The sequence below is a fragment of the Caballeronia calidae genome, assembly GCF_900044055.2.
GTDB lineage: Bacteria > Pseudomonadota > Gammaproteobacteria > Burkholderiales > Burkholderiaceae > Caballeronia > Caballeronia calidae.
Map to the genome: position 1 here is coordinate 115,343 of NZ_FCOX02000010.1, position 57,671 is coordinate 173,013.

Here is a 57,671-nt window from a genome sequence, read left to right on the forward strand (position 1 = left end):
TGTTCAACACGAAGGATACGTACCCGAATCAGTCGCTCGATAACGATCTTTGCCAGGCCGTGCGCGCGGGCAATACGGTCTATGTGCGAGGACAGATCGGCACGGATTTCGACGGCAATCTCGTCGGCCTCGGCGATCCGCGCGCACAGGCCGAGCAGGCGATGAAGAACGTCAAGCAGTTGCTCGAAGAAGCGGGCAGCGATTTATCGCATGTCGTCAAGACGACGACCTATCTCACCGACGTACGCTTTCGCGAACCGGTGTATCGCGAAGTCGGCAAGTGGCTGAAGGGCGTGTTTCCGATTTCGACGGGACTGACCGTCGTCGCGCTCGGTCAGCCGGAATGGCTGATGGAGATCGACGTGATCGCCGTCATCCCCGATGGATGGACGAAGCCTCAGGCCTGAACGATATCAAGGAGCGCACATGACTTTTTCCATCGTCGGACGATGTGAGCAGACCGGGCAGCTCGGTATCGCGATCAGTTCATCGAGCATCGCGGTGGGCGCGCGTTGTCCATGGGTGCGAGCGGGCGTCGGCGTGGTCGCGACGCAGAACGTGACGCTGCCCGCGCTCGGCACGCAGATTCTCGACCATATGGAGCGCGCGAAGCTCGATCCCGCCGCGGCGCTCGATCGCGCGCTGCGCGAGAGCGAATGGAGCGAGTACCGGCAGGTCACCGTGGTCGATGCAGAGGGGCGCACCGCGTTCTTCAGCGGCAAGCAGGCGCTCGGGACGTATCACGCGGTCGCGGGCAAGCAATGCGTCGCGGCGGGTAACATGCTCGCGGGCACGCACGTGATCGAGGCGATGATTCCCGCGTTCGAGAACGCGTCGGGTCATCTCGCGGATCGTTTGCTCGCCGCCATGCATGCGGCCATCGCGGCCGGCGGTGAAGCGGGGCCCGTGCATTCGGCGGCGCTGAAGATCGCGGGGGAGCAGAGCTGGCCGCTCGTCGATCTGCGCGTCGACTGGGCGGATGACGATCCCATCGGCAAGCTCGATGGCCTGTGGCTGGCCTATAAGCCGCAGATGCAGGACTACGTGACCCGCGCGTTGAATCCGACCGCAGCGCCGAGCTACGGAGTGCCGGGCGATGAATGACATGACGAGCCGCGATCTGCTCGAACGGCTGATCGGTTTCGCGACAGTCAGCCGCGATCCGAACCTCGCGCTGATCGAGTTCATTCGTGATTACCTCGCGCAATTCGACGTCGAAAGCGAGCTGTTCTACAACGCGGACCGCACGAAGGCGAATCTGTTTGCGACCATCGGACCGCGCGATCGTGGCGGCATCGTGCTGTCGGGTCACACCGACGTCGTGCCGGTAGACGGGCAAGCGTGGACCGTCGATCCGTTCAAGCTGAGCGAGAAGGAAGGGCGGCTCTACGGACGCGGCACGGCCGATATGAAAGGCTATCTCGCATCGGTTCTGGCCGCGGTGCCGCTGTTCGTCGAGCGTGCACTGAAGATACCGGTGCATCTCGCGTTCTCCTACGACGAAGAAGTCGGATGTCTCGGCGTTCGGCCCATGCTCGCGGAACTGGAGAAGCGGACGCACAAGCCGCTGTTGTGTCTCATCGGCGAGCCGACCGGATTGAAACCGGTGCTCGGCCATAAGGGCAAACTCGCCATGCGCTGTCAGGTGAAAGGCGCGCCTTGTCACTCCGCCTATGCGCCGTATGGCGTGAACGCCATTCAGTACGCGGCGCGCCTGATCAATCGCCTGGAAGAATTCGGCGAACGGCTGGCGCAACCCGAGCATCACGACGAGCGATTCGACCCGCCGTATTCGACCGTGCAAACGGGCGTCGTCAAAGGCGGCCGCGCGCTCAACATCGTGCCGGCGGAATGCGAGTTCGATTTCGAAGTGCGCGCGCTGCCGGGCTTCGATGCCAACACGGTCGCCGACGACTTGCATACCTATGCGCAAGCCGAATTGCTGCCGAAGATGCGCGCCGTGAAAGCCAATGTGGACATCCTGCTTGAACCGCTATCCGAATATCCGGGCCTCGCGACCCCGCCCGATAGCGAGGCGGCTCGAATTCTGGCGGTGCTTTGCGGCTCGGACGAGTTCGGTACGGTCGCGTTCGGAACCGAAGGGGGACTGTTCAATCACGCTGGCATTCCGACCGTCGTGTGCGGGCCGGGCAGCATGGATCAAGGGCACAAACCCGACGAATATGTGACGGTCGCACAACTTCGAGACTGCGATTCGATGATGGCGCGCGTCGCGCGGTATGCCGCGGCTGGCGCGGTTTGAAGCCTCCTGTTTTGAACATCCGCTCCGTGTCGAAGGACGCAAGACGGCGGCGCTCAAGCAACGCTACGGGTGCCGATTGCGGATCGAGTGCCTGCCAGGGCGCCATGCCCGGTCGCCAAGACATTCACTTCCGAAACGCTGCGGCTTTTACTTCCTCGGACGCGGGTTGACCCTAGATTTACCCGTGGCATCGTTCGCTATAATCGCGCGGTCAGGCGCTGTGATCCAGCGTCGCGACAGGCAGGAAGGGTTATCCCCCATTCCCTGATCAACGCAATTGCCGTTCCCCACAGGAGACTGGCATGTCAGACCGACTCATCATTTTCGACACCACCTTGCGCGATGGAGAACAGTCGCCGGGTGCGTCGATGACCAAAGAAGAAAAAATTCGCATCGCCCGACAACTCGAGCGCATGCGCGTCGACGTGATCGAAGCCGGCTTCGCAGCGAGTTCGGAAGGCGACTTCCAGGCTATTCGAGCGATCGCGAGCGAAGTAAAGGACAGCATCGTCTGTTCTCTGGCACGGGCGAACGAGCGTGATATTTCGCGAGCCGCCGAGGCGCTGAAGCCGGCCAGCCGTTGCCGCATTCATACCTTCATCGCCACATCCGCGTTGCACATGGAAAAGAAGCTGCGCATGTCGCCTGATCAGGTCTATGAACAGGCGCGGCGCGCAGTGCGTCTCGCGCGCGGTTATACCGATGACGTGGAGTTCTCGCCGGAAGACGGGAGCCGCTCCGACCTCGACTTTCTCTGTCGCGTGATAGAAGGCGTGATCGACGAAGAAGCGACTACCATCAATGTCCCCGATACGGTCGGCTATGCCGTTCCGGATGGCTACGCTGCCTTGATCCGCGAACTTCGCGAACGCATTCCGAATTCTGACCGGGCGGTCTTTTCGGTCCACTGTCACGACGATCTCGGCCTGGCCGTGGCCAACTCACTGGCGGCCGTCAAGTCGGGCGGCGCCAGACAGATCGAATGTGCGATCAACGGCCTCGGCGAGCGAGCGGGCAATACGGCGCTCGAGGAAGTCGTGATGGCAATCAAGACGCGACGGGATGTATTCGGCCTCGATGTGCGCGTGGATACGACTCAGATCGTCGAAGCCTCGCGGCTGGTTTCGGAGATCACCGGGTTCACGGTGCAACCGAACAAGGCGGTAGTGGGCGCCAATGCATTCGCCCATGCATCGGGCATCCATCAGGACGGCGTGTTGAAAGCGCGCGACACCTACGAGATCATGCGCGCTGAAGACGTTGGCTGGAGCGCGAACAGGATCGTGCTCGGCAAGCTGTCTGGCCGAAATGCATTCAAGCAGCGCTTGCAGGAATTGGGAATCGAAATCGGCAACGAAGCTGACCTGAATGCAGCGTTCGTTCGCTTCAAGGCGCTCGCCGATCAGGAAGCCACCGTGTCCGACGACGCGCTCGTCGCTTTGTCGCAACAAGGCAACGTGGTGGATACTACCGGTTCGCAACTCTGACGACGGGCGTCGGCGTGTCATCGCGTACGCCGCTATTGCCGGGCCACGCAGTCGCAATGATGCGGTCCGAAGAAGACATGCCGTCGAAAACGCCCGTCGCAGCGAGACGAACGCCTCCGCATTCGTCTCCTCCCGTTTCAATCTTTCGCGGGTCGCCGCGCGAGTCTGGTGAGACCCGTCCCATCATTGGTCGAATGAAAGTATGAATACTGATATGCCCACACAGTTTGTCGTTTCCCGCAGCGCGACGCCGACTCCGCACGATCAGGTCGTCGCGAGCATTTCAAATCCCGTGTTCGGTCGGGTGTTCACCGATCACATGGCAACGATGCGCTGGACCAACACGCTCGGATGGCACGATGCGAAGGTCGAGCCTCGCCGGCCGTTTCAGATCGATCCCGCTTGCGCCGTGTTGCATTACGCGCAGGAAATCTTTGAAGGCATGAAAGCGTATCGCGGCGAAGACGGCACTATCTCGCTGTTCCGCCCCTTCGAAAATGCCAAGCGGTTTCGCGCCTCGGCAGCGCGTCTTTCCATGGCCGATCTCCCGGAAGCGCTCTTCGTCGAGGCGGTGGAATCGCTCGTCAAGGTAGACCGCGACTGGGTGCCTGGTGGCGATGGCAGTCTCTATCTACGTCCGTTCATGTTTGCCTCCGAGCGCTTCCTCGGTGTGCGCGCGTCACACGAGTACGTGTTCTGCGTCATCGCCTGCCCCGTGGGCCCGTACTTCAAGGCAGGCAAGACGTCGGTTACCGTGTGGGTGTCCGACCGATACACCCGCGCGGCGCCGGGCGGAACGGGTGCAGCCAAATGCGGCGGAAACTATGCTGCCAGCCTGATCGCGCAGACCGAGGCTGCGGCCAAAGGTTGCGACCAGGTCGTTTTTCTCGATGCCGCCGAGCACAAATGGATCGAAGAGATGGGAGGGATGAATCTCTTCTTCGTCATGGACGATGGCTCTCTGGTGACGCCGCCATTGTCCGGCACTATCCTGCCGGGCATCACCCGGGCTTCGATCATCGAGCTTGCCAGGCGTGAAGGCATCGTCGTCAACGAAACGCCCTATGCTTTCGACACATGGCGTGCAGACGCCGCGAGCGGCCGTCTCCGGGAGGCGTTCGCTTGCGGAACCGCTGCTGTCGTCACTGCGGTCGGTGAGGTTCGCCATGCCGCTGGGGAGTTTCAGATCGGCAACGGGGGAGAGGGGCCGGTGACACAACGCATCCGCACGCAGCTGACCGGAATCCAGCGCGGCAAGCTCGCCGATCCTTTCGAATGGGTTTATCGCATCGAATAAAGGCCGATTGCGGCCGGATCGCGCTCGCCCTTTTCGAAGCAGGTGCTTGAGCGTCATGCGTCGCGCACCTTGCTCGCGAGGGCGAGGCGCGTGGCGAGCGTCACATCAGGGATGCGTATCTGTGCCGATAAGGCACCATTGGTGTCGACCTCGCCACGGCGACGTTGTCTCCCACGTCCTGATCGCGCCTTCCACACGATCGCATGTGCCGATCGTTAGCTGGATGTCGTTCGTCACTAAAGGCGTCGCGTGGCGGAAATTCAAGCGAAGGATCTCTCTTTTCAACGGTGACGAGTTGCTATCGAGCAGCGCCGCGATGAATTTCCGGTCCGAAAAGCTATCGATCATGTCCGCATCGGCATAGTACTGAAGCACACCCAGCTCGCCCTGCAGAAAGATACGTCTGTTTTGTATGTGGCCGTTGAGCCATTGGGCGATCGCCTTGTATTCCGCAACCGTACCCCAGTTCGTCTGGATGGGCACACGGTCCATCAAAACGGTCGAGATGAAAGTAGTCCCGACATTGATGGCGACGATGCAAAGGAAGAAGGCCGAATGGAGCTTGACGTTGCTCCGAAGGCGGTTCGACAGCGCGAGACTTCCGATCAGGGTGACAAACGCGGCTTCCGGCGCGTAGTACCAATGATACGGCGGCACGCCGAGTGCGGAATACGCTACGAAATGGGCAACGGTGAAGATTGCCAGAAGGGGAACGACAGGATTTCGGCGGTAATCGAGGTCGGTGATAGCGAGCGGAAGCGCCGCGATCCAAAAAAAGGAAAGCAACGTAGCGATTGGGAAAGAGGAGAGGTAAAGATAAAGCCCCTTGAAATAGCTGTATCCCTCCCAGGACGCCTGGTTTCTTTTCAAGAAGAAGGTGTCCGGGACGACCGATCCAAGGTATGTCCACGAGAAGATCGACCACGCGAGAAAAACGGTCGCGGCCGGCAGAATAAAGACAAGTCCGCGCCAGTCTCGACGGTACAGCAGCATGGCTAAAACGACAAAGCCCGCCAACGCGCCTTCCGGACGGGTCATATAAAGCATGCCAACAAGGAATCCGGTCGAGACGAACCGCCTTTCGGCGAAGGTTATGCAAAGCCCAAGAAGGACGATCAGAAAAAGATAGCTTTCCAGTCCGAGTGTTGAAACGAGCAGCGGATTGCTGAACAACAACGCGGTCGCGATGACGGGCCAATCGCTCTTTGCGTCGACGAGTTGGCCGATTCTCCGCAGGGAAAAATATGTCACGAATATCAAGGTGACATTGAAAAAATAGAGTGCCGCGGTCGGAGAGCGAAAGATGATCGCGAAAATGCTCAGAAGAATGATATCCAGAGCAGACGTTGCCGCATTGGACAGGTGATCGGCCGCCATGCCCCAGACGTGATACTTCGTGAGCGTTCTGACATAGGCCAGTGTTATATACGAGTCGTCAATGTACCTTCCATTGAATAGTGTGGCATAGATGAATGGAGTAGGAAGAAGTAACGCGGTTCTGATCGACGACTTATTGCTCGGGGCGTTCGAATGGTTCATTGTCATGTAACCAGGCGATATGGGCGTTTGAGTGCGATCGGAAAAGAGCCGTCATGTCATTCCTGCAACGGGGCGTAACGCAAAGTTAGCACGATAGTGGTCCTGACAGGCTGCGGGCGGTGCGTGCGCACATCTCGTGCAGTGTCACGGACCGGGCGACAAGGCGAGGTTTTTTGTAGTGACGGATTACTTTGCGACGGCGGGCCGGGTGCATCATGCCGCGACCGCTGACCGTGCGCGCTGCGCGAGCGGTCAGCGCCGGTGCTCGCGCACTATCCACGCGGCATCGGTGACGATTCGAACTTAATCGAACTTATTCGAACTCAGGAAGGATGTTTCTCTTTCTCACTGGCGTGAGGGGGCGCAGCATGCCATCCTGAGCATGCTCAGGCAGCCGGTCGATAGCTGTTCGGTGCGTTGATGATGTTTCGCGGCGTCCCCTGAACATAGGCGCTGATGTTGTCCATGAGTTGATCGGCGAGCGTCTGAATTGCTTGCTCGCTTGCCCAGGCGATATGAGGCGTGAGTATGAAGGCCGGATGATCCAGAATTTCATGCAGCGGATTGTCGTCCGGAAGCGGTTCCCGAGTAACGACATCGAAACCGGCGCCGGAAATCAGGCCATCTTTCAGAGCACGAACCAATGCCGGCTCATTGACGAGTCCACCACGCGCCGTGTTGATGAGAAGCGGGTGCTGCTTCATCCGTGCGAACTCGGCATCGCCGATGAGGTCACGCGTCTGTTCGTTGAGCGGGCAATGGAGCGAGATGATGTCGGACTCCTCGAGCACTTTTTCGAAGGGGGTGTAAAGCATGCCCATGTCGCCGCGCCCCTTGAATGCCGAGAAAAGCACCTTCAGCCCCAGTGCTCTGCCCATATCCGCGGTGGCCCTTCCCAATGCGCCATCACCGATGATGCCGAGCGTCGAACCCGCCAGATCCTTGATGGGGTAGTCGAAAAAGCAGAACTGCCCGGACGCCTGCCAGCGCCCCGCTTGCACCGCCGCACGATAAGCAGTCAGACTTCGGCGAAGTGCAAAGATCAGCGCGAACGTGTGCTCCGGCACCGTGTGCACGGCGTAGTTGCGGACGTTGCAAACCGATATGCCCGCTTCGTTGCAGGCGCCCGTGTCGACGTTATCGGAGCCGGTCGCGGCGATCGCGATCAGCTTCAGCTTCCTCGCTTGAGCGATCACGTCGCGGCTGAGCTTCACTTTGTTGGTGATGACGATATCGGCATCGCGAACGCGGTCGAGCGCTTCCTCAGGCTTCGTGGACTCGAAGACTTGCAACTCGTGACTGAACGGCAGGTGCTTCAGACGCGTGTTCGAAGGAATAGTCGATCGGTCGAGAAAAACGACGCGCAGAGGCGAGGATGAAGAAGTCATTTTGTATCGCTTGGATGAATAGGTAAGGATGCGGGTCGCGAACTCACGAAGCCGGGCATGGGCTGATTCCAATCCGAATGTTCCTTTGATTAATCATCGCGCGGCCCGAGGGCAAGCTGGCTCTTGAATGTTTCGCGATCGAGAGCCTTCTCCCATTTCGCGACGACGATCGTCGCGATGCCATTGCCGATGACGTTGATCAGCGCGCCACCTTCCGAGATGAATCGATAGATACCCAGCACCAGCACCAGGCCTGCGACGGGGATGCCGGGCACGGAGCTGAGCGTCGCCGCCAGCACGATGAACGCGCCGCCGCTGACGCTCGCCGCGCCCTTGGACGTGAGCAGCAGAACGAGCAGCAGCGTGAGTTGATGGCCGATACTGAGCGTGCTGTCCGTGGCCTGCGCAATGAAGATGGCGAGCACGGTCATGTTGATGCAACTGCCATCCAGGTTGAAGGAATATCCGGCGGGCACGACCAGACCGACGACGGACTTCTCGCAGCCGAGCTTCTCCAGCTTCGCCATGAGCCGGGGCAGCGCCGACTCCGACGAAGACGTGCCGAGGACGAGAAGCAGCTCTTCGCGGATGTAGCGCAGAAAGGCGATCAAACTGAATCCCGCGAGTCTGCACACCGCGCCGAGCACCACGAAGACGAAGACGAGTCCGGTCAGGTAGTAGGTCAGCAGAAGCTGCCCATATGAACTCAGCGAGACCACGCCGTACTTGCCGATCGTGAATGCGATCGCGCCGAACGCGCCGATGGGCGATACATACATCACGATGCGGACCATGTTGAAGAACGTGCTCGCGCCGGCGTCGATGACCGAGAGCAGAGGCTTGCCTCGTTCGCCGAGCATCTGAAGCGCGAACGCGAAGATGATCGAGATGAACAGCACCTGCAGGATGTCACCTTCCGCGAACGCGCCGAAGACGGTCGTCGGAATGATGTGCGACAGAAACCCGACGACGCTCTGGTCGTGAGCGGCTTTCGTATAGGCAGCGATGGACGACACGTCGAGCGTGCGCGGGTCGATATGCATGCCGCTGCCCGGCTTCATGATGTTCACTGCGATCAGGCCGATGGCGAGCGCCAGCGTCGTCATCGCCTCGAAGTAGATCAGCGACTTCATGCCGACGCGCCCCACCGACTTGATGTCGTTCATGCTCGCGATGCCGTGCACCACCGTGCAGAAGATCAGCGGCGCGATCATCAGCTTGATGAGCTTCAGAAAGTTGTCGCCGAGCGGCTTCATCGCTTCGCCGGCGGCGGGATAGAAGTGCCCCAGCAGGATGCCGAGGACCACTGCGATCAGGACCTGGATGTACAGATGCTCGAACCACCGCTTGCGCGGGCGAGGGATGGCTTGCGTCTCGACCGACGCTTCCGTTGCGATGCTCATGCTTTGTCTCCTGCAATGTTCGATCGGGTCGGCTTATGCGCCGTTCACCGCTTCAGTTCGATATAAGGGTTCGAGGCGGACATGCCGTCCCGACGCAACGCGCCGTGCATACGCCGCGTGACGAAGAAGAGAATCGTCAGGGCCACGACACCGAAGGCGGCGATCAGCTGCAGGCCGCCGTTGAAGCTGCCGGTCGCATCCTTGATGAGCCCGACAGCGTACGGATTGACGAATCCCGACAGATTGCCGAGCGAATTGATGAGCGCGATACCCGCTGCGGCGGCAGCCGGTCCGAGCAGGCGAGGTGCCACGACCCAGAAGACGGGCAGCGCCGAGAACACGCCGAAGCTCGCCACGCACAGCAGCGCGAGCTTGAGCACGGGCGCGGCGACGAGCGTCGATCCCGCAAGTCCGATGGCGGCCAGTGCCAGCGGAAACAGGAGATGGAATCGACGCTCGTCGGTGCGATCGGAATGACGGCCCCACAGAATCATGCCCGCCGCGCCCGCGACGAACGGCAGCGCGCTGACATAACCCACTTGCTGGATGCTGAGATCGAACGCGCGCACGATCTGCGGCAGAAAGAAGCTCAGCCCGTAATTGAAGCCGGTCACGCCGAAGTAGGCGAGCGCGGTCAGCAGGATCACGGGACTCTTCAGCAAATTGAGCATGCCGTGTTCGACGGCCGTCGCGCGGCTCGCGCGCTCGGCGGCCAGCGTCGATTCGAGCCAGGCGCGTTCGTTGTCGTCGAGCCATTCGGCGTCCTTCGGTGTATCGCGCAAAACGCGCAGCACGACGAAGGCGAGCACGAGCGAGGGCAACGCTTCGAGCAGGAACATGATCTGCCAGCCCGCGAGGCCGAGCCATCCGTGCAGGCTCATCAGATAGCCGGATAGCGGCGAGCCGATGACGCTGGCGAGCGGCATCGCGGCCATGAAGCCGCCGATCACGCGTGCGCGGTACGTCGCCGGCACCCACAGCGTCAGGAAGAACACGACGCCCGGAAAGAAGCCCGCTTCCGCCGCGCCGAGCAGCACGCGCACGACATAGAACGACCACTCGCCCTGCACGAATGCGGTCGCCGCCGAGCAGAGTCCCCACGTCAGCATGATGCGTGCGATCCAGCGCCGCGCGCCCACGCGTTCCAGCAGTATGTTCGACGGCACTTCGAAAACGAAATAGCTGACGAAGAAGAGTCCCGCGGCAAGCCCGAAAGCCGATGCGGAAAGACCGAGATCGCGGTTCATCGTGAGCGCGGCGAAACCGACGTTCACGCGATCCAGAAAGGCCACCACGAAGCAGATGGTGAGAAGGGGCGCGAAGCGGCGCAGTATCTTGCGCATCGTTCGCGATTCGATGTCGTTCATGCTCGTCTCCTGCATGTGTCGATGATGGGATCGGTCTGGCTCTGCGGCCTCATCCGATCAGCTGATACGGCGGCTTCGGTGCGGCAACGCCAACCCGGCGATCGGGCTTTGGAACGAACGGATGCAGTCATCGAGCAGACAGCCGAGGTACGCCGTGCGCATGTCGCGCCCGCCGAACGCAATGCTCGACACATTGCCGAGCCGCGAGCGTCCCGGCGTCTGCATGTCGGCGTGTTGCAGCGTGCCCGTGCGTATGCCGCGCGCGATGCGTTCGGCGTGTTCGGCGTCGGTATCGGCGAGGATGACCTGCACATCGCCATCGGGGCGCACGAGCAGCACGCGATTGCTCGCGATGCAGGTCAGCCACAGCCCGCCGTGCGCGTCGAAGGCAAGGCCGTCCGGGAGATCGGCGCCATCGAACTGCGCGACGGTTTCGCGCGGACCGAGCACGGGCGATCCCGGCTTGCCGAGCAGCGGGAAGCGGCTCACGCGCTGCGCGTAGGTTTCGTTCACATACAGCCAGCGGCGGTCGGGCGAGATCGCGACCTCGTTCGTGTAGCCGAGTCCGTCGGCGAGAATGCGCGCGCCGTTCTCATCGACGACACCGATGAAACCGTCCGTCACCGAGTGGTTCCACGCCTCGCTGCGCGGAATCTTGCGCGTGCTGACGGTGAACCACAGCAGGCCGTGCTCATCGACGAAGAGGAAGTTGCTGGGAGGAAGCGCGATGCCGTCTACGGCATCGAGCACGGTTTCGAGCTTGCCCTGCCTGTCGATGGAAAAGAGGCCGCCGTCCGCGTGGCCGAGATCCGCGAAGAGCACGCGGCCATTCGGCGCGAGCGCGACGCCGTTCGGCACATAAGCGCGCGTCGAATCGCGCGGCTCGATCAGCCGATGCGTGAGCGCGCCATCGGACGCGATGACTGAATAGCCGCCTTCGCCGTGCGCGGCGATCAACGTGCCGTCGTCGAGCGCGAGCACGCATTCGGGCCGCACGAGGCCGCGCGCGACGATCTTCAGATCGCTGAACGACACATGGAAATCGCGGGAAAGAGGATAGCTTTGCATGCCGCCGCTCCCTCAGTCCGCTTGCGCGAAGGCGCGTTGTGCGGGCTGACCGTCCCTGGCGGCGCATGGCATCGCGTGCAGATCGAGACGACGGCCGGCCTTGAGCAACTGACTCGGCACGTCGTGTCCGATCAAACCCGGCAGCAGCGCCGACGCGGACAGCAGCGCGGACAGATCGACGCCCGTGTCGTAGCCGTCGAGTTCGAGCATGTGAACGAGCTCTTCCGTGCAGACATTGCCGGTCGCGCCCGGCGCATACGGACAGCCGCCCAGCCCGCCGAGCGATGCATCGAAACGGTCGATGCCCGCATCGAGCGCGGCCAGCGTGTTCGCGAGGGCCATGCCGCGCGTGTTGTGGAAGTGCAGCGTGAGTTCCAGCGCGGGAAAGCGCTCGCGTGCCGCCGCGCACAACGCGCCGGCCTGCGACGGGAACGCCATGCCGGTCGTATCGCAAAGCGTGACGCCATGCACGCCGAGATCGGCGAATCGCTGCATCCACGCGAGCACGTCTTCCTGCGCGACGTCGCCTTCCATCGGGCAGCCCATCGCGGTCGAGAGCGACACGTTGATCGCCACGTTCGTCTGCTTCACCACGCCGATCACATCGCGCAATTGCGCGAACGACTGCTCGCGGCTCATGCGCAGATTCGTGCGATTGTGGCTTTCGCTTACTGACATCACCAGATTGACTTCATCGACGCCGCACGACAGCGCGCGTTCGGCGCCGCGAATATTCGGCACGAGCACGGTATAGACGATGCCTTCGCGCCGCGCGATGCCGTGCATCACGGCTTCGGCATCGCGCAGCGCGGGAATCGCTTTCGGCGAGGTGAACGAGGTCACTTCGATCTTCGCGTAGCCGCACGCGCTCAAGTCGTCGATGAGCGCGATCTTCGCGTCGGTATCGACGAATTGCGCTTCGTTCTGGAAGCCGTCGCGAGTCGCGACCTCCTGGATATAAACACGCTGGCCAGTCATGGCGCACTCCTCTCAGATGATGCCGCGCGCACGCCAAGCGTCGCGGGTTGTTTGGTCGATGCCGATGCGTTCGAGCACCGCATCCGTGTGCTGGCCGAGCGTCGGCGCGTGGCTTTCGACCGTGCCGGGCGTCGCGCTCAGCTTCGGGACAATGCCGGGCACTTGCACCGGCGTGCCGTCGTGCAGATGCGCATCGAGGATCATGTCGCGCGCGCGATAGTGCGGGTCGCTCGCGATATCGGCGACGTCATAGATCTTGCCGGCCGGAATGCGCGCTTCGTTGAGCGCGGCGAGCACGTCGTCGAGCGGCTGGCGATTCGCCCATTCGGCGATGGCGGCGTCGATACGCTCGACCTGCTTCACGCGGCCGTCGTTCTGTGCGAGGGCGGGATCATCGGCGAGATCGCGGCGGCCGATCAGATCTATGAGGCGGCGGAAGATGCTGTCGCCGTTGCCCGCGATCAGCGCGTATTTACCGTCAGCGCAGCGATACGCGTTCGACGGCGCGATGCCCGGCAGGCTGCTGCCCGCCGGCTGACGCACCGTGCCGAACGCGGAGAACTCGGGCAACAGGCTCTCCATCATGTTGAAGACCGATTCGTACAGCGCGACATCGATCATCTGTCCTTCACCGCCGTTCTGATCGCGATGACGCAGCGCGAGCAGAATGCCGATCACGCCATGCAGCGCGGAAAGCGAATCGCCGATGGACACGCCCACGCGCACCGGCGTGCGGCCGGGTTCGCCGCTCAAATGCCGCAAGCCGCCCATTGCTTCGGCGACGACACCGAAGCCGGGCCGGTCGCGATACGGTCCCGTCTGGCCGTAGCCCGAGACGCGCAACATCACGAGACCGGGATTGAGCGTGTGCAGTTCATCCCAGCCGAGGCCCCACGCTTCGAGCGTGCCGGGACGGAAGTTTTCGATGAGCACATCGCTCTGTGCGATGAGCTTTCGCGCGACGTCCTGTCCTTCGGGCGAGCGAAGATCGAGCGTCAACGATTCCTTGTTGCGCGACTGCGCCGCCCACCACACCGACGTGCCTTCATGAAGCAGGCGCCATTTGCGCAGCGGATCGCCCGTGCCGGGCGGTTCGATCTTGATGACTTGCGCGCCGAACTCGGCGAGCATCTTTCCAGCGAAGGGACCGGCGATGAGCTGTCCCATTTCGAGCACGCGTACGCCTGCCAGCGGCTTCGTCACGGTTGTCTCCTGTGAAGCGTCGTTATGGGGATGCGATGCTTCACTGTGAAACAAACCGGCCGCGCTGAAAATCAATGAATTTTCAACGACCCTTTCCGTTTTGGAAAGGCGCCGGGCGCCTTGTCAGGCTTGCGTTTGCGCGGACATGAAGTCGAACAGACGGGCGGCTTCGGGCGAAAGTGCATCGCGCGAGCGGGTGCCGATCCAGAGCGTGCGGTCCGCCCAGTCGTCGAGGAGGCGAACGGGACGAAGGCCTGCCGCGAGGATCTCGGTGCGCACCGCCGCTTCCGGCAACACGCCGATGCCGAGTCCTTGCTCGATCATTCTGCAGATGCCGTCGAAACTGCTGACCTGAATTCGAACCTTGAGCGTGCGCTCGGCGCTGAACGCGGCATCCAGCAGACGCGCGAGGAGCGAGCTGCCTTCGTTGAGACCGACGTACTCGTAATCGAGCGTGTCGACGAAGGCGACCTGTTCGCGCGATGCGAGCGCATGACCATTGGGCACCAGCAGCACGAGCCGGTCTTGCCGATACACCGCCTTGTCGATGTTCGGTGCGGGCACGTTGTCCGCGAAGATGCCGATGTCCGCATCGCCGGTCGTGACGGCCGCCACGATATCGCCGCTCAAACGCTCTTCCAGCGATATCTTGACGCTCGGGTTATCGGCGAGAAAGATGCGCACGTCACGCGGAAGGAACTGCACGATCGCCGATGTGTTCGCCCACATGCGCACATGGCCGCGCACGCCGACGGCATAGTCGCTCATCTCGTTGGCCATGCGGTTCACGCGTTCGACCACCTGACGCGCATGCGCCAGAAGGCCCTTGCCGGCGGCGGTCAGTTCGACGCCGCGCGGCTGGCGCAGCAGCAACGTGCAGCCGGTGCTGCGCTCGAGGTCGGCGATGCGCTTGCTCACCGCCGACAGCGTCATGCTCGTGCGATCGGCGGCACGCGTCAGACTGCCGGTTTCCGCGACGACGATAAACAGCCGCAGCGAATGCAGGTCGTAATGAAAGTAGCTCGTCATGATGTGGCTTCACGTGAATCGTGCCGTGCCGCCACTGTAACGGAAACGTGCTCAGGCGTGCCGTGCCGCCACTGAACGCCGGCTCGACACGAGCAGCAACAGGATGCCGACGATCTGCAGCGCCATCACCGGCGTCAGCGCGATGGCGAAGCTGCCCGTCTGCTCGCGAATCACGCCGATCAGATACGTGCCGACGAAGCCGGCGAGATTGCCGACCGCGTTGATCTGCGCAAGACCGGCCGCGGCGGCCCTCGGCCCGAGGCGCTCGCTCGACAGCGCCCAGAAGGGGCCCTTGAACGCGTATGTGCCGACGAGCGTGAGGACGAGACAAAGCACGGCGGGCGCGAGCTGCGTCGTCATCGTGCAGGCGCCGAGCGCGATGGCCGATAGCGTGAGCGGCAGGGCGGTGCTCCAGATGCGTTCGCGCTTCTTGTCGGAGCGCACACCCCACCAGATCATCGCGACTGAAGCGACGGCGAACGGAAGCGCATTCAGCCAGCCCGCCTGAATGTTCGACAGCCCATAGCTCTTGATGATCTGCGGCTGCCACAAGGACAAGCCGTTGCTCGCCGCCGACGTTCCCGCATACACGAGCGACAACAGCAGCACTTGCGGATGAAACATGATGCGCCAGGTGCGCTCATCGTGAACGGGCGCATCGAGTTCCCGTTGCGCGCGCTCGGCGGCGAGCGTGCCGTTCAGCCAGCGCTTTTGATTCGCGTCCAGCCAGCGTGCGTCGTTCGGCTGGTCTGGCAGCCAGAGATACGTGACGATCGCGAGCAACATCGCCGGAATCGCTTCGATGATGAAGAGCCACTGCCAGCCGTGCAATCCGCCGATTCCCTGCATGTCGAGCAACGCAGCGGAGATGGGCGAGCCGACGAAGCTGGAGAGCGGCACCGCGACATAGAAGAAGCTCACGATGCGTCCGCGATGCGCCGCCGGAAACCACTGCGTCAGATACAGGATGACGCCCGGAAAGAAGCCCGCTTCGGCTGCGCCGAGCAGGAAGCGGATCGCATAGAACGAATTCGGGCCGGTGACGAACGCGGTGAGGCCCGAGATCACGCCCCAGCTCAGCATGATCCGCGCGATCCACTTGCGCGCGCCGAAGCGCTTCATCGCCAGATTGCTCGGCACCTCGAAGAGGAAATAGCTGAGAAAGAACAGACCGCCGCCGAGCCCGAACACCGACGGACTGATGCCGATATCGCGGTTCATCTGAAATGCCGCGAAGCCGACGTTGACCCGGTCGATGAACGACACGAGATAGCAAAACATCAGAAAGGGCACGAGGATCGTGGTCACTCGCCGCAATGTGGCGGGACCGATCTGGGTTGTTTCCATGCGGCTGCGTCTCCTGTTATATGCCGGCTGCACCGGCTCCTGCATGTCGATGAAAAACCGTAAAAATATCTTAACGTATACATTGTTGAATGTGATAACTTATCGACTAGGGACTTTTACGAGCAGGCGGGAGGTGATTCATGGCCACGGATACGGCGTCGTCGCGGGTATCGGAGAAAGAGAACGCGGCGGGCAGGATGAGCGCGACAGCGTATGTCGCGATGAGAAGAAACATTCTGGATAACATCTGGACGGTGGGTTTTCAGGCGACCGAGATCGAAATCTCGGAACTGCTCGGCATGAGCCGCACGCCTGTTCGCGAAGCGTTGATGCGTCTTCAGCAGGAGGGGCTCATCAAGGTGACGCCGCGTCACGGGATGCGCGTGTTGCCGGTCTCGCCGGACGACATGAAGCAGATTTACCAGATCCTCACGTCGCTCGAATCGACGGCGGCGGAACTCGTCGCGGCGCGCGGCTTGAGCGCGGAAGAACTGAAGCCGCTCAAACGCGCGAGCGAAGCGATGGACGAAGCGCTCGCCGCCGACGATCTCGACGCATGGGCGCGCGCCGACGAGCAGTTCCACACGCATCTGCTCGATCTATGCGGCAACGAGATGCTGCGCAGCGTCGTGCTGAATTTCTGGGATCGCGCGCATCGCGCGCGGATGGTCACGTTGCGCATCCGGCCGAAGCCGGTCAATTCGACGAAGGAACACAGCGCGCTGGTATCGGCGATTCGCAAGGGCGATGTCGCGAAGGCGGGCGCCGTGCAGCGCGCGCATCGCGAGCGCGCGGGCGAAGAACTGCTCGGCTTGCTCACCCGGTTGGGACTCAGCGCGCTCTAAAAGGCGTTCGAGGCATCACGAAACATTCACAGAGATCAGGTCCATGTCACAAGTCAGCCCATCGGAATTCAAGATTGCGGTATTGCCCGGAGACGGTATCGGTGTAGAAGTCATGAACGCGTGCATCGCGCTGCTCGATGCCGCGCAGAAACACGACAAGGGCCCGACACTCCGGATGACTTCATACGAAGCGGGCGCGCAGCACTATGCGGCTGCGGGCGAAGCGCTGCCCGAACGTACGCTCGATGCCGCGCGCAACGCGCACGCGGTTCTGTTCGGCGCGATGGGCTGGCCGGACGTGCGCTATCCCGACGGCACCGAGCCGATTCCGCAACTCGATCTGCGAATGGCGCTCGACCTGTACGCGGGCGTGCGGCCGATTCGCTGGTTTCCGGGCTTGCCGAAGGTGCTCGCGAACGAACGCGCGACCGACATCGACTTCGTGCTCGTGCGCGAGCAGACCGAAGGCCTCTTTTATGCGCGCGGACGCGGCACCGTCGACAACCAAGCCGGCGAAGCGTACGACACGATGCAGATCACGCGACGCGGCACCGAGCGGATCAGCCGCTTTGCCTTTGATCTGGCCGAACGCAGAAAGGCGCGTCGCGGCAAGGCGCGCGTGACGTGCGTCGATAAGGCGAACGTGTTCACGTCGATGGCCTTCTTCCGCGATGTCTTCAATGACGTCGCGCGCAAGTACGAGGATGTGTCGGCCGACCACGCGTATGTCGATGCGATGGCGCTGACGATGGTCGCGAAGCCGTGGACCCTCGATGTGCTCGTCACCGAAAACATGTTCGGCGATATTCTGTCCGATCTCGCGGCGGGACTCATTGGCGGAATGGGCATGGCGCCGTCTGCGGATATCGGTGACGACCACGGGCTGTTTCAGCCGGCGCACGGCACGGCACCGGACATCGCGGGACAGGACAAGGCCAATCCCGGCGCGATGTTCCTGTCCGGTGCGATGATGCTCGACTGGCTCGCCGATCGTTTCGATCAGCCCATGCTGGCGCAACGCGCGCGCAACATCGAGAACGCGTTGCAGATGGTGCTGGCGAAGGGCGAAACGCGCCCGATGGAATACGGCGGCTCGGCCGGTACGCGAGCGATGACCGAAGCAGTCATCGCAGCGCTGCCTTACGCGAACAGATAAGCCACCGCGAGCCGGGCTGCGATTGCGGTCCGGCCGCACGCGTACAGTTCAAACCAGCCTCGACATGTTCATCATTGCTGTGACGTTCACGGTCCACGAAGCACATCGGGATGAGTTTCGCCGCGCGATTCTCGCGAATGCAGCGACATCGCTGAGAGTAGAGGAAGGCTGCATCGTGTTCGACGTATGCGAGGCGCATGAACGTCCGGTGTTCTTCCTTTATGAAAAATACGTCGATGAAGACGCGTTCAAACTGCATCTCGCCGCGTCTCATTTCCTCGACTTCGATCGCGAGTCCGCGCCATGGGTGAGTGAAAAAAAAGTCGAGCGATTCTTGCTGTTGCTGCAAACAGTGCCTGGACGCTCGATCAAGCGAATTCCTTGACCTGACCAGGCGAAAGAACACGCCAAAGCGCCAGTGCTATCGCGCCCCATATGAATTCTCTTGCGCGTCGAAGCAGTGCGAGCGATAGCGCCGCTTCGCGATCGATTCCAAAGGCGCCTGAAATCGTCACGATTGCCGCCTCCTGAACCCCTAGTCCGGCTGGCATGATGAAAAACGCGCTGCGGATGCACTGCGTCAGGGCCTCGATTGCAACGGCGGCCGCGATGGACACTGGATGCCCGAGCATCGCAAATCCAAGGTAAATCTCCGAGGCACCAACCACATAGCTGGAAAATTGCCATGCGAATGCGCTCGCGCACTGTGATGTGCGTCGCAACAGTGAGCTGATCTCGTCGTCCAGACGCTTGCCGTCGAGCTTCATCACGAGAGCGTTGGACTCGCCGATCCAGCGGCACGCCATCGCTTCGAGACGACGAAACGGCGCCCCCCGTTGCGCCACTGCGAAAGCGCAGAACGCAATGGGTAAGGACGTCAACAGCCCCCATGCAATGATTCGGGATAGGCCATGCGCAGCGCTTAGATCCATGCACAGGATCGCAAGTCCCAGCATGGCGAACGCGAACTTGACAGCTACGGTCACGAGCGTTTCGACGACCACCGAAGCGCTCACCACGCTGACATCCTTCTCGTAGCGGGATGCGAGTCGAATGCCGATCAACTCGCCACCGATACCCAGGACGGGCAGCAAGCGTCCGACAGCTTCCCTTACGACGGCGATCCACGACAGCGTCATCAACGGCAGACGCCCGCCGAGCAGCACCTGCCAGGCGCGCGCGTCGAGCAGAAGCGGCAGTGCGTGAAGAGGCACGAGCCAAAGCAGGACGGGCCCTGCGCGTTCGATGAGCGCGAACGCCTCGACGAAGCCTCCGTGCAGCGCCAGCGCGATAAGCAGGGCCACGGCAATGGGCCAGCGCATCCACGCCAGTCGTCTGAGCAGGGACATCATGCGCCGAAGCTCGTTTCATTGCGCCCTTCTGGCGAAGCACGCGCGACGATGTCCGAGAAAGCGCCACGCCATGCCCCGGTTGCGGAGATCGCCTGCGCGACACGCGGCGAGCACAGCGCCGCCAGTTCGTCCGCGTGACGATAATCGCGCATGGAGTGGGTGATCGGTTCGTTGCCTTCGACGGCGGGATGGCTGTATAGCTCCAGCACGCCGTTCGGTGCACGAGCGACCGATTCGAGCATCGCCGTTTCATCCATGCGACCCGTCCTGGACATGCCCGCCATCCAGTCGTTGTGCGCAATGCCTGCACGATTCAACCGTGTCTTCATCCAGCCAGCCCACGGAGCCAGCATCCAGTGTCCGCCTGCTTCGCGGGGCAGACGCATTGCGCGCATCCCGAACTGTTGTCCGATCTGAAGGATGAGCGAAAGCACCGTGGGATGCAGATGGAAGTGCTTGTGCGAATTGACATGGTCGAGCTCGAGACCGGTCGCGGCGAACGCTTCGAATTGCGCGCGGATTTCGTTTGCCAACTGCTGACGCACGCGCGGCAGGAAAAAGAAGCGGAATCCATCACGCGTCATGCGATCGCCGAAACGGCCAGTGCCGTCGACGAGTTCGGGGATGGTTTCCAAAGGCGAAGTCGGCACGCCGTCGGCTAGCACGATATGCAAACCCACACGCAACCGGGGGAGTTTGCGCGCGCGATCCACCGCATCGCTCGCGGCGGCGCCGCTCACCATCAGGCTTGCGCAATCGAGCACGCCTTCGCGGTGCGCGAGCTCGACCGCCTTGTTCACGCGTTCGTGCAGTCCGAAGTCGTCGGCAGTGACGATCACACCGCGCACGCCGTCATGCCTCGTGCGCGCGCAGAAAACGGAGAAACTCGACCCCTTCGCGCAGACGCCGCTTCATCATGTCCCAGCTCGTCAGCATCTCGCGCACGATCTCCCATATCTTCGAGGGCCTGAAATAGAAGGTCTTATAGAAGCGCTCGAGCTCGTGATAGATCTCTTCGCGCGACAGATGAGGGTAGCCGATCGCCGCCAGTTGTACGCCTTCCTTGCTGACGAGATTGATGGTTTTGCTTTCCGCCAGCCAGCCGTTCTCGACCGCCTGCTCGTAGAGTTTCGTGCCCGGATAAGGGGCTGCGAGCGACACCTGGATCGTGTGGGGATTGATTTCCTTCGCGTACTGAATTGTCTTTTCAATCGTCTCTTTGCTCTCGCCCGGCAGACCGAGGATGAACGTTCCGTGAACCTTGATGTTGAGCTTGCGGCAGTCATCGGCGAATCGTCGTGCGATATCGGTGCGCAGGCCCTTCTTGATGTTCAGCAGAATCTGGTCATCTCCCGATTCATAACCGACGAGCAGCAGTCGCAGGCCATTCTCCTTCATGATCTTGAGTGTGGGATACGGCACGTTCGCCTTGGCGTTGCATGACCACGTAACGCCGAGCTTCCCCAGACCGCGCGCAATTTCTTCGACGCGCGGTCTGAAGTCGGTGAAGGTGTCATCGTCGAACATGATCTCTCTGACTTCGGGCATGTTGTCGCGAATCCACTTCACTTCCGCCAATACGTTCTCGACGGACCTCACCCGATACCGATGGCCGCCCACCGTTTGAGGCCAGAGGCAGAAGGTGCAGCGTGAACGGCATCCACGCCCTGTATAAATCGATACATAGGGATAGTTGAGGTAGCCGATGAAGTAGTTCTCGATCTTCAGATCGCGCTTGTAGATGGGCGCGACGAAGGGCAACTCGTCCATGTCTTCAAGGATCGGACGCGCTTCGTTGTGTTCGATGGAGCCGTCCGGCAAGCGATACGAAAGCCCGCGAATCGACGCAAACGGCTTACCTTCGGCGAGTTCCTTGCACGTGTAGTCGAATTCCTCCCGGCACACGAAGTCGATAGCATTGGTCGCGGTCAGCGAGTTATGCGGATCGACGGCGACTTTCGCGCCCACCATGCCGATGAGAATGGAGGGTGCGCGCGCCTTCAGAAGCTCGGCGAACGATGCATCGCACGGGAACGACGGCGTGCTCGTGTGGATGACGACGAGTTCATATCGCGCGGCGATGTCCAGCGTTTCCTCGACCGAGAGACCGTCTGCGGGTGCGTCGATCAGGCGGCTGCCGGGAATGAGCGCGGCGGGCTGCGCGAGCCACGTCGGATACCAGAACGAGCGGATCTCCCGCTTGGCCTGATAGCGCGAACCCGCGCCGCCGTCAAAGCCGTCGAACGACGGCGCTTGAAGAAAAAGCGTTTGCATCATGGTACGAGTTCTCGCAAGGTCCGGGGAAGCAGGTTAGCGGCCGTCGTGAGCATCGCTGCCACTGGCGACGGCAGCGGAATTCTGTTCGCATACGTCGTCTGTCGTGCGTGAAGCGCGCAGGGGTACACGTGCATCACGCCATAGCACGCTGGAGCCGAAGCACGCTGCGCACCATTCGATCAGCAGCAATGCGTCGCGCACAGGAATGAGCGGAAGGTCGCGCCAGAACCTCCGCGCGGAACGCGCGCTGCGCCAGTGCAACAACAGGCGGGCGCTCAATCCGAACGAGGTGCTTAAATCGACCAGGGTGTCCGCCGTGGCTTGCGTGAAGTCTGTGCCGCTCGAATCAAAGCCGAAGCTGAGCAACGCGCTTGCCAATAGCCAGGGTGTTGTGATCGTTATGCACAGAGAGGCGAACCCTGGCCGATTGACCGAACGAATCGTGCGAAGCCAACGCGTTTCGCGTCGCCAGAGCGCGGGCAGGCCGCGCTCGATGACATCCGTTGTCACGACCACGTCCGACAGCACTGTACGGAGACCCAGGAGACGCACGCGTTCGGCGAGCCAGTAATCGTCCGCGAGACAATCGCGCAGCGCCTCCAGGCCACCGCTCTTCAGTAACACGTCGCGCCTGACCGCGATCGTCGCGCCAAAGCCGAAGGCTTGCACACCGAGCGTTTTTGCCAGGTAGACCGACGGCGCAAACCACTTGTCAATGAAGAGCACGCCCATGCGCGCCCAGAACCCGCCGACACGGCGTCCCCGATAAAGGCATGTGACCACGCCGACGTTTGCATCAGCGAGCGGCGCGGTTACCCGCATCAAATAGTCCGGCTCGACGGCGATGTCGCTATCTGCAATCACGAACACATCGTGACGCGCGCGCGCTGCGAGATTGATCAGATTGCTAACCTTGCGATTGCGGCCGTGCGGCGTTGCATCGACCACGAGCTCGATAGCGAGCTGCGGATAAGCGCGCATCAGCTTTCGCACCTCACGCGCAGCGGGATCGGTTTCGCTCGCGACGCCGAACAGGAGCTGGTAGGACGGATGGGTCTGCGTGCAGAAAGTCGCGAGATTTTCATACAGACGCGGCTCCGCGCCGCAAAGCGGTTTGAGCACGCTTACCGATCCATGCACGCGCTCTTGGGTGTCGACGTCGTTGCGGCGCGATCTGATGGTTGACGTGCGCCACCCCGGATGAACGAGTGCAACGAGCGTCGCGTACAACGACGCCGCACTGCACAGCGCGATGAGTACCCAAACCGATATCGGAACCGAATGCGAGATCATGCGAGCGCCTCCGACCCTTCTGCCGACGTCAACCTTGCCGCATTTTCCATGACCATCGGTGTTGGGCTTTCCATGGGAGAACTCCTCAACGGATCATGTTGTCCCGGATAGGCAGATCAACGGAAGGCTGGCGTCGGTTCGCTCAGGAAATGCTTAAGTCGTTTTTCTCACCCGGTCCGATCGCCACAACTTGCGCAATAGGACGAATGGAGCGGTTTTCCGCTCTCGGCCGCTGGCCAGCTTTTCACTGCTCGATGTTGCAGACTGGGCGATCAGGCACGAGACAGCGAGGCGGCTAAACAGGATACGCTGCATCCTCGCGGTCGGGTGTCGTCTCTTGAACAATAATCTCGGTCCGTACTGAACGCGATGGCGCAAACGACTTTCCCGGCTCGATAGCAAGCGAACGGGCACTCGCTTCGATTGCAGCATTTCACTGGTTACAGGTGGCTTCAAGATCGAGATGACCAGCCAGTGAAAATTCAATGGATATGGGCGTTATACTACATTTCGACGTGAACATTACCGCCTCGCCGCACCGGCAGACCTTATTTTGCGTTCTGCGGTAAGTGAACTAAGCTAAGGTCTGCGCCGTTTATGGGGCAGAGGCAATTCAAGCGATTTCCCCTTACCCGTGATCGGATGCGCACGAGCATGCCAACAGCTTTGGCACGCGCGTTCGCCGTTCTGCCTGGAAGTGATAAGACACCCGCGGCAAGTTGTGATTCCATAGATAAATAGCTTCTGCAGCATCTATACAACCGGCAGGAAAGGGGAGGTGCCTTGCTTAAGCCATTGATGCACAAGATGCATGGCAGTCCGCTCCTTGCGTTGACCAACACGCGGCTTTCCTCAGCCGAGTTACTGGCGAATGCGCAAGCGAAAACGGGACTTCACGATTTCGGCTCCGAGCCGTTCGAAGACGCATTGAACGAGTTACTGTGGGCGCTCCATGAAGAAGCAGACCTGAGCCTCTTCGGTCGCGTGTCGACGCACTGGGACAACCTGCGCCTTCTCACGAATCTGTTGGTCCTGCGTGATCACGAACTCGCTGATCCGGCTATTCTCCAGCGGCCTGTCAGCCAGCCGATCTTTGTGCTCGGCATGCCCCGCAGCGGCTCATCGTTCCTGCACTCGCTGCTCGCCGAGGACGACGCGAGCTTTACGCCACGTTGTTGGCAGGCCATCTATCCGTATCCGGATCATCCGGCATCCGGGCGCCGTGCGGGCCCGCGGAAGGTGCAGCGTCAGATCAACTTCTTTCACCGGCTTGCGCCGGACCTGCATAACGTGCATCCGTTCGATGCGCTGTCGCCGCAGGAATGCACGGAATTCACCGCGCACGTATTCCGCAGTCTGCGGTTCGAGACGATCTATAACGTGCCCTCATACAAACGATGGCTGCAGCAGGCCGGCCATGTTCAAGGGTACCGGACGCACCGGCGCTTTCTTCAGCATCTGCAAGGGCCGCGCACGCCGCGTTGGGTGCTCAAAAGCCCGGACCACGTGTTTGCGATGGATGCGCTGCGTGAGGTCTACCCGGACGCGCGTTTGATTTTCACGCATCGTGACCCGGTGAAGGTGCTTCCATCGGTGGCGAGCCTGACGGAAGTGCTGCGCCGCCCGTTTTCGAGGCGCACCGACAAGGACGCAATCGGACTTCAGGTCAGTTCCGACTGGGCGAACGGCGCACAGCAAATGATCGCAGGCGCTGCACGAGGCGACTGGGCGGACAGCCGCGTTTTCCATGTCCATTACAAGGCACTAACCGCAGCTCCGCTCGAGACGATTCGGCGGATCTACGACCACTTTGGTCTTGAGATCACTGCGGGTTTTCAAAAGCGACTGCAGGATCAGATCTCCCGCAAGCCGACCGGGGGGTACGGAAAGAATGTCTATCGGCTTGCGGAGTTCGGGTTGCGACCGGACGAATTGCGCGAACGTTATCGCGACTATATGACGTACTTCGACATCGACGAGGAGGTCGTCGTTTGATACCCGGTCTTTGCACCCTGTCCGAGAAGGATCTTGATCGAGAAGCTGCAATACGCACGCAATGCGTTTGCCTGTTCTACGGATAGACCGTAAGTGCGGTTCGCACGATCATCCATCGGATGCGGCGCGCTTTCACTCCCCTGCCAGACCATTCAGGAATTCGACTATCCGAGCAGTGCAGCTATCGACACAGGATCGTGACGTATCGATGGTCAGCTCGGGACACGAAGGCTTTTCGTATGGGCTGTCAAAGCCGGTCAATTGCCTGATTTCGCCTCGAAGTGCGCGCCGGTACAGTCCTTTTGGATCGCGAGTCATGCACACGTCCAACGGTGTGTCGATAAAGATTTCGACAAACGGCAGCGGCTCCGTCAACTGGCGGACGAGCCTTCGGTCGGCCTCGAAAGGCGATATCGCCGAGACGATGCATACTGCGCGCTGACGTGCGAGAAGCACAGCGATCTCGCCGATCCTGCGGATGTTCTCGTGTCGGTCAGCGTCCGAGAATCCCAGATCTGAATTCACGCCGCGCCGCAGATCGTCGCCGTCCAGCATGCAGACAAAATCGCACGATGGCTCAATGGCGCGGCGAAGCGCCATGGCAATAGTCGACTTGCCGGCCCCCGACATTCCTGTTAGCCAGACGACGATGCCCGCGCGAATGCGCGGTGACAACATTACGTTGCCAGGCGATGCTGCGGGGTTCATGTAGGCCACTAGTTTGACTCCATGTAAGACGGCTCTTGTTCTTCAGTGAGTTTCTTCACTCCGTCAAGTCTTCGCCGGACCAGGGGGATACAGTTGGTCCGACGAAATAACACGCGTGATGCCGTCTACCGTTGAAGTCTCATTGGCGATGATAGAGCAAAATAATCCCTGACCCAACTTTCCGTTGAGAGGTGAAGCCGGCACTGGCCGTCTATCCGTGGGCCGACGTCAGGACAAACGGTGATAGCCGAGTTATCCCCAGGGTTAGCCACAGAAACTGTGGACAAGAAACGTTGAGCGAAGTGGAAGTGAAGAATTGGGCGTTCGACGAGTTTGAATTCGTAAAGTAACGCGAGGGCTCGGAGGCTAAAGGAAGATAGCTCGGCCGTTCATTTCAAACCGACAGACACGAAGCTGCGTGCGCGGTCGCGTTGAATCAGCAAGGCGACCTTTGCCAGCGCGCGGAGCTGCGCGCAAAGGTTGATATACCGATAGCTGTCGTTCCTCTCGTCGGACTGATTTTGCGTCGAAGAGGGCACTACAGTCTGACGTGCGATGGGACAGGGTTGCTGCGCGTTTACGAAGCGAGTTGGAAGGGCGGCAGCGGCATATCATCGCCGTCGATGAAAGCGGTCGCACAACGGACGGCGAAAGCAAGTGCACCGTCCTTGTTCGCGAACAAGCCTAGCTTGCCCAGGGACGTTGCGTGGCCGTCCTCCTCGAAGATGGAGGCCGTCGCCATGAAGGTGCTTCCGACAGGAGTGGCAGCCGGTTGAAAGGCTGCGCCACGGTGATAGATGATCATGGGTTGGCTCGTTGCGAGTAATCAGGACACACGAGACGTATGGAGGCCGAGGTGCCCGTCGACGCGGCTCATCAAGCAGTCATCGGGGCGCCGAAGAGCGCTCCAGGCGGGTGGGATGCGGTTACGCGGCCAGTCGAAGGTCGGACGACGAAGTCGACGAACGCAGCCATTCGGACGTCGGTGCTTGACGTGAGTCGATAGCGGCCATGCCATATGCAAACGCATAGCTGACCGCGCAAAGTGCGCTCGGGAAGTTGCCGAACATGCTGCTGCGTTCCGGGCCGGCGCTCGGCGTACCCACGATAAGCATCGCGGCGTACATGTCATGGACCGACAGGGCAGTTGCAGTGAGGGTGTGTCCTTTGTAGGTGATGTCGTGCACTTGGGTCATCGGTTTGTCTCAGGTTCTTTATCGGCGGGCGGCGCTCTGTGGCGCGCCTTCGGAAGCTCGTAGATGCGCAGACGAGTTCAAGTAAGCCGTCATCGATGCGGCCGACTGCCCGGTAAGAGCGATGAAGTCGTGGCGGAGGATTTGCCGGTTTGCCTTGGCGAGGGCAGCGGGCCGGGCGCCCACTTACCGAACGTGCTAATCGCCTTGCGCAAAAACTGGACATCTGAGGTAAGACTAACCGTTCAAAAGAGTCATTTTCAGCACTTGTTATGTTTTATTACTTTTATTGGGTGATCCCTTAAATCGGATCATTAGACGGTGTCTTGGACACGCTCGCGCCGCGTCAGGTGCGCCTTTGCACGGCCTACGATTTTTGCCGCTATAAGCGTGCGACCGTCCTGCGGCGCATTGAGCCGCGCATGCAGGTCGCTGCTTGCCGATAAGCTGATGTCGTGACAGTCAACGCTCACACTTCTCGTGTGGCAAAAATGTCAAAGCCAGGCGGTCGTATTTTTGAAATGTATTTTCGAAGGCCATCATAGGGCAACAAGCTTTGAATCAGGTTTGAAGCCAAATGGAGGCATGTCATGGGCAGCGCGCTGGTTTGGGCAGCCATCCCTCACAACGGTGATGGGGTCGTGTTCCAGGTTCGCGTGATTCGTGGACTTCAACGTTTTCATATCTCACGCCGGGCGCTCGAGGAGGCTTTCGACTTGGCGCCTCATGCATCGGATGCAGGACAACTCGAACTCTTTTATCAGCACAAGACTCACATCCTGAGCCGGGCCATGCGGAAGCGTCCGATTGCGCGCGCTGACACCGCTGCACTTCAGACTGCCGATTTCACCAGCGTCCTGGAAGCGGGGCGTGGCGTAACGCCGTACCTGTCGAAAGCGCTAGTGTCTCCGGCGTCAAACTGAAGGGCCGTTGAATTCTTCGAAGACACTTTCGGGCGGGTTTTCGTGAATGAGTGCAGTTGGCCGATTCCGTTTGAAAGAACGGCGCTATAGGGAGTGAATCGGCAGCTCGGTGTCTCTCAAGGGGTGGGTCTTCGCCGTGCTTTGGCTCTTCGGTGCTAGCCGCTTCGCCATCCGCCGTAGATTCTGCCCGCTGCGACCAAGAGGAATGAATTCGTCGTGCGCGCCGCTGGGTCCGCGCAATCGCAATCGTGCAGCCCGATAGGCTCTTCTTTCACCAACCAGCCAAGCCTCGCTCCGGTTCCATATGCAATAACACCCATCGGAACTTGGATATGAGCGAGAAGCGCTGATCGACGCGATTCACGATCCTCTTCGTGGACTCCACGCCGGCATCGAAAAGCGCGTGCGCGGCGGAGGGCAAAAAGCCCTTGGCACACCACTGTCGAGCGTCGATTGCGTCGAACGTCCAGGTACTACGAACGTGGGCCGGTGTTCACAATAAGCACTTTTACGATTTCACAGGTGCGACGCGTTCGACGTCCGAGGGGCAGAAGTGGAAGAAGTTCGTTCATCCCGATGACCTGTCGGTCGTGGAGCGAGCGTGGTCGCATACGAGCTCGCGCGACGGCTCCGGGCTTTGCCCGGCAGCAAGGGGGCTGTGCTTGTCGCGCATACGGGATACGGCCAGGAAGAGGACAAGGCAAAGTCCGAGGCGGCCGGGTTCGCTCACCACCTGGTCAAGCCGGTGGGCATTCTTGATCTACAGAACGTGCTCCAACAGGCAGCTCATTAGACGCGATCAGGATGCGCCCGCACGAACGAGAGCATCGGATCGCGGCTCAGTGTCCGGGCGTTGCACCGCGTGGAGACCACGGGTCAGCCTGGCGTTAGTGTCAGTGAGCGACGCTTGTGATATCTACTACTGACGCGCGCCGCACCACGCAGAACTGTCTCGCCGCCAACCCGGCATGAGCGCCAGACGAAGCTAACGCTGCCGACGATCGTCGCGACCGCCGTGGCGTTGTTCTGCCTGCTTCGTCGCCGCAGGCACATCGAGGCAGAAGCAAACGAGGAAGGCAGTGGCGAAAACGATGAGCCCGAGTCTGCAAATCAACATGAGGCGAGCTTCGGTGAAACGATCGACCCCTTTAGCGGGACGGAGCGCATCGATTCGATTCATTCGATTAGTTAGAAAATCGAAACGCCTGCCAAGAAAATATCGTTGCACGGACCGGAGCGAGAATCCGTGAAAGTCTTCAAAGTGATCACCGGAGCGTGTACCTCGTTTGTCTTGAGCAGTGCGTGCGCGAGTCCAGTCGATTTGTCGAATGCATTGCCGAATTTCTTTGGCGTGGGGATCGGCTCGACCACCGAGTATGCGGGTGGGAAGGACCGCATCGTAGGCGTGCTTCCGGGCATGCGCTACGTGACGAGCGGCGGCCATCTGTTCGAGTGGTACGGAACCTATGCGCAATACAACTTCGGGAGCCTGACCGGGTTCCAGTGGGGGCCGGCGTTGGCGCTGCGTCTGGGACGACGGAATGTCGACGACCCTGTCGTGTCGCAGGTCCACGATGTCTCCAACACGCTGGAAGGAGGCGGGTTCGCCGGCTACGAGTACAGCCACGCCGGCGACGTGCCGTACCGCCTGCGAGGAGAGGTGACCGTCGTCACAAATGCCGGAGCCGTCTATACGGGCGCACGCGTCTCGGTCAATACGAGCGCGTGGTTTCCGCTGCATACGCGGGTGTTCATCGGAGGGGGAGCCGGGGCGACCTGGGTGAGCGGCGGCTTCAACGAGACCTACTACGGCGTGACGACCGAGGACGCTCAGAACAGCGGACTACCGGTCTTCAATCCCGGAGGCGGCCTCAATCAGCTTACCGGCTGGATCGCCGGGATTTACCAGCTCAGCCCGAAATGGTACGCGGGCGCGATGATCTACTATCAGCGCCTGATGGGCGACTCGGCAGCAAGCCCTATCGTGACGCAGCGCGGCACGCGCAATCAACTGACATACGGCGCCGGCATTGCCTATGCCTTCCAATGATCTGCGCCGAACCCGGTCCTTGATCGTAGCGAGCGATCCACAATCCCATGGAGCCGCGCTTCGGCAGTCGCTCGCCGTTCATGGCGTGGTTCGCCAACTACGGGTCGGCGGGCCCGATCGCGTATCCGGTCGAAAGCGAGTGACCGGTTCGGGCAATGAGCGATATCTTGCGACGCGAACGCACGGCCCGGCTTCCTTGAAATCGCTCGAGCGTTCACATACTGTGAGCAGAGCGGCGCGTGTTTTTCGTGCGCAATGACCGCTCAGGATCGAAAGAGCGTTGAAGTCCGATGCTGTTCAGAAACGAGACGGCCCGGTAACGGCGCTTGACTTAGGGCGTGCCGCCGGGCTCCAGAAAATGCGCGGTATGGCCCGTGTTGGTGGTGCTAGATATGCGTGAATGCTATAGCAGGCTTTTCATCGCATTGGCGCTGTGTGCAGGCGGGTGCGCGGTCCCTCCGACGCCGCCGGAGAGCGGTGCGCCCACCGTCGCTCCAGCGCCGGCGCCGGCGCCCGCGGCAAGCGCTCCGCAAACCTTTGCGATGGATCCGGCGTCGCTGGACAGGCTCGTCGGTCCGATTGCACTCTATCCCGACGATCTCGTTGCGATCATTCTTCCGGCGTCCACGTATCCCGTCGAAGTCGTTCAGGCCGACCGGTTTCTCGATCGCAGAAAAACCGAGAAGGACTTGCCGATCAACGAAGCATGGCAGGACCCCGTCAAGGCGCTGCTGAACTACCCCGAAGTCTTGAAGAGAATGAGCGCCGACCTCGACTGGACAGTCGCGCTCGGAGAAGCCGTGGTAGCGGACCAAAGCGCTGTATTGCAGGCGGTCCAGCGTTTCCGGCGCCAGACGCAATCGGCAGGGAACCTCAGGACGGACGACAAGCAGACGGTGGTCGTCGAAAAGGAAGTCATCAAGATCGTGCCGTCCAACCCCGAAGTGATCTACGTGCCGCAGTACAACCCGTCGACGGTCGTCATCGCCAGCCCGACGCCGGTGTACACCTACTGGCCTGCGCCTTATCCCGTCTACTACTATCCCTACGCGCCGGGCGCGGCTTTCGCAACGGGTCTGATCTGGGGCGCGGCGATCACGGCGGCGTGGAACGGCGGGCACTATGTGTCGCACTACGAGGGCGGCAACAACACGATCAACATCAATCGCGAGAGTAACGTCAATCGCACGGAGGTCAGGAACGAAGTGAGCAATCGCGCCGCGAACCGCTCGGCGAACGGGACGTCCGGCTCGCAGCGCACGACGCAGTGGCGTTCGGAGAAGAAGCCCGGGCAGGTGTCGGGCACCAGCACGCGCGCCGCATCGCAGCGCGTCGGCGATGCGCCGTCGCGCGCCAACGCCGGCAACGTCGGCGCGTCCGGCGGCGGTGAGCGGGCTGGTGCGCGGGCGCCGTCCGCCGCGCAGACGCCACGCGGGCAGGGCAACGGCAACCTTCAGGGACGCGGCGGCGACGCCTTCAGCGGCTACGGGTCCGCTCAGGGCGCGCGGGCGGACAGCGCGCGCGGCGCGGCGAGCCGGCAGTCGATCTCGGGCGGGCAGGGCGGCCGCAACTTCCAGGGCGGCGGCTTTTCCGGCGGAGGCCGCGGTGGATTCGGCGGAGGCGGCCGCGTGGGCCGTCGATAGGAGACGTTCCATGAGCCTGTCGTCGCGTCGACTCAGATCGTGACGCATCCTGGACCCGCGTGCAGGAGCCTCGATCGTCGAGCTTCGTGGCGATGCCTCAAAGAAGAATGGGGACGCTGATCAAAAGAAACACGACGATGAAGACGACGCCGAAGATCGCGCCCAGCCGCCAGTAATCCGCGGCGGGCAGATAGCCGCTGCCGAAATAGACCGGGCTCGGCCCGGTGCCATAGGGCGTGAGAATGCCCATGATGCCGAGCGTCAGAGCCAGCATCAGCGCGAACGCCTCCATCGGCATGCCGGGAATGGTCGAGCCCACCGTCAGCATGACCGGGAGCATCGCCGTCGTATGGGCGGTGACGCTCGCGAACATGTAGTGCGTGAAAAAGAAGATCAGTATGAGGACCACCGCCGCCATGGTCGGCGCGACACCGCTCATGTGCGCCGCCATCATGGACGCGAACCATTTCACGAAGCCGGTTCTGCTCAGCCCGTCGGCCAGCGCGACCAGCGTCGCGAACCACGTGAACGTGTTCCAAGCCTGCTTGTTTGCGAGCATGTCGTCCCAGGTCACGACCTTCGTGACCAGCATGAGCGCGATCACCATCAGTGCTGCAGTCGTGGGATTGACGAACTTCTCGCCGAAGATCCAGAGCCCGAGCGCAACGAGCACCAGCACGCCAAGCGTCAGCTCACGCCGCGAGAGCGGCCCCATCTCTTTCAACTGCTGCGAGGCCCACGCGGGCACTTCCGTGCCCTGCTTGACTTCGGGAGGATAGAGCACGTAGGTGAGCAGCGGCACCGCCAGCAGCAGGATGATGCCCGCCGGTGCGATCGCCAGGAACCATCGCGTCCAGCCCAGATCGACGTGAACGGTCTTTCTGATGAGCTCGGCAGCCAGCAGGTTGGGGGCGAGCGCGGTCAGAAACATCGAGCTCGTCACGCATGTCGTGGCGATGGCCGTCCACATGATGTACGAGCCAACCCGGCGCGCCGAGGGATCGTTCGGCTTCGAATCGTATAGCGGCGGCAGATTGCGGATCACAGGGAAGATGGTCCCGCCGCTGCGCGCCGTGTTGGAGGGCGTAAATGGCGCGAGCAGCATGTCCGCGACCATCACCGCATAGCCGAGGGTGAGTGTCTTGCGGCCCATCGCCTTGACGAGCATGAGTGCGATGCGGCGGCCGAGGCCCGTCTTCTCGTAGCCGAGCGCGAACATGAAGGCGCCGAAGATGAGCCACACCGTGCCGTTCGAGAATCCGGAGAGCGCCCAGCTGAGGCTCGCGGTCGCCACATTGAAGCCCGGCTTCGCGAGCTGTTCGGGACTGAAGAACACCCACTCGCAGAACACCGACACGAGCGTCACGGCGATGAGCCCGATGGCCGCGCCCGGGATCGGCTCCAGCATCAGCCCGACGATCACGCCCGCGAAGATCGCGAAGTAATACCACGCGTGCTGAGCCAGTCCCTCGGGCGCGGGGATGATCGCAATCAGAACCACCACGATGAGTGGCGCAAGCGCTTTCCAGAACGTCTTCATGCGTCCTCCGCTTGGAAATAATCACCCGTGTGCTAAGGTTTATATGTCGATTTTTCCGAATTCGCCAGTGCGGGGGCAGTGCCGCACAAGAACCGAGTGCGCGAAGATGGTTTGCCTGAGCATTGAAGGGCGCGAGGTCGAAGCCCCCGCGAACTGCTCGATCCTGCAGGCCATCGTGCATGCTGGGCAGACGCTCGTCGAGGGCGTCGGCTGCATGGGACAGGGCGTATGCGGCTCATGCCGCGTGATGGTCCGGCGAAGCGGCCAGCAAGAGGTGACGACCGCGCTCGCCTGCGAGACCCTGATCGAAGAAGGGATGCAAGTCGCCTTTCTCGACTACTTCGCCATTGCGTCACGCCATGTGTATCGCATGGACGATTTCAGCGACAGCTGGCAGACGCTGCGCGCGATCTCTGAAGTATTTCCGGAAGCACCTCATTGCCGTCACTGCAGCGGTTGCGATCGCGCCTGTCCGAAGCATCTCGACGTCCAGCGCGGCGTGAACCTCGCCGTGGAGGGCAAGCTGGCCGCATCCGGCCAGGTTTTCGATGAATGCGTGATGTGCAATCTCTGCACGCTGGCGTGTCCCGAGCATATTCAACCCAACCATCTCGGCCTCTTCGTGCGTCGGATGATCTCGGCGCTGTCGTTGCGGCCGGCCAACCTCATGCTACGGCTGCAGCAGATCGAGAGCGGCGAGATGAAGATCGATTTCGATGCGCCGGGCGCGCAGCCGCCACGCTGACAGGACCGACCGATCATGGCTGCCGGCATACCCTACGAAGACGCGCGCCAGCGCTATCGCCCCGGTGCGACGCCGCCGGCACGCAAGGACGACACGTCCATCGATGCGCTTCTCAAGGCCTATCACCCGGATCATGGCGCCCATGCGCGAGTGGCACTGAGCGTCGGGGTGAATCGCGGAGAGCCGTGTCAGCCCGATCTCGCCGGTTACCTTCAAGCCAATGCGCTGATCGACGACGTCGACCTCGCCGGTGCGCAGCTCACGTCCACCGACGTGCTGGTGGTGGGCGGAGGCGGCGGTGGATGTGCCGCCGCGCTCACCGCCGCGAGGCAGGGCGCGAGAGTGATCCTCGCCACCAAGCTGCGTCTGGGCGACAGCAATACCGTCATGGCCGAAGGCGGCATCCAGGCTGCCGTCGGCGATGACGACAGTCCCCAGTTGCACTTCGAGGACACGTTGCGCGCCGGGCATTTTTGCGGCGACCGCGAGCTCGTTGCGCAGATGGTGATGGATGGCCCCGACGTGATTCGCTGGCTGATCCGTCTCGGCATGACGTTCGACCAGGAGGAGGATCAGCCCATCGGCGGCAACCTGCTGCGCAAGAAGCCCGGCGGCGCGTCGGCGGCGCGCATCCTTTCCTATCGTGACTACACGGGGCTGGAGATGATGCGCGTGCTGCGCGAGGCCGTGGAGCTCGAGCCGGGCATCGAGGTGTGGAACCGCTGCCCCGTCGTCGAGCTGCTGTCCGACGAGCGCGGGCGCTGCGCCGGGGCGGTGATCTACAACCTCGAATGGCGCACCTTCTCGCTGGTGCGCGCGCATGCGGTGATCCTCGCCACCGGCGGCGCGGGGCGGCTGCATCTCAACGCCTTTCCGACGTCCAATCACTACGGCGCCACGGCGGACGGGCTCGTGCTGGCCTATCGCCTGGGCGCGCATCTGCGCGAGCTCGACTCGTTCCAGTATCACCCCACCGGCATCGCGTATCCGCGACATCTCGCGGGCGGGCTCATCTCGGAAGCGGCGCGCTCCGCGGGCGCGAAGCTGATCAACGGCGAGGGTGAGCGCTTCGTGGACGAACTCAAGCCGCGCGATGTCGTGGCTTCGGCGATCCTGCGCGAATGCGAAGAAGGGCGCGGAATCGTACGCGACGGTCAGGTCGGCGTGTTCCTCGATACGCCGACGCTCGAACTGGAGAACCCCGGCATCCTCGAGAAGCGCCTCGTGACACTGCGCCATCTCGCGCACAAGTGCGGTCACGATGCAGCCGAGGAGCCGTTCCTCGTCTATCCGACATTGCATTACCAGAACGGCGGCGTGGCCATCGACAAGGACGGCGCGACGAGCGTGCACGGCCTCTATTGCGTCGGCGAGGTCACGGGCGGGATACACGGGCGCAACCGGCTGATGGGCAACGCGCTGCTCGATATCCTGAGCATGGGACGCCGCGCCGGGGCCAGGTCGGCGCAATTGCCGGGACGCTTCGAAGCGAGCCGCGCCGGAATCGGTCACGTCCACGCGTGGCAGCGCGAGCTGACCCTGGCCGGACTGCCCTTGCATGTGAAAGCGCCGCAGCTCTTTCCCGGCTACGCCCACTTCGATCTGCGAGCCGACGCCGGCCTGCGCACGCACGCGCGCGGGAGCGTGCCCGAAGGCATCCGGTGAAGCGATCCACGGAGCGCGAAGATGGACAAGCTGAATCAGGTTCTTCTGAGGGACGATTTCCGCGTCGGCGCAGACCTCGGTGCGTGGCTCGCGCATGAGGGCGGCGCGGGGCTCGCGAGGGCTTTGGAGGATCCGACCGCGATCATCGCTGAAATCGCCTCGGCGGATTTGCGCGGGATGGGAGGCGCCGGGTTCGCGACCCATCGCAAATGGACGCCGGTTGCCGCCGCGCGTGACGGCGACAAATACATCATCTGCAACGGCAACGAAGACGAGCCCGGCACCTTCAAGGACCGATTCCTTCTGGAACACACACCGCATCAGGTGATCGAGGGCGCGCTCATCGCCGCGCTGGCGACCCGCGCGAACCACGTCGTCCTGTACGTCAACCCGCATCAGCAGCTGGCTCTCGCGGCGACTCGGCAGGCTGTGCAGCAATGGCAGGCGCACGCGCTCTTTGCCGCGATCGAGCAAGCAGTCGGCGGCACGGTTTCGCTTGGCGTCGTGCCGAGCTCGGGGCTTTACATCGGCGGAGAGGAAACCGCCGTGATCGCGAGCGTGCAGGGCGGCTTTCCGTTTCCGCGCCGCAAGCCGCCGTTCCCGGCTGAAGAGGGCGTGCATGGCGCGCCGACCGTCGTGAACAACGCCGAAACGCTTGCTCACGTGCCGGGGATTCTTCGCCACGGGGCGCAGTGGTATCGGGATCTCGGCGTCGGAGACGCGGCCGGAACCAAGCTCTACTCGCTCTCGGGCGACGTGCTGCATCCGGGTCTCTACGAACTGCCGATGGGCACGCGTCTCGAATCGCTCGTCTTCGAGCATGGCGGCGGCATGTTGCAGGGCAAGCAGTTCAAGGCGGTCTTCACGGGCGGTCCCTCGAATACCTTGCTGACGAAGCGCGATCTCGACGTCCCGCTGGACTTCGACTCGGTGCAGCAGCGCCGTTCACGCCTCGGGACCGGCGCGATGATCGTCGTGTCGGAGGGAACCAGCATCGTGCGCAAGGTCGCCGAGTACGTGAGTTTCTTCGCCCAGGGTTCATGCGGCCAGTGTCCGCCGTGCAAGGGCGGCACCTTCCAGCTGATGCAGCTGCTCAACCGGATCGACACGGGCCGCGGCGTGCGCGCCGATATGGACGCCCTGGAGAACCTGTGCCGCATTCTTCCCGGCAGCGGGCGCTGCGGTCTTATCGACGGTGCGGTGACGGTGGTGGAGAGTTCCGTCAACCAGTTCCGCGACGAGTACGAGGCGCTGCTGATGGCGTAGACGCCTGTGCCATCGCGCATCACGCGGACAGCCTTTTGCCGGGAGCCGGACACCATGCCTTACTTGCAACTCGATGTGAACGGCCACTACTCGGCGGAGCAGAAAAAGCGGCTCGCCGCGAAGATGAGCGAGACCTACTCCAGCATGATGTCTGTCGATATCCGGAGAATCAGCGTGGCCATACGCGAACTCGGCGCCGATGGCGTCTGGCGCATCGCGGAGCCGGACGGGGAGCCGTTGCCCGTGTCCGTGATGATGCTGGACATCAGGAAAGGACGGCCGCCTGAGCTGCGCATGGCGCTGGCGAAAGCGCTTTGTGCGCTTTGCGCCGAGATCCTGGGTCTGCGCGAGGACCGGCTCAACGTCGAGTTCACCCAGCACTCGGGAGACGAGATGTATCACCCGTCGCTCGGGGGTTTTAGCCCGGAATGGGAGCCGGGCGAGCAGTGAGGGAGCGGAAGCGGGCTGTCGGCGCGATGTCGGCGCGTGATCCGGATTGCAGACCGATTCGCGTGCAGCCTTCGCTGCGCGTTCGATCGCTTTTCGGCGGCGCATCGAAGAACCGTTGCCTATGATTAGCATGAACGGGTCAATGCGTGCATCGTTACTCTGATTGCCCACCATGCGTTCGCGGGCGCATGGCTGAAGCCGACTGCTTGACGGTCAACGATCATTTCGCCGCCGGGCGGAATCAATGGGGAGTGGCCATGGCGATATGGATTGCACGACTGCTGAGCGCCGCCCTTGTCTTCGCGTTTTCGGCAGGCTGTCAGAAACAACAGAGTCAGGACGTTCCTACCCAGGCAGCCTCAGCGGCAAATCCGGCCTCCCTTGCGTCCCCGGCGGTAGCCGCGGCGATACCTCCGCTCCCCGCATCGGCCGCGGCTCCTGCGCCGGCGTCGGTCGCCCAGCCTCAGGTTCCGCCTCAAGGCCAGCAATACCCACCCGAAGAGCTCGAAGCGCTGGTGGCACCCATCGCGCTCTATCCGGATTCGCTGCTGTCGCAGGTTCTGATGGCGTCGACCTATCCGCTCGAAGTGGTGCACGCCGCGCGCTGGGTGAAGGAGCACCGCGACCTGAAAGGCGACGCCGCGGTAAAGGCGGTGCAGGACCAGCCGTGGGATGTCAGCGTCAAGTCTCTGGTTGCATTTCCTCAGGTGCTCCAGCCGATGAACGACAAGCTCGACTGGACTCAACGGCTCGGCGACGCGTTCCTTGCGCAGGAGAAGGATGTGCTTGCCGCGGTCCAGCGGCTGAGAATCCGCGCGCAGCAGGCAGGAAATCTGACGTCGAATCCGCAGCAGAAGGTGATCGTCGAAGCGCCCCCCGCTGGCGGACAGCCCGCGCCGGGGGGACAAGCGGCTCAGGCGCCTCAGACCATCGTGCGCATCGAACCGTCGGACCCGCAGGTCATCTATGTTCCGTCCTACAACCCGACTGTCGTCTATGGCGGCTGGAGCGCGCCGGCTTACCCGCCGACATACTGGCCACCCTATCCGGCGTACTACCCCGGAGCTGCCCTCGCGAGCGGATTCGCATGGGGCCTGGGCATTGCGGCGGCTGGCGCGATCTTCGGCGGTTGCAACTGGAATAGCGGCGACGTGAACATCAACGTCAACAGGGCCACCAACATCGACCGCAACTTCAATCGCGCCAACGTGCAGAGCAGCGGGCGGTGGCAGCATGATGCGCGGCACCGTCAGGGCGTCGCCTACCGCGACAACGCGACACGCCAGAAGTACTCGCAAGGCGTGCAGGGCGCCGATGCGCGGCGCGACTATCGCGGCCGCACCGACGGCGCGGCCGAGCGTGCCGGCGCGACCAATCGGGCGGCGGCAGGCAGTCCATCGGCTGCCAACCGTGCGGCGCGCGGAAACAACGCCAACGCCGGCAACCGGGCCGGGGCTGCGAACACCGCCGGCGCGGCTAATCGGGCCGCGACGCCCAATCGTGGGACGGCGGCGCCCGGTCGTGAGACGGCGGCAGGCAATCGTGCGGAAGCCGCCAATCGCAACGCCGCGGCGGGCAATCGCGCTCAGGCGTCCAATCGGAATGCTGAAGCCGGCAATCGCGCCCAGGCGCCGAACCGCGCACAGGCGCCCAGTCGTGGCGGTGCGCCGAGTGCTCAACCCGGCTACGGGGGAGGCGGCTACTCGGGCGGCGGTCGCGATACCGCGTTCCAGGGCGTGGGCGGAGGCGGCGCGGCGCAGCGCGACTACAACCGTGGGCGATCGAGTGTTCAGTCGTCGAGCTACGGCCGTGCGGGCGGTGGCGGCGGTGGCGGTGGCCGTGGTGGTGGCCGGCGATAAGGAGAATGAGCATGAACGGACTTTCGCGTGTCAATGCCGCGCTGACCCGATTCCGGGCTGCGATGATGGTCGCGCTGGCGCTTGGCCTCGCACCGCTTCCGGCCATGAGCGCGCAGTCGTACTTCCAGTCGCCCGAAGCAGCGATGGACGCCTTCGGAACGGCCGTCGCCAACAATGACGAGACCGAGCTGAAGGCGTTGCTGGGCGATGACTTCCGCGCATTGATCCCTCCCGTGGGCGCGGAATTGCGCGACAAGTTCCTGAGCGAGTGGCAGACGTCGCACACGATCCGAGCGAACGGCGGAGACCATGCCGAGATCGCCGTGGGCAAGGATGGATGGACGCTCCCCATTCCCCTCATGAAGACGGCGCAGGGCTGGCACTTCGACATGCGCGCCGGGTCCGACGAAATGCGTCTGCGCCGTATCGGACGCAACGAGCTCGCCGTGATCCAGACGATGCTCGCGATCTACGATGCCCAGCGCGACTATGCATCGACCTATCACGATGGCAGCAAGGTCTACGTCTACGCCGACAGGTTCGCGAGCAGGCCGGGCAGGCATGACGGGCTCTACTGGCCAAGCGGATCCGAAGAGGATTCGAGTCCGCTTGGCGCCGCGTTCGAGACCGCGGGGGCAAGCAATGCGACGGAGGCCGGCTATTACGGCTATCACTACAAGCTGCTTCGCGCTCAAGGCCCCCATGCGCCTGGTGGCGCATACGGTTACATGGTCAACGGGCGTCTCTTCGGCGGCTTCGCCGTGGTCGCGTGGCCCGCCCATTACGGCGATACGGGCATCAAGACCTTCATGGTGAGCCACGATGGCCAGGTCTACGAGCGTGACCTCGGCCCGGAGAGCGCGAAGAAGGCCCAGGCGATGACGACCTTCGATCCGGGACCGGGATGGGAAAAAATCTCGCCTTGAGGGGGCTGCGGACGGTCCTCTGGCCGGGTGCTTGCGCCATAGGCTTCGATGTCGAGTCGCGTCACGCGGGAACTCATGTGCGATGCCCGCAGCCGTCCGATCTGGATCAGTTCGCCCAGCTATGAACGGCGCGACCTTTTTGCAATGCGCCATCCATTCGGCCGAATCATCTTGGTCTGAAGTTATCTCGTTCCGAGAAAGCACGTGCGCTCCTCTAACGGCGCCTGAAATGTCTGGCGTTTGCCGACATCGAACGATCGGACTGTTGTTCGCGTCCATCGCGTGATCGCCAACACACGCGCGGATTCGACCCCAAACAACCTGTATCCGCCCATGAATTCGACGCAAACCGCCAATCCGCGTCTTTCACACTCATTGGCACGCCTCATGCAAAAGATCGGCTGGCGACTTTCACGCCATTCACTTCGACTTTTGCCAGGAGACCAGCCATGACTACGCTCACCATCAACGATCTGCCGCGTATCGACACCCTGCATCGGCACGCGATGTCCTCTATTCGCGGCGGCATCGCTACGATCACCCTGCCGCCGAACGGCAACCCCGGTCCATTGCCGCCGTCCATTCCGGCGTCGTGGCCCGGCATCGCCGCGATCCTGAAGGATCTGCACCTTCCGGTGCCGTGGCCTGGACAACCGGTGCCTCAGGCGCAGGACCCGCGTCTGCTCTGAACGCTAAACGACATCGTCGCGACGAGCCGGCAACGCTCTCACGAACGACGTTCGTTGCCCCGCACCCGCTGCCCTGCGCGGCAGATGCGGTGCGTTCCGCGCGATGGGTCCAGCCCGTCGCGCATCGTGTCGAGCTCGCACGCGTTCGCCGCATGGTTCGCTTCGCGACGCCGCCGTCCACGCGAGTGCCCGCCCGCTCAGAACTGGTACAAGTCAGCGGGATTGTCGACCAGAATCCTGCGGCGGACTTCGTCGCCATCCAGAAGGTGCCACGCCCAGTCGAGCATGCGTGTGTCGTCGGGCAGGGGCCTCACGTTCGGATGCGGCCAGTTCGATGCCCACACGCCGCGCTCCGGATAGCGCGCCGACAAGCTGCGCACGAGCCACGCGACATCGCCGTAGGCGGGCGCACCGTCGCGCGAGCTCTCATACGGCGCGGACAGCTTGATCCAGCAGCGCGGGCCATCGAGCAGACGGCACAGCGACGCGAATCCTTCGCTGTCCGGCGTGACAGGCGCGAGAAACTTGCCGAGATGATCGATCACGAGCTTCGACGGCAAACGCGCAAGCATCGTTTCGTGTTGCGGCAGCGTGTGGCCGTCGAGTTGAAGGTTGATGTTCCAGCCGAGCGGCGCAATGCGAGCCGACATTTCCGCCAGCGCATCCCATGGCAACACGCCGCCAGGCAGCATCATGAAGCGCACGCCGCGTATGCCGGCATCGTGCAGACGCTGCAATTCGTCGTCGCTCACATCGGGCGGCACGACCGCGATGCCGCGCGCGCCGTCGCCGAGATGCGCGATGGCCGCGAGCGTGCAGCGATTGTCGAAGCCATAGCCCGTCGGCTGCACGACGATCGCGCGCGACAATCCCAACGCCCGCTGCACGTCGCGATACGCCGATGCAGGCGCGGGCGGCGGCTTAAACGTTGCGCTCGCGGCCAGCGGATAGCCGTCTTCGTACACGTGGATGTGGCAATCGCACGCGCCATCGAATGCGATCGGCCCGCTCATCGCGCGTCCGCCGATACATCGAAGCGCGTGAGCCTGAACGCCTGCGCCGCATTCACCGCGCCCGCCGGGATGCGGCCTTCGAACAGCGCCTGCGTTTGCGCGACCGTTTCCATCGACTGATGTTCGATCGCGCCTGGCGTCAGCCCGCCGACATGCGGCGTCGCGATCACACGCGGATGTGCGGCCAGCGCGGGCGAGGGCATCTGATCGGGCGCGCGGCCCACATCGAGCGCGCATCCCGCGAGGCGGCCGCTGTCGAGCGCATGCAAGAGCGCGGCGTCATCGACCAGTTCGCCACGCGCGGCGTTGATGAAATACGCATCGGGCTTCATCGCGGCGAAGGCGCGCGCGTTCATCAGATTCGCGGTCTGCGCGTTGGCGGGCGCGAGGCACACGACGAAATCGGCCTCGGCGAGCAGCGTGTCCATGCTTGCCCGATGCACACGCAAATCGTCGATGCGCGCATGGGGATCGGACACGATCACGCGCATACCGAACGCCAGCGCGAGATCGCACAGATAACGCGCGATCTGCCCGTAGCCGATCACGCCGAGCGTGCTGCCGCGCAATTCGCGGCCCATCATCGGCACGGGCGCTTCGTTGCGGCGATACGCCGATGCATAGGCAGTGGTCGCGCGCGCGAGATCGAGCATCGCGCCGATGACCCATTCCGAGACCGCCGGGACGAAGCCCGCGCTCGCCTGCGTGACGAGCACGCCGTATTCGCTTGCGGCATCGATATCGACGGTGCGGATATCGACCGCGCAGCGCACGAACGCGGCCAGCTTCGGCAAGGCTTCGAACAACGCGCGCGGCGCCGGCGTCTGACGATACGCGATGACGACATCGGCATCGCGCGCGGCATCGGCGAGCTCGGCGGTCGTCAGTTCGCGATCTTCGGTGTTGTACGCGGCATCGGCGAACGTCGCGAGCTCGGCCGACGCGCGCGCACCGAAGTAATGGTCCAGCATGTGCCGGGGATGACTCACGAATACCTTGTTCATTTCTTCGTCCTGGAGTGCTTCGTAATCCGTAATCTCGGCGACGCCTCGCCCGGCCGCGCGACCGATTCGCGCTCGACGAGCGTGATATCCGTAAAGAGCGCCTGCTCCGATGCAGGCATGGGTTCGTCGTGCGGGCGCATCACGCGCTCGACCATCGCGGCGGCCATCGCGGGCACCGGAAGTTGCACGGTCGTCAGCGCGGGATTCGAGATCGCCGCCAGAAAGTGCCCGTCCATGCCGACGATCGACACGTCTTCCGGCACGCGCAAGCCGAACTCGCGCAAGCCCGCCATCAGACCGAGCGCCATCAGATCGTTGACGGCAACGACGCCGGTCGGGCGCGCATCGTCCGCCGCGAGCCGGCGCGCGAGCGCGCGGCCGTTCTCCGCGATCATCGAGTCGCCGTATTCGTCGACCGGACCGCTGTCGAGCACGTGCGCATCGTCCGACAAACCCGCTTCCTGCGCCGCGGCCAGAAAGCCATCGATCTTGTCGCGGCGGCTCAGCGTGAGGCCGGTCAGCGTCGCGAACGCGAGGCGCGTGTGGCCGTGCGCGATCAGATGGCGCGTCGCGAGCCGCGCGGCCTCGAAGTTGTCGGGCGTGACGTGATCGACGCGCGTCCTCTCGCCTTCGGTCGCGCGGCGGTCGTAACTGACGACGACCATGCCGCGCTCTGCGGCGGTTTCCAGATGACGCTCGTTCGCCAGCGAAGAAATCACGATCACGCGCCGCACGCCCTGCGAAAACAGGTCCTCGAAAAACGACGCTTCCTTCGCCGGATCGCGATACGTGTTCCCGATCATCACGCGATAGCCGTAGCGCTCCTGCGCATAGGTTTCCACTTCACGCGCGATGTAGCCGTACATCGGATTGGCAATCGACGGCACCAGCAGCCCGACGAGCGGCGTCTGCCCCGTCTTGAGCTGGCGCGCGAGCGTGCTCGGCCGGTATTGCAGCGTGCTCATCGCGGCCTGCACGCGCGCGAGGGTTTCCTGGCGCATCTGATCCGTGCGGCCGTTGAGCACGTTCGATACCGTGCTCACCGACACGCCGGCTTCGCGGGCGACATCCTGAATGGTGCTCATAAGTTCTTGCGTCTGCCGGCTACAGGCCGAGCCGGGTCGGCAGCCAAAGGGAAAAGGACGGCACCAGAATCAGCACCACCAGTGCGGCGAACAGCACCAGCAGATATTTGAGCATAGGACGCGCCACCGCCTTCATGTCCGTGCCGGTGATCGCGCAGGTCGCGAACAGGCCGAGCCCGACGGGAGGCGCAAAGAGGCCAAGCCCCATCGCGACGACGATCACCGTGCCGAAATGCAGCGGGTTGATGCCGAGCTGCGTGGCGATCGGCGTGAGCAGCGGACCGAAGATGATGAGCGCGGGCGCGCCTTCCAGCACCGCGCCGAACACGATCATGATGAGCACCGACAGCAGCAGGAACATCGTCGGGCCGTATTGATGCGCGAACGCGATCATCGAATCGGAGACGAGCGCGGGAATCTGCTCGATGGTCAGCGCGAACGACACGCTCGACGCCGCCGCCACGATGAACAGAATGCTGCTCGCCATTGATGCAGAACGCACGAACACGCGCGCAATCGACTTGGGCGTAAGTTCGCGGAACGCCAGCCAGCCGACGACGAGCGCATAGACCACGGCGAACGCCGACACTTCCGTCGATGTCGCGATGCCCGAGGTCACGCCCTTGCCGATCATCGCGATCATGACGAGCGCGACCAGCGCGCCGCCGAGTAGCGGCATCCAGGCGCGTGGGTTGGTGAGGGCGTCGGCCAGATCGATGCGTCGGCCGAAGATGACGGCGACGATCGCCAGCGCCACCGCGAGGACCGCCGCGGGCACGACGCCCGCGAGAAACAGCCCCGCAATCGAAATGTTCGCGACAAAGCCCATGATGATCATGTTCACGCACGGCGGAATGGTTTCCGCCATCACGGCGCTGCACGCGAGGAGCGCCGCGGCTTCGTTCGGATCTTCCTTGCTCTGGCGCACGGCGGGCATCACGACGCCGCCGACCGCCGCGATATCCGCGAGTTTCGAACCGGACACGCCGGAGAAGAACGCCGTCGCCATGATCGTGATGAGGCCGAGCCCGCCGCGCACGCGCCCGAAGATGCGCAGCAGCAGTTCGATCAGGCGCGACGACATGCCGTTGGTTTCCATCAGCAAGCCGGCGAGCACGAAGAACGGAATCGCGAGCAGCACGAAGTGGTCGGTGCCGGCCATCACTTGCTGCGAGTAGACGAGCATCGGCAGGGACGGTTCGGCGAGAAAGTAGAGCAGCGCGGAGAAGGCGAGCACGAAGCCGATCGGCACGCCGAGCACCAGTCCGCCGATGAAACCCGTAGCGAGCAGAGCGCCCGCTTTCACCGCGTGGCCCGGCACGAACATGTTCCACGCGCACACGGCGACGGCGATCAGCGCACAGCCGATCAACGTGCTGATGACCACACGGCGCGCGCCGTTGAGCGCGTTGGCGAGCGCGAAGATCGCCATGAACACGCTGCCGATGACGAGCGGATACACGTTGATCCACGCGGGCAGGCCGCTCGGTGTCATCTGCCCGTAGGAATCGACGAGCAGCAGGCACGACGACACGCACAGATTCCCCGCGACGCCCGCGATCACCCAATGGCCTGCGTGCACGAGCGCCGGTTGCCAGCGCCTTGGCAACATGCCGCGAAACAGATCGACGCCGACATGCTGGCTGCGTCCCAGCACGGTCGCCGCGCCGAAGAAGACGAGCACGATCATCAGCGCGCGGGCGACTTCCTCTGCCCAGTCGAACGGATCGTGCAGGAAGTATCGATAAATGACGGAGACGAAGACTACGAGCACATCCGCCGCGAGCACGGCCGCGCACAGATATTCGATGCCCTGCATCAGGCGCACGAGGCCGCGCGCGAGCAGGGTCTCGTGGCCGAAGCCGGGCGCGGCGAGGTGTGCTTCGGGGCCGGGCGTCGCGGAGAAAGTGGTCATGGCGTTATTAGCCTCTTGCGGAGGCGATGGCGGTGAAGAGCGGCGCCGTCGCCGGATATTGCTTCGAGAAATGCGCGTACAACTGCGTCTGCATTTCGTTGCGCGCGGTGTCGCGATCGGCCTTCGACATCGGATAGAAGGTCATGCCGCGCTTCCTGAGCTCCTGCTCGGCGCTCGCGGCAGTCTGGATGGCCGCGACGCGCTGCTTCGCGGTCGCGTCCTGCGCGGCTTTCTGGAACGCGGGGCGCAGGTTTTCGGGGATCTTCGCGAGCGCGCGGCGGCCCATCACGACGACGAGCGGGCTGAAGACGTGCTGCGTCTGCCAGCAGGACTTCACGACCTCGTCGTACTTGCTGGCGACGACCGTCGCGCAATCGTGCTCGAAGCCGTCGACCACGCCGGTCTGCGCGGCCATGTACAGCTCGCCGATGGGAATGGGCGTCGGCACCGCGCCCATCAGCTTGAAGGTTTCCATGAAGGCGGGCGTGGGCAGCACGCGCAGCTTCACGCCCTTGATATCCGCGAGCGATTGCGCGGGCTTCTTCGTGAACACGTTGCGCGCGCCGAACGAATAGCCCCACGTCACGACGGAGCAGCCCGCGCGCTGTTGCAGCATGCTGTCGAACGATTTGCCGACGCTGCCGTCCATCGCCCGGCCGACGTGATCGAAGCTGTCGAACACGTAGCCGAGATCGAGCATGCCGAGCTCCGGCAGCACCGTCGCCCAGATCGACGAGCCGGTGACCATCATGTCCACCGCGCCGACCTTCACCTGCTGGACGACATCGCTTTCCTTGCCGAGCTGGCTGTTCGGAAAATAGTCGATGCGAATCTGGTCGCCGACGCTCGCCTTCAGATTGGCGGCGAGATGCTGATACCAGACGTAATGCGCGGCGTTTTCGTTCGCCGGCATCGATGACGACAGCCGCAGCGTGGCCGCCGGTTGCGCGCGCACGATGGCGGGAAAGCCCGCGCCCGCCGCCGCGAGCGAGGCCGCCGAAGCTGTCTGAAGGAACCGTCGCCGGGAAGTCGAATGCATGGTCTGTCTCCTGGATGCCGCGTGAGCGCGGGCGAGTGTGCGCGACGCGACCGATATGCCGCATCACTGTATCGATTTAGTGTATCGATACAGTAAAGCACCGGCGATTGCCGGGAAACCAGCGTTAACCCTGCTCGTTACATGCGGTTTGTGCGGCAGGCCGATCTGCCGGGCATTCGAATATCGTGGCGTCAGGCGAGGGCGCAGCGTTATTCGCCTACTTAAGACGGCCCATCGCCGCGCCTGTCCGTACATTCCCCGAAACGGGGCCAACATGCGTGACAAGTCGCATAGCCGCGCGGATGATGACGTAAGGCTGACAGCAGAGATTTCAGCGATGACCGACGATCTCGCGACATGGTTGGCGCAGATTGGCCTCGGCGCTCACGCTTCGAAGTTCGTCGCTCAACGGATCGACTGGGATGTGCTGGCGGACCTGTCCGATCACGATCTGAAGGATCTCGGCCTCACGCTCGGCGACCGCAAGCGGCTCGCAAAAGCGCTGGGAAGCCTGAGCGGCGCGCCCGCGTCTCGCTCACCGGCGCGTGCAACCACCGAGGCCGAGAGGCGGCAGGTCACGGTGATGTTCGTCGATCTCATCGACTCGACAGCGCTGGCCGAGCGATTCGATCCGGAAGACATGCGGCGCCTGATGGGCAGCTACCATCACGTGTGTGCACGCGCGATAGAAGCTCATGGCGGGCATATCGCCATGTATATCGGCGACGGCCTCCTCGTCTATTTCGGCTATCCGAATGCGCACGAAGACGACGCCACACGCGCCGTACTGGCGGCGCTCGCCGCCATAGCGGCGCTTCGCGAGGCAAACGATCAAGTCGAAGCCGAATACGGCGTGCGCCTGCGAGTGCGGATCGGAATCGAAGCAGGGCTCGTCGTCGCCGGCGCGGTTGGCGCCGGCTCTTCCCTGGATCGCCAGGCGATCGTCGGTGAAGCGCCTATCATCGCGGCAAGGCTGCAGGCGCTCGCGCCGGCCGATGCGATCGTCGTGGGACCGACGGCACAACGCCTGATCGACGGGTCCTTCAGAGTCGAAGACCTCGGTCGGCTCGAATTGAAAGGCGTCTCGGGCCCGGTCCGGGTTCAACGCATCATCGGGCAGGCGGATACGATCGATCGCTTCGAACTCAGGACGGTACACGGTTTGACACCGATCGTCGGACGGACCGCGGAGCTCGACCTGATTCTGCAGCGCTGGAGACAAGGCGTCGAAGGCCGAATGCGCTGCATGGTATTGACCGGCGAGCCGGGAATCGGGAAATCGCGACTGCTTCGGGCGGTGTGCGACAGCATTCGTGATGAGCCGCACGCGATCGTTTCGCTGCACTGTTCCGCGTACTATCGCAACAGCCCGTTCTGGCCGGTGCTGCGCTGGCTACAGCGCACGTTCAGCGTGGGCGTGGAGGCGTCGGATGGGTCGGACAGCGAGCGACTAAAGGCTGGAATCGCGAGACTCGACGTCGATGTCGACGAGACGCTTTTGGTCCTTTCGAACCTGCTCGGCTTCCCGACGTCCGCGCTGCATCCCGGGGTCGACACTTCGTCTCCTTCTTTCAAACGACGGACGCTGGACGTGCTCGTAGCCATGCTCGACATGTCGACGCGAGTTCAGCCCGTGCTTCTCGTCGTGGAAGACGCGCACTGGATCGACCCGTCATCGCTCGAATTCGTTCGATCAGTGGTCGAGCGGCTCGTTTCCGCCAGGCTTTTCGTCCTGCTGACGGCGCGGCCGGAATTCGAAGCGGGATGGACTTTTCCGCATCTCGCGCAACTCAATCTGGATCGGCTGTCGCGCATCGACTGCGTTGCGATGATCGAACGGCTCACGGGCGGCAAGCCGCTTCCCGATCTCGTGCTGGGTCAGATCGTCGCCAAGACGGACGGCGTGCCGCTGTTCATCGAAGAGCTGACCAAGGCCGTCATCCAGGGCGATATTCTGCGCGATGCCGGCGCGGGCTATGAATTGATAGGCGCGCCACAGACGATTGCCATTCCGGACACGCTGCAGGGCTCGCTGCTGTCGCGGCTCGACCGGCTCGAGCCGACCATCAAGGAAACCGCGCAGATCGCGGCCACAGTGGGCCGCGAGTTCGGTGCAAAGCTGCTCGGCCTGATCGCGTCGAAGCCGGAGAACGAACTCAGGGAAACGCTCGATCGCCTGATTGCAGCCGACATCATCGTTCCTGCCTCTGCAAAGCCCGCCGATGACGACGCCTTCATGTTCCGCCATGCACTGATTCAGGAGATTGCCTATCAATCGCTCCTGCTCGCGCGCCGGCGACACTTCCATGCCCTGATCGCCGCGGCGCTCGAACAACACTATCCCGACATTGTCGAGCGGCAACCCGAACTGATCGCGCAGAACTTTGCCGCGGCCGAACTGCCGGATCGCGCAATCGACTACTGGCAGCGTGCCGGTGAGCGTGCGCTCGCAGGCGCCGCCTACGATGAGGCTATCGCCCATGCGCGACGCGGTCTCGAGCTCGTCGGTCGATGCGCTTTCGCCGAGCCTGATCGCGCCGCCAGACTGCTGCCGCTGCTGCTGACACGAGGCAGGGCGGAACTCCGACTGGCGCAGCGCGAGGCGATCGCGACGTTCCGCGAAGCGGCGCGAATCGCGCGTGAACAGAAACTCACCGCCTGTCTCGTGCAAGCGGCGTTGGAGTTCGACACTGCGGAGACGTTCCTCGAAGGATCCGGCGATGCATCGCTCGCGTTGCTGGAGGAGGCGCTGGCGCTGACCGGCACCGAGGAATCGGTCGAGCGTTGTCGCCTGTTGTGTCGCCTGGTGCGAACCGTTCATATGACAGGCGCACGCGGGCAGAGCAGTGACTATGCATCGGAAGCTGTCGCCCTCGCGCGACGCCTGAACGATCTGCCGAGCCTGTTCGACGCATTGGCGTGCGAGTTGATGCATGTCGGTGCGCTGCCATTGCCGGCCGATAAGTTTCCGGAGCGTGAAAGCGTGCTGCTGGAGTTGAGGCAGATAGCCGAAGATCTCGGCGATGCACACACCATTGGTCACGCATGCGCCCGATGTCTTGCCGGTTATCTGGAGATCGGCGAGGTAGACCGGTTCGAGAGCGCGCTGGAACGGTATCGGCAGATTGCCGCGAGTGGACGGCACTTCGTCGACAGGTGGTGCGTGACCGGGGCGCAGGCGATGCAGGCCATTCTCGTCGGTGACTTCGCGCAAGCCGAGCAGAAGACCCGCGACTCTCTGCGCATGGCGCAGAGCGCCGATGCGAATCTCGCCACGGGCGTCTATGGCATGCAGATGTTTTCGATCCGCCGCGAGCAGGGCCGACTCGCCGAGGTGGCGCCGATTTTCAAACGCTTCATCGACGCGCAGTCCGGGGATGCGACGTGGCGGCCAGGGTTCATGTTGATCTGCAGCGATCTCGGCTTCGAGGCTCAGGCTCGCGACAATCTCGAGCGTCTCGCGGAATCCGAACACGGCATTCCCGTGGACAGCAAGCGGCTCGTCACGCTGGCGTATCTTGCGGAGGTCGCTGCGCGCCTGCACGACGTCAGACATGCCGAAAGGATTTATTCGCTCCTTCTGCCGTTCCGGGATCAGGTCGTCACGGTTCCGGTCTTTACGCTTTGCTGCGGATCTGCGGCACGGTTTCTCGGCATGCTGGCCCATGCGCTCGGCGACTGGTCGGCCGCCGAACAGCATTTCGAATACGCGCTGCATATGGACGAGCGCTTGCGTGCCTGGCCCTGGCTCGCCCATAGCCGGCACGAATACGCGCTCATGCTGACGGCGCGCAATCGCATCGAAGACCGGGCGCGCGCGCAAAGTCTGCTTTCACTGGCGGCGGCCGAAGCAAGAAGACTGGAAATGTTCGCCCTCGTCGAGCGCATCGGCGGCGTGCAGAACCGCAAAGGGACGAGCAATTAGGACAGGCAATTGCAAGCAAGCGTCCGACTTGCGAGTGCCGTCATTATTCGAGGAGGATGTCATGCCACGTTTCATGATCGAACGTAATTTTGCCGAGCAGCTCGAGGTCACGCGCGACAGTGCGGCAGCCGTGCGGAGAATCAACGACGAGGAAGGTGTCGAGTGGCTTTTTTCATTCCTGAGCGCCGACAAGAAGAAGACCTATTGCCTTTATGAGGCGCCCAATGTCGAAGCTATCCGCGCCGCGGCGCGGCGGGCGGATCTGCCGGCCGATGTGATCATCGAGGTAAGCGATCTGCGGCCGGAAATGTTCAGCTAGTGACCTTCACGCAGCGCAGCACCGCTAATCATAGGATGCGCCGGCAGTGGCTGATTCGCGTAATTGCACGATGCCTATTGGCGTCGGAAGTGCGCAGGTCGGACGGTGATCATTGTGGAGTAACGTAGGCATACAAATACGAAGATCGTGCGCGCTACCTGGTCGCGTCACACATGCGGTCGGTAGACAGACGAAGGGGAAGTGCTCAAGTACGCTTCCTGGATGCTTTGGGAGGTGCGCCCGATGAGGCTCTCACGATCAACTCGGCCTCCAGTTTAGCGCTCCGGGCGGTACCCGTTTCTGCAAGCTCGGCAAGAATGATCTTCGCAGCACGCGTTCCGATTTCGGTGCTCGGAACACGGACGGTCGTGATCGGTATGGGTAGCTCGGACATGAGCTCGAAGTCATCGAATCCGACGACGCTGAGATCGCCCGGAATGTTGTAGCCCTGATGCATCGCTTCCAGCATCGCACCCATGGCGAACGAACCGTTGCCGCAAATCACCACGGTCGGCGGTTGCGGTGTATTCATCACTTTCGAAAAGAGCTGTCGCCCGACGCGCGCGCCCCACACGCCGTCGACCATGTGAGCAGCGGATATCCCCAGGCCATGCTCGGCAAGCGCATCGCGAACCCCTTCACGCCGGGCCTGTGCGCGATCGTTGGTATCGGTGTGCTGCGACAGCATCGCAAACCGACGGTGCCCCAGACCCACGAGATAAGTCGTGAAGTCGAAGAATGCCTGGTGGTTATCTACACCCACGCAAAGCGCGTCACTGTTTTCTCTATAAACGAAGGTGTTGACGAACGGAACCTGACGCTGCAGAAGAAGGGGTTGCAGATCTTGATGATGCGCTTCGCCCACCAATACGACAGCGTCGACGCCGCGTTCGAGCATGGTCCTGACTTGTCGGTATTCGCGATCGAGGTCGTACTCCGAGCAGCCGAGCAGAAGTGTGTATCCAGCTTGTTCGAGCGACTCCTGGAGTGCCTGTATGGCCGAAGCGAAATGCTCATTCGCCAATGTGGGGAAAACCGCCCCGATCGTTCCGGTCCGCTGAGTTGCTAGTGCGCGCGCCGCGGCGTGCGGTACCCAGCCAAGATGATCGATCGCGACCATGATACGGGAGCGCAACTCGTCCGAGACGACCGTCGGATTGTTCATCACTCTGGAAACGGTCGCCGATGACACGCCGGCAAAGCGAGCGACGTCGCGCAAGGTCACACCCGAGGTGCGCGACCGCTTTCCGGCGGCGTGCGGTTCGGCCGCTTCTACTGATACTGATTTGCTCTTCGCCATGCGTGGGGATGGTCGGGTTCGCGGGTCGGGTTCGCGCGAGATTGCCGATTATATCAACGCCTTTTCTCGTCACTCCGCCCTTGCGCGAATCGGCGGGCGGTGCGACCACGTCACCACACCGCGGCGAAAAGCAGCTTGCGACATCTTTGCTTAATGGATCCAAAGGTGCAAATCGGGCGTACGGGTTTACCTGTAAGAAAGCGGTCAATCCCAATGCCCACAAGGCTTGAACCCACGATTCGGGAAATTCCCTACATAGCTTTCCGTCAAGATTGAATAGAGTTCAATCAACGAACGACGTAATATCTTGAGGCGTTATCGAGCACCGGACGCTGATCGGAACGGCCTGTCCGGGCTATTCGAGCAATGCGTAAAACGATCGCTGCACTTCACTCGCGGAAGGAGACACAGATGTCAATGAAGTTATCGTCGCGCCAGGTCGATGGCCTGCAAAGCGGAAACGGAGGGCAACCGGGTGCGGCCGAACGCCCCAAGGCACGCCCGTCCGCCGGCATGCGGAAAGTCAAACGGCTCGGCTGGAACTTGCTTCCACCGTTGACGTTCGTGGCCATCATCGCGATCTGGGCGGCGGTGGTGCGCCTCTTCGATATCCCCGCGTACGTGATGCCTGGTCCCGGGCTGGTCTTTTCACGGCTGGTCGAAGAATATCCGCAGCTCTGGAGCAACTCGATCGTCACGGTGACGGAAATCGTCTGGGGCTTCGGATTGACGATCGTGACCGCAATCCCGGTAGGGCTCGTCATCGCGTTGTCGCCGCTTGCAAAGCAGGTGGTGTATCCGCCGCTCATGTTTCTCCAGCTCGTCCCGAAGATCGCAGTGGCGCCGCTGTTCCTGGTCTGGCTTGGATTCGGCATCGAGTCGAAGGTCCTGCTCACCGTTCTGATGACCTTCTTCCCGCTGCTTCTGGCCAGCGTCAGCGGCTTTCAGATTCTGGACAATCGCCTGCTCTATCTGACGCAATCCATGGGCGCGAGCTCGTGGCAAACCTTTCGCTATCTGCGCCTTCCCGCAGCGCTCCCGGTCATCTTCTCCGGCATCAAGACGTCCGCCACCATCGCCGCCACGGCCGCGATCGTCGCGGAGTTCGTCGGCGCGAACAAGGGCTTGGGCTATGTGCTGCTCCGCGGGACCAGCACGATGGACATCGGTCTGACCTTCGCGGTGATCGCCGTGCTGACCTTCATCGGCATCGCCATCAACTACATCGTCGAATTCGCCGAATGGGCGATGACGCCCTGGCAGCGCAATAAGAACTAACGCCGGGAACGAGAGAGCGATTGGCCCGATGTCGCCGTGGCCGACACCAACACCTTTGGAGACTAAGAAGATGCTTCGTTTTATCAGCCGTACGCTGGCCGCAAGCGCTGTGTCGTCAGCGTTGGTTCTTGGAGTGAGCGGCGCCGCCGTCGCAGCGACGCCTGTCACGTTCCAGCTCAACTGGGTCGCAGGCGGCTCGAATGCGGGTTTTGCCGCGGCGCTGACCGAGGGCTACTACAAGGAAGCCGGACTGGACGTTTCGATCGTCGAAGGCAATGGCTCGGGCACGACCGCGCAACTCGTCGCGACGAATCGCGTGCAACTCGCTTATGCGGACGCCGTCGCGGTGAGTCAGCTCATCGCGAAGGGCGCGCCGATGAAGGTCATCTCGACGGTGTATCAATCCAATCCGAACGAAGTCTCGGCGTTGAAGAAGACGAACATCAACTCGATCAACGACCTCAAAGGCAAGAAGGTGGGCGTGCCTTCCGGTTCGTCTCAGACGACGATGCTTCCGCTCTTTCTGAAGGCGAACGGGCTGAAGGAATCGGACGTGAATCTGATCAACATGCCGTTGACGTCCATGGTCCCGACTCTGTTGCAGGGACAAGTCGACGCCATTCTCGGCTCGATCGATTCGTATCAGATCCAGCTGGAAGCTCAGGGCGCGCAGTTGACCAACTTTCGCTTTGCGGACTACGGCGTTCCGACCGTCAGCACCTCGATCTTCGCGAACGAAACCTACCTCAAGGACAACAGCGATGTCGTCAGGAAGTTCGTTGCGGCGAGCCTGAAAGGCTGGAGCTTCGCGCTCGATAACCCGGCCAAGGCCATCAAGGATCTGAAGGCCGTCTTCCCGAATATGTCGGAGAAGACGGCGACGGCAGAACTCGCCGCCATCACGCCGCTCTTCTGCAGCGGCGGCGCGAAGTACGTCGGCCGAGCCGAGGATGCGCAATGGGTGAAGACGCAGGATCTGTTGTCGCAGGTCGGTCTGTTGCCCGCAGGTCGCGACCCGAAGTCGTATTACACGAACGATTTCCTTCCGCCGGCCTCGGCCATGCGCGCGTGCAAGTGACCAAAGAAGTAATCAAAGGATCGTCATGACTGAACAGCGAAACATGGGACTGCGTTACTCGGACCTCGAAGTCGGTCTGAAATTTCGCAGCCCCGGACGAACGATCACCGATGCGGACCTGGTTGGATTCGCGGGCCTCACGGGTGACTTTTCCGAGCTTCATACGAGCGATGTGTACGCGAAAGCCAGCCAGTTCGGCCGACGTGTCGCCCACGGCATGCTCGGGCTCGCCTATGCGCACGGCCTGATGTGGGCGCGCACGGGCGAGTTGCGCGAAACCGCGATCGCGTTCCTCGGCATCAACGAATGGAAGTTCCTCAATCCGATCTTTGTCGGCGACACCATCTTCGTGAATTACGAAATCAGCGAGCTTCGCGAGAGCAAGTCGAGACCGACGCAAGCCATCGCGACCTTCGATGTCACGGTCGTGGATCAGGACGATCGAGTCGTTCAGCGAGGCAAGAAGGCATTGCTGGTGTCGAAGGTTCCCCTTTCTGCTGTCGCAGCAAGCAATGCGTCCGCCGCGAGCGGCGAGGAGCGCAAGTCATGAGTAACCAGGTTGCCGAACAGCGGGACGCCGCGACGAAGTCGGGCGTGACGATCAGTATCCGACGCGTCGCCAAGACCTTCGGCGAAGACAGCGACAAGCCGTTTCAGGCGCTCAAGGAAGTCGATATCGACATCCAGCCGGGCGAGTTCGTCTCCATCGTCGGTCCTTCCGGATGCGGCAAGAGCACGCTGATGCTGATGGTCGCAGGTCTGCTCAAGCAGAGTCAGGGCGACATTCTGGTCGGCGGCAAGCCGGTGACGAAGCCGATCACCGATGTCGGGATCGCGTTCCAGGATCACTTGCTGCTCGAATTCAGAACGGCGCTCGAAAACGTGATGCTGCAGGCCGACATTCGCGGCTTGCCGAAGAAAAAAATCGAGGCGCGCGCCAAGGATCTATTCGAGCAATTGCGTCTGACGCATGCGATGCAGAAGTACCCGAGGCAGTTGTCCGGCGGCATGCGGCAGCGCGTCTCGCTTGTCAGAACGCTGGTCCACGATCCGTCCGTCATTCTGATGGATGAACCGTTCGGCGCGCTGGATGCGCTGACCCGGCTTCAGGTCCGGATGGATCTCGAGGCGCTTTGGCTGCGTCGCCGTCCGACCGTCGTGTTCATTACGCACAGCGTGGAAGAAGCGGTGGGATTGTCGGACCGCATCTTCGTGATGAGCCCGAATCCCGGCGAGGTGGTCGACGAGATCACGGTCGATCTGCCGCGTCCGCGACCCATCGTGCTCGGCGACGCGCCGGAATTCGCGGCCTACGTCGACCGCATTTACGGGCATTTCGAACGCATGGGCGTGCTGCACGGCATCGAGGTGCCCAAAGCCACGTCCGCCGCATCGTAAAACCGGCAGGCGACAGGAAAGCGACAGGACGACATGAGCACAGCAACGGAACACGTCAGCCGGCTGGTCACGACCGAAGTGAACGGCTTTATCGCCACCGTGGGAATCAGCCACGGGCCGCTCAATCTGGTCACATCCGACTTGCTGCGCGAGTTGAACGAGGCATTCTCGGCAGTGTCCGCGATGGATGATGTCCGTTGCCTGATTCTGCACGGAAGTCAGTCGCGCGCCTTTTGCGCGGGCAGCGACATCAAGGAATTCGCGCGCATTCGCGAGCAGGCCAGCGAAAAGAAGATCCTTTTCGAGGACATGGTGCTTCGGCAACTGGCGCGCCTGCCCATGCCGACCATCGCGGCCATCGACGGCGCAGCGCTCGGCGGCGGGCTCGAACTCGCGCTGGCGTGCGATCTGCGCGTCGCGCGGCACGGCGTGACGATGGGACTGACCGAATCGCGTCTGGGCGGACTGGCCGGCAGCGGTTCGCTGAGGCTCACGCGCCTTGTCGGCCCGGCGCGAGCCAAGCTGATGCTGTTCACCGGCGAGACCATCGATTGCGATCAGGCGCTGTCGTGGGGTCTGGTCGATCGCGTGACGCGCGACGGAACCGCGCTGGCTGCCGCGCTCGAACTCGCCGGAACCATCGCCGCGCGCGGGCCGGTGTCGAACCGCCTCGCCAAACAACTCGTCGATGCCGCGCAGGATTTCCCGCTCGATGCGGGCTTGTCGATGTCGACCGTGGCGCTGCAGAAGATCTTCGACAGCAGAGACCTGCATGAAGGTGTGGACGCGTTCTTCTCGAAGCGCCCACCGTCGTTCAAAGGCCATTAAGGCGCAGGCAAAGACCATGAGTGAGATGAACTTGGAAATCGTTATTACTGAAAACGCGCAAGCCGCTGACACGGCCTTGCTCGGCGACGGCGCGGTTCTCGTCTGGAACGATGTGACCTCCGAGGGCCGCGAGCAGTTTTATCAATGGCATGACAAGGAGCACATCCCCGAAAGGCTTTCGATTCCGGGCTTCCGGCGCGGACGCCGGTATGTCCGCTCGGGTCACTCGCCCGAATGGCTGACGATGTACGAGGCGGTCGATCTGAACGTGGTGGTGTCGCCGGCCTATCTCGAACGCCTGAACGCGCCGACGCCCGCAACGGTCGATACGCTGCGCTACTTCCGCAATACATCGCGGGCGGTATGTCGAATCGTGCACTCGGTCGGTTCGAGCAGCGGGGGCCACGTGCTGGCATTGCGCCTGGACGTGCCCGCGGCGCGGGCCGAAGCGATGAAGGCGTATCTGTGCACGGACGTGTTTCCGCGTGCCGTGGCCCTTACGAGCATCGTCGCGTGCCATCTCTATATGGCCGATCAATCCGGCA

Annotated in this window: 49 protein-coding genes and 1 pseudogene (2 of these 50 running past the window's edge); 27 read left to right on the forward strand and 23 right to left on the reverse strand. The window is 62.5% G+C overall.

Translation table 11 applies throughout. From position 1 onward, the window contains the following. The 5 genes and pseudogenes from AWB78_RS12320 to AWB78_RS12340 form a co-directional block, all read left to right on the forward strand. A protein-coding gene (locus AWB78_RS12320; protein ID WP_062604859.1) for a RidA family protein crosses the window boundary here: on the forward strand, window positions 1-407 show its 3' portion. 31 nt of this gene lie to the left of the window's left edge; 407 of the gene's 438 nt are visible here — the last part of the coding sequence; its start codon lies beyond the left edge, outside the window; the stop codon is at window positions 405-407. A 19-nt stretch (window positions 408-426) separates the two neighbouring features. Beyond that, a complete protein-coding gene (locus tag AWB78_RS12325) occupies window positions 427-1,104 on the forward strand; it encodes a DUF1028 domain-containing protein (protein WP_062604860.1) in 678 nt (225 codons plus the stop codon). Next, window positions 1,097-2,263, forward strand: coding sequence for an acetylornithine deacetylase (gene argE / locus AWB78_RS12330; protein ID WP_062604861.1), 1,167 nt, complete (start codon window positions 1,097-1,099; stop codon window positions 2,261-2,263). Before AWB78_RS12325 ends, argE begins: the two co-directional genes overlap by 8 nt. Window positions 2,264-2,565: 302 nt before the next feature. Next, a pseudogene (locus tag AWB78_RS12335) lies at window positions 2,566-3,705 on the forward strand (2-isopropylmalate synthase); the annotation flags it as partial. Between the two features lie 247 nt (window positions 3,706-3,952). After that, the gene (locus AWB78_RS12340) at window positions 3,953-5,047 is read left to right on the forward strand and encodes a branched-chain amino acid aminotransferase (protein WP_062604862.1); all 1,095 of its coding nucleotides are present in this window, start codon (window positions 3,953-3,955) and stop codon (window positions 5,045-5,047) included. A gap of 105 nt (window positions 5,048-5,152) precedes the next feature. Here the strand turns inward: AWB78_RS12340 and AWB78_RS12345 are convergent, their stop codons facing one another. The 9 genes from AWB78_RS12345 to AWB78_RS12385 all read right to left on the reverse strand — a co-directional run bounded on the left by AWB78_RS12345 (window position 5,153) and on the right by AWB78_RS12385 (window position 16,369). Next, the gene (locus tag AWB78_RS12345; protein WP_198399257.1) at window positions 5,153-6,586 is read right to left on the reverse strand and encodes a glycosyltransferase family 87 protein; all 1,434 of its coding nucleotides are present in this window, start codon (window positions 6,584-6,586) and stop codon (window positions 5,153-5,155) included. 386 nt (window positions 6,587-6,972) lie between these two features. Beyond that, window positions 6,973-7,974 (reverse strand): D-2-hydroxyacid dehydrogenase, encoded by a 1,002-nt coding sequence (locus AWB78_RS12350; RefSeq protein ID WP_062604864.1) that lies wholly within the window; start codon window positions 7,972-7,974, stop codon window positions 6,973-6,975. 89 nt (window positions 7,975-8,063) lie between these two features. Beyond that, window positions 8,064-9,377, reverse strand: a complete 1,314-nt coding sequence (locus AWB78_RS12355; RefSeq protein WP_062604865.1) for a dicarboxylate/amino acid:cation symporter — start codon at window positions 9,375-9,377, stop codon at window positions 8,064-8,066. A 44-nt stretch (window positions 9,378-9,421) separates the two neighbouring features. Next, window positions 9,422-10,744 (reverse strand): MFS transporter, encoded by a 1,323-nt coding sequence (locus AWB78_RS12360; RefSeq protein ID WP_082883302.1) that lies wholly within the window; start codon window positions 10,742-10,744, stop codon window positions 9,422-9,424. A gap of 57 nt (window positions 10,745-10,801) precedes the next feature. Then, the gene (locus tag AWB78_RS12365) at window positions 10,802-11,812 is read right to left on the reverse strand and encodes an SMP-30/gluconolactonase/LRE family protein (RefSeq protein WP_062604867.1); all 1,011 of its coding nucleotides are present in this window, start codon (window positions 11,810-11,812) and stop codon (window positions 10,802-10,804) included. Between the two features lie 12 nt (window positions 11,813-11,824). Then, complete coding sequence (locus AWB78_RS12370; protein ID WP_062604868.1) at window positions 11,825-12,790, reverse strand: hydroxymethylglutaryl-CoA lyase; 966 nt, start codon at window positions 12,788-12,790, stop codon at window positions 11,825-11,827. A gap of 12 nt (window positions 12,791-12,802) precedes the next feature. Beyond that, entirely contained in the window at window positions 12,803-13,993 is a 1,191-nt protein-coding gene (locus AWB78_RS12375; protein WP_062604869.1) for a CaiB/BaiF CoA transferase family protein, read from the reverse strand. A 123-nt stretch (window positions 13,994-14,116) separates the two neighbouring features. Further along, window positions 14,117-15,022, reverse strand: coding sequence for a LysR family transcriptional regulator (locus AWB78_RS12380; protein WP_062604870.1), 906 nt, complete (start codon window positions 15,020-15,022; stop codon window positions 14,117-14,119). A 51-nt stretch (window positions 15,023-15,073) separates the two neighbouring features. Next, window positions 15,074-16,369, reverse strand: a complete 1,296-nt coding sequence (locus tag AWB78_RS12385) for an MFS transporter (RefSeq protein ID WP_062604871.1) — start codon at window positions 16,367-16,369, stop codon at window positions 15,074-15,076. A gap of 140 nt (window positions 16,370-16,509) precedes the next feature. On the opposite strand from AWB78_RS12385, the gene AWB78_RS12390 reads away from it, so the two are divergent. The 3 genes from AWB78_RS12390 (at window position 16,510) to AWB78_RS12400 (ending at window position 18,755) form a co-directional block, all read left to right on the forward strand. Then, complete coding sequence (locus AWB78_RS12390) at window positions 16,510-17,214, forward strand: GntR family transcriptional regulator (RefSeq protein ID WP_062604872.1); 705 nt, start codon at window positions 16,510-16,512, stop codon at window positions 17,212-17,214. A 43-nt stretch (window positions 17,215-17,257) separates the two neighbouring features. Beyond that, a complete protein-coding gene (locus AWB78_RS12395; RefSeq protein ID WP_062604873.1) occupies window positions 17,258-18,370 on the forward strand; it encodes an isocitrate/isopropylmalate dehydrogenase family protein in 1,113 nt (370 codons plus the stop codon). Between the two features lie 64 nt (window positions 18,371-18,434). Then, the gene (locus tag AWB78_RS12400; RefSeq protein WP_062604874.1) at window positions 18,435-18,755 is read left to right on the forward strand and encodes a putative quinol monooxygenase; all 321 of its coding nucleotides are present in this window, start codon (window positions 18,435-18,437) and stop codon (window positions 18,753-18,755) included. Here the strand turns inward: AWB78_RS12400 and AWB78_RS12405 are convergent. The 4 genes from AWB78_RS12405 to hpnI are packed head-to-tail and all read right to left on the reverse strand — an operon-like array spanning window position 18,739 to window position 23,292. Then, on the reverse strand, window positions 18,739-19,722 hold the full coding sequence (locus AWB78_RS12405) for a lysylphosphatidylglycerol synthase domain-containing protein (protein WP_062604875.1): 984 nt from the start codon (window positions 19,720-19,722) through the stop codon (window positions 18,739-18,741). The genes AWB78_RS12400 and AWB78_RS12405 overlap by 17 nt on opposite strands. Continuing rightward, a complete protein-coding gene (gene hpnK, locus AWB78_RS12410) occupies window positions 19,719-20,570 on the reverse strand; it encodes a hopanoid biosynthesis-associated protein HpnK (RefSeq protein ID WP_062604876.1) in 852 nt (283 codons plus the stop codon). The genes AWB78_RS12405 and hpnK overlap by 4 nt, the downstream gene beginning before the upstream one ends. 4 nt (window positions 20,571-20,574) lie before the next feature. Further along, a complete protein-coding gene (hpnJ, locus tag AWB78_RS12415; protein ID WP_062604923.1) occupies window positions 20,575-21,996 on the reverse strand; it encodes a hopanoid biosynthesis associated radical SAM protein HpnJ in 1,422 nt (473 codons plus the stop codon). Between the two features lie 36 nt (window positions 21,997-22,032). Next, entirely contained in the window at window positions 22,033-23,292 is a 1,260-nt protein-coding gene (gene hpnI / locus AWB78_RS12420; protein ID WP_082883297.1) for a bacteriohopanetetrol glucosamine biosynthesis glycosyltransferase HpnI, read from the reverse strand. Between the two features lie 831 nt (window positions 23,293-24,123). On the opposite strand from hpnI, the gene AWB78_RS12425 reads away from it, so the two are divergent. Further along, window positions 24,124-25,287 (forward strand): sulfotransferase family protein, encoded by a 1,164-nt coding sequence (locus AWB78_RS12425; protein WP_157697493.1) that lies wholly within the window; start codon window positions 24,124-24,126, stop codon window positions 25,285-25,287. Window positions 25,288-25,419: 132 nt separating this feature from the next. Here the strand turns inward: AWB78_RS12425 and cysC are convergent, their stop codons facing one another. From cysC to AWB78_RS12440, 3 genes are all read right to left on the reverse strand, one after another. After that, window positions 25,420-25,995, reverse strand: coding sequence for an adenylyl-sulfate kinase (gene cysC, locus AWB78_RS12430; protein WP_062604878.1), 576 nt, complete (start codon window positions 25,993-25,995; stop codon window positions 25,420-25,422). A 577-nt stretch (window positions 25,996-26,572) separates the two neighbouring features. Then, window positions 26,573-26,800: a hypothetical protein gene (locus AWB78_RS12435; RefSeq protein ID WP_062604879.1), complete on the reverse strand. Its 228-nt coding sequence runs from the start codon at window positions 26,798-26,800 to the stop codon at window positions 26,573-26,575. A gap of 121 nt (window positions 26,801-26,921) precedes the next feature. Then, window positions 26,922-27,191 carry a hypothetical protein gene (locus AWB78_RS12440; protein WP_157697497.1) on the reverse strand — a complete coding sequence of 90 codons (270 nt, stop codon included), beginning with the start codon at window positions 27,189-27,191 and terminating at the stop codon, window positions 26,922-26,924. A 587-nt stretch (window positions 27,192-27,778) separates the two neighbouring features. On the opposite strand from AWB78_RS12440, the gene AWB78_RS12445 reads away from it, so the two are divergent. From AWB78_RS12445 to AWB78_RS12465, 3 genes are all read left to right on the forward strand, one after another. After that, window positions 27,779-28,111 carry a hypothetical protein gene (locus AWB78_RS12445; protein WP_062604881.1) on the forward strand — a complete coding sequence of 111 codons (333 nt, stop codon included), beginning with the start codon at window positions 27,779-27,781 and terminating at the stop codon, window positions 28,109-28,111. Window positions 28,112-29,357: 1,246 nt separating this feature from the next. Then, window positions 29,358-30,161, forward strand: coding sequence for a MipA/OmpV family protein (locus AWB78_RS12460; RefSeq protein ID WP_062604884.1), 804 nt, complete (start codon window positions 29,358-29,360; stop codon window positions 30,159-30,161). 542 nt (window positions 30,162-30,703) lie between these two features. Then, on the forward strand, window positions 30,704-31,804 hold the full coding sequence (locus AWB78_RS12465) for a DUF3300 domain-containing protein (RefSeq protein ID WP_062604885.1): 1,101 nt from the start codon (window positions 30,704-30,706) through the stop codon (window positions 31,802-31,804). Between the two features lie 97 nt (window positions 31,805-31,901). Here AWB78_RS12465 and AWB78_RS12470 read toward each other — a convergent pair whose 3' ends face one another. Then, window positions 31,902-33,344, reverse strand: coding sequence for an anion permease (locus AWB78_RS12470; protein ID WP_062604886.1), 1,443 nt, complete (start codon window positions 33,342-33,344; stop codon window positions 31,902-31,904). A gap of 106 nt (window positions 33,345-33,450) precedes the next feature. Between AWB78_RS12470 and AWB78_RS12475 the strand changes: the two genes are divergently transcribed. The 7 genes from AWB78_RS12475 to AWB78_RS12505 all read left to right on the forward strand — a co-directional run bounded on the left by AWB78_RS12475 (window position 33,451) and on the right by AWB78_RS12505 (window position 40,944). Next, window positions 33,451-34,089, forward strand: coding sequence for a 4Fe-4S dicluster domain-containing protein (locus AWB78_RS12475; RefSeq protein WP_062604887.1), 639 nt, complete (start codon window positions 33,451-33,453; stop codon window positions 34,087-34,089). A 15-nt stretch (window positions 34,090-34,104) separates the two neighbouring features. Next, window positions 34,105-35,754: an FAD-binding protein gene (locus AWB78_RS12480; protein WP_062604888.1), complete on the forward strand. Its 1,650-nt coding sequence runs from the start codon at window positions 34,105-34,107 to the stop codon at window positions 35,752-35,754. Between the two features lie 21 nt (window positions 35,755-35,775). Continuing rightward, entirely contained in the window at window positions 35,776-37,020 is a 1,245-nt protein-coding gene (locus AWB78_RS12485) for a complex I 51 kDa subunit family protein (protein WP_062604889.1), read from the forward strand. A 54-nt stretch (window positions 37,021-37,074) separates the two neighbouring features. Further along, window positions 37,075-37,470 carry a tautomerase family protein gene (locus AWB78_RS12490; protein WP_062604890.1) on the forward strand — a complete coding sequence of 132 codons (396 nt, stop codon included), beginning with the start codon at window positions 37,075-37,077 and terminating at the stop codon, window positions 37,468-37,470. A 188-nt stretch (window positions 37,471-37,658) separates the two neighbouring features. Then, window positions 37,659-39,329 carry a DUF3300 domain-containing protein gene (locus AWB78_RS12495; protein ID WP_232477676.1) on the forward strand — a complete coding sequence of 557 codons (1,671 nt, stop codon included), beginning with the start codon at window positions 37,659-37,661 and terminating at the stop codon, window positions 39,327-39,329. Window positions 39,330-39,340: 11 nt separating this feature from the next. Then, window positions 39,341-40,255: a DUF2950 domain-containing protein gene (locus AWB78_RS12500; protein WP_062604891.1), complete on the forward strand. Its 915-nt coding sequence runs from the start codon at window positions 39,341-39,343 to the stop codon at window positions 40,253-40,255. Between the two features lie 449 nt (window positions 40,256-40,704). Beyond that, the gene (locus AWB78_RS12505) at window positions 40,705-40,944 is read left to right on the forward strand and encodes a hypothetical protein (protein WP_062604892.1); all 240 of its coding nucleotides are present in this window, start codon (window positions 40,705-40,707) and stop codon (window positions 40,942-40,944) included. A gap of 197 nt (window positions 40,945-41,141) precedes the next feature. Here the strand turns inward: AWB78_RS12505 and AWB78_RS12510 are convergent, their stop codons facing one another. From AWB78_RS12510 to AWB78_RS12530, 5 genes are read right to left on the reverse strand one after another with little or no spacing between them, the layout of a single operon-like run. After that, window positions 41,142-41,957 (reverse strand): amidohydrolase family protein, encoded by an 816-nt coding sequence (locus AWB78_RS12510; protein ID WP_062604893.1) that lies wholly within the window; start codon window positions 41,955-41,957, stop codon window positions 41,142-41,144. Beyond that, complete coding sequence (locus AWB78_RS12515; protein ID WP_062604894.1) at window positions 41,954-42,961, reverse strand: hydroxyacid dehydrogenase; 1,008 nt, start codon at window positions 42,959-42,961, stop codon at window positions 41,954-41,956. The genes AWB78_RS12510 and AWB78_RS12515 overlap by 4 nt, the downstream gene beginning before the upstream one ends. Further along, entirely contained in the window at window positions 42,958-44,046 is a 1,089-nt protein-coding gene (locus AWB78_RS12520; protein ID WP_062604895.1) for a LacI family DNA-binding transcriptional regulator, read from the reverse strand. Before AWB78_RS12520 ends, AWB78_RS12515 begins: the two co-directional genes overlap by 4 nt. 19 nt (window positions 44,047-44,065) lie before the next feature. Beyond that, complete coding sequence (locus AWB78_RS12525; RefSeq protein ID WP_062604896.1) at window positions 44,066-45,961, reverse strand: TRAP transporter large permease; 1,896 nt, start codon at window positions 45,959-45,961, stop codon at window positions 44,066-44,068. A 7-nt stretch (window positions 45,962-45,968) separates the two neighbouring features. Further along, on the reverse strand, window positions 45,969-47,000 hold the full coding sequence (locus AWB78_RS12530; protein ID WP_062604897.1) for a TRAP transporter substrate-binding protein: 1,032 nt from the start codon (window positions 46,998-47,000) through the stop codon (window positions 45,969-45,971). Between the two features lie 337 nt (window positions 47,001-47,337). On the opposite strand from AWB78_RS12530, the gene AWB78_RS12535 reads away from it, so the two are divergent. After that, window positions 47,338-50,925: an adenylate/guanylate cyclase domain-containing protein gene (locus AWB78_RS12535; protein WP_062604898.1), complete on the forward strand. Its 3,588-nt coding sequence runs from the start codon at window positions 47,338-47,340 to the stop codon at window positions 50,923-50,925. A 61-nt stretch (window positions 50,926-50,986) separates the two neighbouring features. Continuing rightward, entirely contained in the window at window positions 50,987-51,244 is a 258-nt protein-coding gene (locus AWB78_RS12540) for a nickel-binding protein (RefSeq protein WP_062604899.1), read from the forward strand. 205 nt (window positions 51,245-51,449) lie between these two features. Here the strand turns inward: AWB78_RS12540 and AWB78_RS12545 are convergent, their stop codons facing one another. Next, on the reverse strand, window positions 51,450-52,544 hold the full coding sequence (locus AWB78_RS12545; RefSeq protein WP_062604900.1) for a LacI family DNA-binding transcriptional regulator: 1,095 nt from the start codon (window positions 52,542-52,544) through the stop codon (window positions 51,450-51,452). Between the two features lie 366 nt (window positions 52,545-52,910). Here AWB78_RS12545 and AWB78_RS12550 point away from each other — a divergent pair, with 366 nt between their 5' ends. From AWB78_RS12550 to AWB78_RS12575, 6 genes are all read left to right on the forward strand, one after another. After that, window positions 52,911-53,822, forward strand: coding sequence for an ABC transporter permease (locus AWB78_RS12550; protein ID WP_232477677.1), 912 nt, complete (start codon window positions 52,911-52,913; stop codon window positions 53,820-53,822). A gap of 133 nt (window positions 53,823-53,955) precedes the next feature. Beyond that, entirely contained in the window at window positions 53,956-54,900 is a 945-nt protein-coding gene (locus AWB78_RS12555) for an ABC transporter substrate-binding protein (RefSeq protein WP_232477678.1), read from the forward strand. 25 nt (window positions 54,901-54,925) lie between these two features. Next, window positions 54,926-55,450 carry a MaoC/PaaZ C-terminal domain-containing protein gene (locus AWB78_RS12560; protein WP_232477679.1) on the forward strand — a complete coding sequence of 175 codons (525 nt, stop codon included), beginning with the start codon at window positions 54,926-54,928 and terminating at the stop codon, window positions 55,448-55,450. Next, window positions 55,447-56,298, forward strand: a complete 852-nt coding sequence (locus AWB78_RS12565) for an ABC transporter ATP-binding protein (protein WP_232477680.1) — start codon at window positions 55,447-55,449, stop codon at window positions 56,296-56,298. Before AWB78_RS12560 ends, AWB78_RS12565 begins: the two co-directional genes overlap by 4 nt. Before the next feature lie 33 nt (window positions 56,299-56,331). Next, window positions 56,332-57,126, forward strand: coding sequence for an enoyl-CoA hydratase/isomerase family protein (locus AWB78_RS12570; protein WP_062604904.1), 795 nt, complete (start codon window positions 56,332-56,334; stop codon window positions 57,124-57,126). Between the two features lie 16 nt (window positions 57,127-57,142). Continuing rightward, a protein-coding gene (locus tag AWB78_RS12575) for a DUF4286 family protein (RefSeq protein WP_074173432.1) crosses the window boundary here: on the forward strand, window positions 57,143-57,671 show its 5' portion. The gene runs 212 nt beyond the window's last position; 529 of the gene's 741 nt are visible here — the first part of the coding sequence; its start codon is at window positions 57,143-57,145; its stop codon lies beyond the right edge, outside the window.

What these genes read in the sequence shown, in the direction of transcription:
- AWB78_RS12470 (WP_062604886.1), bottom strand. Translation starts at nt 33,344, where the DNA reads ATGAAGACGTTCTGGAAAGCGCTTGCGCCACTCATCGTGGTGGTTCTG.
- AWB78_RS12405 (WP_062604875.1), bottom strand. Translation starts at nt 19,722, where the DNA reads ATGATGTCCCTGCTCAGACGACTGGCGTGGATGCGCTGGCCCATTGCC.
- AWB78_RS12465 (WP_062604885.1), top strand. Translation starts at nt 30,704, where the DNA reads ATGGATCCGGCGTCGCTGGACAGGCTCGTCGGTCCGATTGCACTCTAT.
- AWB78_RS12530 (WP_062604897.1), bottom strand. Translation starts at nt 47,000, where the DNA reads ATGCATTCGACTTCCCGGCGACGGTTCCTTCAGACAGCTTCGGCGGCC.
- AWB78_RS12570 (WP_062604904.1), top strand. Translation starts at nt 56,332, where the DNA reads ATGAGCACAGCAACGGAACACGTCAGCCGGCTGGTCACGACCGAAGTG.
- AWB78_RS12385 (WP_062604871.1), bottom strand. Translation starts at nt 16,369, where the DNA reads ATGGAAACAACCCAGATCGGTCCCGCCACATTGCGGCGAGTGACCACG.
- argE (WP_062604861.1), top strand. Translation starts at nt 1,097, where the DNA reads ATGAATGACATGACGAGCCGCGATCTGCTCGAACGGCTGATCGGTTTC.
- AWB78_RS12325 (WP_062604860.1), top strand. Translation starts at nt 427, where the DNA reads ATGACTTTTTCCATCGTCGGACGATGTGAGCAGACCGGGCAGCTCGGT.
- AWB78_RS12540 (WP_062604899.1), top strand. Translation starts at nt 50,987, where the DNA reads ATGCCACGTTTCATGATCGAACGTAATTTTGCCGAGCAGCTCGAGGTC.
- AWB78_RS12355 (WP_062604865.1), bottom strand. Translation starts at nt 9,377, where the DNA reads ATGAGCATCGCAACGGAAGCGTCGGTCGAGACGCAAGCCATCCCTCGC.
- AWB78_RS12490 (WP_062604890.1), top strand. Translation starts at nt 37,075, where the DNA reads ATGCCTTACTTGCAACTCGATGTGAACGGCCACTACTCGGCGGAGCAG.
- AWB78_RS12480 (WP_062604888.1), top strand. Translation starts at nt 34,105, where the DNA reads ATGGCTGCCGGCATACCCTACGAAGACGCGCGCCAGCGCTATCGCCCC.
- AWB78_RS12370 (WP_062604868.1), bottom strand. Translation starts at nt 12,790, where the DNA reads ATGACTGGCCAGCGTGTTTATATCCAGGAGGTCGCGACTCGCGACGGC.
- AWB78_RS12565 (WP_232477680.1), top strand. Translation starts at nt 55,447, where the DNA reads ATGAGTAACCAGGTTGCCGAACAGCGGGACGCCGCGACGAAGTCGGGC.
- AWB78_RS12395 (WP_062604873.1), top strand. Translation starts at nt 17,258, where the DNA reads ATGTCACAAGTCAGCCCATCGGAATTCAAGATTGCGGTATTGCCCGGA.
- AWB78_RS12445 (WP_062604881.1), top strand. Translation starts at nt 27,779, where the DNA reads ATGGGCAGCGCGCTGGTTTGGGCAGCCATCCCTCACAACGGTGATGGG.
- AWB78_RS12440 (WP_157697497.1), bottom strand. Translation starts at nt 27,191, where the DNA reads ATGACCCAAGTGCACGACATCACCTACAAAGGACACACCCTCACTGCA.
- AWB78_RS12350 (WP_062604864.1), bottom strand. Translation starts at nt 7,974, where the DNA reads ATGACTTCTTCATCCTCGCCTCTGCGCGTCGTTTTTCTCGACCGATCG.
- AWB78_RS12520 (WP_062604895.1), bottom strand. Translation starts at nt 44,046, where the DNA reads ATGAGCACCATTCAGGATGTCGCCCGCGAAGCCGGCGTGTCGGTGAGC.
- AWB78_RS12345 (WP_198399257.1), bottom strand. Translation starts at nt 6,586, where the DNA reads ATGAACCATTCGAACGCCCCGAGCAATAAGTCGTCGATCAGAACCGCG.
- hpnI (WP_082883297.1), bottom strand. Translation starts at nt 23,292, where the DNA reads ATGATCTCGCATTCGGTTCCGATATCGGTTTGGGTACTCATCGCGCTG.
- AWB78_RS12510 (WP_062604893.1), bottom strand. Translation starts at nt 41,957, where the DNA reads ATGAGCGGGCCGATCGCATTCGATGGCGCGTGCGATTGCCACATCCAC.
- AWB78_RS12525 (WP_062604896.1), bottom strand. Translation starts at nt 45,961, where the DNA reads ATGACCACTTTCTCCGCGACGCCCGGCCCCGAAGCACACCTCGCCGCG.
- AWB78_RS12545 (WP_062604900.1), bottom strand. Translation starts at nt 52,544, where the DNA reads ATGGCGAAGAGCAAATCAGTATCAGTAGAAGCGGCCGAACCGCACGCC.
- AWB78_RS12500 (WP_062604891.1), top strand. Translation starts at nt 39,341, where the DNA reads ATGAACGGACTTTCGCGTGTCAATGCCGCGCTGACCCGATTCCGGGCT.
- AWB78_RS12380 (WP_062604870.1), bottom strand. Translation starts at nt 15,022, where the DNA reads ATGACGAGCTACTTTCATTACGACCTGCATTCGCTGCGGCTGTTTATC.
- AWB78_RS12505 (WP_062604892.1), top strand. Translation starts at nt 40,705, where the DNA reads ATGACTACGCTCACCATCAACGATCTGCCGCGTATCGACACCCTGCAT.
- AWB78_RS12365 (WP_062604867.1), bottom strand. Translation starts at nt 11,812, where the DNA reads ATGCAAAGCTATCCTCTTTCCCGCGATTTCCATGTGTCGTTCAGCGAT.
- AWB78_RS12495 (WP_232477676.1), top strand. Translation starts at nt 37,659, where the DNA reads ATGGCTGAAGCCGACTGCTTGACGGTCAACGATCATTTCGCCGCCGGG.
- AWB78_RS12360 (WP_082883302.1), bottom strand. Translation starts at nt 10,744, where the DNA reads ATGAACGACATCGAATCGCGAACGATGCGCAAGATACTGCGCCGCTTC.
- AWB78_RS12550 (WP_232477677.1), top strand. Translation starts at nt 52,911, where the DNA reads ATGCGTAAAACGATCGCTGCACTTCACTCGCGGAAGGAGACACAGATG.
- AWB78_RS12475 (WP_062604887.1), top strand. Translation starts at nt 33,451, where the DNA reads ATGGTTTGCCTGAGCATTGAAGGGCGCGAGGTCGAAGCCCCCGCGAAC.
- AWB78_RS12435 (WP_062604879.1), bottom strand. Translation starts at nt 26,800, where the DNA reads ATGATCATCTATCACCGTGGCGCAGCCTTTCAACCGGCTGCCACTCCT.
- AWB78_RS12535 (WP_062604898.1), top strand. Translation starts at nt 47,338, where the DNA reads ATGACCGACGATCTCGCGACATGGTTGGCGCAGATTGGCCTCGGCGCT.
- AWB78_RS12340 (WP_062604862.1), top strand. Translation starts at nt 3,953, where the DNA reads ATGAATACTGATATGCCCACACAGTTTGTCGTTTCCCGCAGCGCGACG.
- AWB78_RS12560 (WP_232477679.1), top strand. Translation starts at nt 54,926, where the DNA reads ATGACTGAACAGCGAAACATGGGACTGCGTTACTCGGACCTCGAAGTC.
- AWB78_RS12515 (WP_062604894.1), bottom strand. Translation starts at nt 42,961, where the DNA reads ATGAACAAGGTATTCGTGAGTCATCCCCGGCACATGCTGGACCATTAC.
- cysC (WP_062604878.1), bottom strand. Translation starts at nt 25,995, where the DNA reads ATGAACCCCGCAGCATCGCCTGGCAACGTAATGTTGTCACCGCGCATT.
- AWB78_RS12390 (WP_062604872.1), top strand. Translation starts at nt 16,510, where the DNA reads ATGGCCACGGATACGGCGTCGTCGCGGGTATCGGAGAAAGAGAACGCG.
- hpnJ (WP_062604923.1), bottom strand. Translation starts at nt 21,996, where the DNA reads ATGCAAACGCTTTTTCTTCAAGCGCCGTCGTTCGACGGCTTTGACGGC.
- AWB78_RS12400 (WP_062604874.1), top strand. Translation starts at nt 18,435, where the DNA reads ATGTTCATCATTGCTGTGACGTTCACGGTCCACGAAGCACATCGGGAT.
- AWB78_RS12485 (WP_062604889.1), top strand. Translation starts at nt 35,776, where the DNA reads ATGGACAAGCTGAATCAGGTTCTTCTGAGGGACGATTTCCGCGTCGGC.